This is a genomic window from Paraburkholderia sp. SSBN10T (assembly GCF_056619545.1).
In genome coordinates this window covers 1-57,671 of sequence record NZ_JBWQQI010000029.1, presented here as the reverse complement: position 1 = coordinate 57,671, position 57,671 = coordinate 1, and the positions used below count along the sequence as shown (strand labels likewise).

Annotated in this window: 48 protein-coding genes and 4 pseudogenes (1 of these 52 running past the window's edge); 17 read left to right on the top strand and 35 right to left on the bottom strand. The window is 57.2% G+C overall.

Annotation, left to right across the window (positions count from 1 at the left end; all coding sequences use genetic code 11):
• Both AC1ECK_RS31990 and AC1ECK_RS31985 read left to right on the top strand, forming a co-directional pair.
• Nucleotides 1–472, top strand: the 3' portion of a protein-coding gene (locus AC1ECK_RS31990) for a hypothetical protein (protein ID WP_480326501.1). It extends 32 nt beyond the left edge of the window; the window shows 472 of its 504 coding nt (coding positions 33–504); the start codon falls outside the window, past its left edge; its stop codon occupies nucleotides 470–472.
• Nucleotides 423–1,190 (top strand): EAL domain-containing protein, encoded by a 768-nt coding sequence (locus AC1ECK_RS31985; protein WP_480326499.1) that lies wholly within the window; start codon nucleotides 423–425, stop codon nucleotides 1,188–1,190. Before AC1ECK_RS31990 ends, AC1ECK_RS31985 begins: the two co-directional genes overlap by 50 nt.
• Here AC1ECK_RS31985 and AC1ECK_RS31980 read toward each other — a convergent pair.
• Nucleotides 1,078–1,830 (bottom strand): hypothetical protein, encoded by a 753-nt coding sequence (locus AC1ECK_RS31980; protein ID WP_480326497.1) that lies wholly within the window; start codon nucleotides 1,828–1,830, stop codon nucleotides 1,078–1,080. The genes AC1ECK_RS31985 and AC1ECK_RS31980 overlap by 113 nt on opposite strands.
• Before the next feature lie 854 nt (nucleotides 1,831–2,684).
• On the opposite strand from AC1ECK_RS31980, the gene AC1ECK_RS31975 reads away from it, so the two are divergent.
• Complete coding sequence (locus AC1ECK_RS31975; RefSeq protein ID WP_480326495.1) at nucleotides 2,685–3,476, top strand: DUF1571 domain-containing protein; 792 nt, start codon at nucleotides 2,685–2,687, stop codon at nucleotides 3,474–3,476.
• A 266-nt stretch (nucleotides 3,477–3,742) separates the two neighbouring features.
• Here the strand turns inward: AC1ECK_RS31975 and AC1ECK_RS31970 are convergent, their stop codons facing one another.
• The 8 genes and pseudogenes from AC1ECK_RS31970 to AC1ECK_RS31935 form a co-directional block, all read right to left on the bottom strand.
• Entirely contained in the window at nucleotides 3,743–4,126 is a 384-nt protein-coding gene (locus tag AC1ECK_RS31970) for a hypothetical protein (protein WP_480326493.1), read from the bottom strand.
• Between the two features lie 93 nt (nucleotides 4,127–4,219).
• Nucleotides 4,220–4,419 (bottom strand): annotated as a pseudogene (locus tag AC1ECK_RS31965) (ABC transporter ATP-binding protein); the annotation flags it as partial.
• A 125-nt stretch (nucleotides 4,420–4,544) separates the two neighbouring features.
• On the bottom strand, nucleotides 4,545–5,921 hold the full coding sequence (locus tag AC1ECK_RS31960; protein WP_480326491.1) for an ATP-binding protein: 1,377 nt from the start codon (nucleotides 5,919–5,921) through the stop codon (nucleotides 4,545–4,547).
• Entirely contained in the window at nucleotides 5,897–6,562 is a 666-nt protein-coding gene (locus AC1ECK_RS31955) for a response regulator transcription factor (protein WP_480326489.1), read from the bottom strand. Before AC1ECK_RS31955 ends, AC1ECK_RS31960 begins: the two co-directional genes overlap by 25 nt.
• 78 nt (nucleotides 6,563–6,640) lie before the next feature.
• A pseudogene (locus tag AC1ECK_RS31950) lies at nucleotides 6,641–6,776 on the bottom strand (hypothetical protein); the annotation flags it as partial.
• Nucleotides 6,777–6,792: 16 nt separating this feature from the next.
• Nucleotides 6,793–7,245 carry a hypothetical protein gene (locus AC1ECK_RS31945; RefSeq protein WP_480326487.1) on the bottom strand — a complete coding sequence of 151 codons (453 nt, stop codon included), beginning with the start codon at nucleotides 7,243–7,245 and terminating at the stop codon, nucleotides 6,793–6,795.
• 28 nt (nucleotides 7,246–7,273) lie between these two features.
• On the bottom strand, nucleotides 7,274–8,056 hold the full coding sequence (locus tag AC1ECK_RS31940; protein ID WP_480326485.1) for a COG4705 family protein: 783 nt from the start codon (nucleotides 8,054–8,056) through the stop codon (nucleotides 7,274–7,276).
• A 232-nt stretch (nucleotides 8,057–8,288) separates the two neighbouring features.
• On the bottom strand, nucleotides 8,289–8,624 hold the full coding sequence (locus AC1ECK_RS31935) for a PepSY domain-containing protein (RefSeq protein ID WP_480326483.1): 336 nt from the start codon (nucleotides 8,622–8,624) through the stop codon (nucleotides 8,289–8,291).
• 474 nt (nucleotides 8,625–9,098) lie between these two features.
• On the opposite strand from AC1ECK_RS31935, the gene AC1ECK_RS31930 reads away from it, so the two are divergent.
• From AC1ECK_RS31930 to AC1ECK_RS31905, 6 genes and pseudogenes are all read left to right on the top strand, one after another.
• Nucleotides 9,099–9,713, top strand: coding sequence for a TnsA endonuclease N-terminal domain-containing protein (locus AC1ECK_RS31930; protein WP_480326481.1), 615 nt, complete (start codon nucleotides 9,099–9,101; stop codon nucleotides 9,711–9,713).
• Nucleotides 9,700–11,898 carry a transposase family protein gene (locus AC1ECK_RS31925; protein ID WP_480326479.1) on the top strand — a complete coding sequence of 733 codons (2,199 nt, stop codon included), beginning with the start codon at nucleotides 9,700–9,702 and terminating at the stop codon, nucleotides 11,896–11,898. Before AC1ECK_RS31930 ends, AC1ECK_RS31925 begins: the two co-directional genes overlap by 14 nt.
• Entirely contained in the window at nucleotides 11,895–13,304 is a 1,410-nt protein-coding gene (locus AC1ECK_RS31920) for an ATP-binding protein (RefSeq protein ID WP_480326477.1), read from the top strand. The genes AC1ECK_RS31925 and AC1ECK_RS31920 overlap by 4 nt, the downstream gene beginning before the upstream one ends.
• A gap of 17 nt (nucleotides 13,305–13,321) precedes the next feature.
• On the top strand, nucleotides 13,322–15,163 hold the full coding sequence (locus tag AC1ECK_RS31915; protein WP_480326475.1) for a TnsD family Tn7-like transposition protein: 1,842 nt from the start codon (nucleotides 13,322–13,324) through the stop codon (nucleotides 15,161–15,163).
• A 25-nt stretch (nucleotides 15,164–15,188) separates the two neighbouring features.
• A pseudogene (locus AC1ECK_RS31910) lies at nucleotides 15,189–15,683 on the top strand (TniQ family protein); the annotation flags it as partial.
• Nucleotides 15,684–16,082: 399 nt separating this feature from the next.
• Nucleotides 16,083–16,862 carry a hypothetical protein gene (locus AC1ECK_RS31905; protein ID WP_480326596.1) on the top strand — a complete coding sequence of 260 codons (780 nt, stop codon included), beginning with the start codon at nucleotides 16,083–16,085 and terminating at the stop codon, nucleotides 16,860–16,862.
• A 208-nt stretch (nucleotides 16,863–17,070) separates the two neighbouring features.
• Here the strand turns inward: AC1ECK_RS31905 and AC1ECK_RS31900 are convergent.
• The 10 genes and pseudogenes from AC1ECK_RS31900 to AC1ECK_RS31855 all read right to left on the bottom strand — a co-directional run.
• Nucleotides 17,071–17,259, bottom strand: a pseudogene (locus AC1ECK_RS31900) (hypothetical protein); the annotation flags it as partial.
• Nucleotides 17,260–17,282: 23 nt separating this feature from the next.
• Nucleotides 17,283–17,834: a hypothetical protein gene (locus AC1ECK_RS31895; RefSeq protein WP_480326473.1), complete on the bottom strand. Its 552-nt coding sequence runs from the start codon at nucleotides 17,832–17,834 to the stop codon at nucleotides 17,283–17,285.
• A 335-nt stretch (nucleotides 17,835–18,169) separates the two neighbouring features.
• Nucleotides 18,170–18,700: an aspartyl/asparaginyl beta-hydroxylase domain-containing protein gene (locus tag AC1ECK_RS31890; RefSeq protein ID WP_480326591.1), complete on the bottom strand. Its 531-nt coding sequence runs from the start codon at nucleotides 18,698–18,700 to the stop codon at nucleotides 18,170–18,172.
• 390 nt (nucleotides 18,701–19,090) lie between these two features.
• On the bottom strand, nucleotides 19,091–19,399 hold the full coding sequence (locus AC1ECK_RS31885; RefSeq protein WP_480326589.1) for an acyl carrier protein: 309 nt from the start codon (nucleotides 19,397–19,399) through the stop codon (nucleotides 19,091–19,093).
• Nucleotides 19,400–19,425: 26 nt separating this feature from the next.
• Nucleotides 19,426–20,568 carry a class I adenylate-forming enzyme family protein gene (locus AC1ECK_RS31880; protein ID WP_480326471.1) on the bottom strand — a complete coding sequence of 381 codons (1,143 nt, stop codon included), beginning with the start codon at nucleotides 20,566–20,568 and terminating at the stop codon, nucleotides 19,426–19,428.
• 157 nt (nucleotides 20,569–20,725) lie between these two features.
• Nucleotides 20,726–21,994 carry an MFS transporter gene (locus AC1ECK_RS31875; RefSeq protein WP_480326469.1) on the bottom strand — a complete coding sequence of 423 codons (1,269 nt, stop codon included), beginning with the start codon at nucleotides 21,992–21,994 and terminating at the stop codon, nucleotides 20,726–20,728.
• A 12-nt stretch (nucleotides 21,995–22,006) separates the two neighbouring features.
• Nucleotides 22,007–22,987 carry a biotin synthase BioB gene (locus AC1ECK_RS31870; RefSeq protein WP_480326467.1) on the bottom strand — a complete coding sequence of 327 codons (981 nt, stop codon included), beginning with the start codon at nucleotides 22,985–22,987 and terminating at the stop codon, nucleotides 22,007–22,009.
• A 1-nt stretch (nucleotide 22,988) separates the two neighbouring features.
• Nucleotides 22,989–24,236 carry a dienelactone hydrolase family protein gene (locus tag AC1ECK_RS31865; RefSeq protein ID WP_480326465.1) on the bottom strand — a complete coding sequence of 416 codons (1,248 nt, stop codon included), beginning with the start codon at nucleotides 24,234–24,236 and terminating at the stop codon, nucleotides 22,989–22,991.
• An 804-nt stretch (nucleotides 24,237–25,040) separates the two neighbouring features.
• Nucleotides 25,041–26,432 carry a B12-binding domain-containing radical SAM protein gene (locus tag AC1ECK_RS31860; RefSeq protein ID WP_480326463.1) on the bottom strand — a complete coding sequence of 464 codons (1,392 nt, stop codon included), beginning with the start codon at nucleotides 26,430–26,432 and terminating at the stop codon, nucleotides 25,041–25,043.
• Nucleotides 26,433–26,551: 119 nt separating this feature from the next.
• Nucleotides 26,552–26,878: a hypothetical protein gene (locus AC1ECK_RS31855; protein WP_480326461.1), complete on the bottom strand. Its 327-nt coding sequence runs from the start codon at nucleotides 26,876–26,878 to the stop codon at nucleotides 26,552–26,554.
• Nucleotides 26,879–28,324: 1,446 nt separating this feature from the next.
• Between AC1ECK_RS31855 and AC1ECK_RS31850 the strand changes: the two genes are divergently transcribed.
• Nucleotides 28,325–29,308 carry a class I SAM-dependent methyltransferase gene (locus AC1ECK_RS31850; RefSeq protein WP_480326459.1) on the top strand — a complete coding sequence of 328 codons (984 nt, stop codon included), beginning with the start codon at nucleotides 28,325–28,327 and terminating at the stop codon, nucleotides 29,306–29,308.
• A gap of 2,113 nt (nucleotides 29,309–31,421) precedes the next feature.
• Here AC1ECK_RS31850 and AC1ECK_RS31845 read toward each other — a convergent pair.
• The 3 genes from AC1ECK_RS31845 to AC1ECK_RS31835 form a co-directional block, all read right to left on the bottom strand.
• Nucleotides 31,422–31,643 (bottom strand): hypothetical protein, encoded by a 222-nt coding sequence (locus tag AC1ECK_RS31845; RefSeq protein WP_480326457.1) that lies wholly within the window; start codon nucleotides 31,641–31,643, stop codon nucleotides 31,422–31,424.
• A gap of 3,703 nt (nucleotides 31,644–35,346) precedes the next feature.
• Nucleotides 35,347–35,655, bottom strand: coding sequence for a hypothetical protein (locus AC1ECK_RS31840; RefSeq protein WP_480326455.1), 309 nt, complete (start codon nucleotides 35,653–35,655; stop codon nucleotides 35,347–35,349).
• A gap of 204 nt (nucleotides 35,656–35,859) precedes the next feature.
• A complete protein-coding gene (locus tag AC1ECK_RS31835) occupies nucleotides 35,860–36,321 on the bottom strand; it encodes a hypothetical protein (RefSeq protein WP_480326453.1) in 462 nt (153 codons plus the stop codon).
• 276 nt (nucleotides 36,322–36,597) lie between these two features.
• Here AC1ECK_RS31835 and AC1ECK_RS31830 point away from each other — a divergent pair, with 276 nt between their 5' ends.
• Together AC1ECK_RS31830 and AC1ECK_RS31825 are read left to right on the top strand one after the other, a co-directional pair.
• Nucleotides 36,598–37,638, top strand: coding sequence for a restriction endonuclease (locus AC1ECK_RS31830; RefSeq protein WP_480326451.1), 1,041 nt, complete (start codon nucleotides 36,598–36,600; stop codon nucleotides 37,636–37,638).
• Nucleotides 37,639–37,764: 126 nt separating this feature from the next.
• Nucleotides 37,765–38,529 carry a hypothetical protein gene (locus AC1ECK_RS31825; protein ID WP_480326449.1) on the top strand — a complete coding sequence of 255 codons (765 nt, stop codon included), beginning with the start codon at nucleotides 37,765–37,767 and terminating at the stop codon, nucleotides 38,527–38,529.
• A 181-nt stretch (nucleotides 38,530–38,710) separates the two neighbouring features.
• On the opposite strand, the gene AC1ECK_RS31820 is transcribed toward AC1ECK_RS31825, so the two are convergent.
• Nucleotides 38,711–39,484: a hypothetical protein gene (locus AC1ECK_RS31820; RefSeq protein ID WP_480326447.1), complete on the bottom strand. Its 774-nt coding sequence runs from the start codon at nucleotides 39,482–39,484 to the stop codon at nucleotides 38,711–38,713.
• 41 nt (nucleotides 39,485–39,525) lie between these two features.
• Between AC1ECK_RS31820 and AC1ECK_RS31815 the strand changes: the two genes are divergently transcribed.
• From AC1ECK_RS31815 to AC1ECK_RS31805, 3 genes are read left to right on the top strand one after another with little or no spacing between them, the layout of a single operon-like run.
• Complete coding sequence (locus tag AC1ECK_RS31815) at nucleotides 39,526–39,879, top strand: hypothetical protein (RefSeq protein ID WP_480326445.1); 354 nt, start codon at nucleotides 39,526–39,528, stop codon at nucleotides 39,877–39,879.
• Nucleotides 39,880–39,913: 34 nt separating this feature from the next.
• Nucleotides 39,914–40,912 carry an ImmA/IrrE family metallo-endopeptidase gene (locus AC1ECK_RS31810; protein WP_480326443.1) on the top strand — a complete coding sequence of 333 codons (999 nt, stop codon included), beginning with the start codon at nucleotides 39,914–39,916 and terminating at the stop codon, nucleotides 40,910–40,912.
• The gene (locus AC1ECK_RS31805) at nucleotides 40,909–41,562 is read left to right on the top strand and encodes a hypothetical protein (RefSeq protein WP_480326441.1); all 654 of its coding nucleotides are present in this window, start codon (nucleotides 40,909–40,911) and stop codon (nucleotides 41,560–41,562) included. Before AC1ECK_RS31810 ends, AC1ECK_RS31805 begins: the two co-directional genes overlap by 4 nt.
• Here the strand turns inward: AC1ECK_RS31805 and AC1ECK_RS31800 are convergent.
• The 12 genes from AC1ECK_RS31800 to AC1ECK_RS31745 form a co-directional block, all read right to left on the bottom strand.
• Complete coding sequence (locus AC1ECK_RS31800) at nucleotides 41,559–42,140, bottom strand: hypothetical protein (protein ID WP_480326439.1); 582 nt, start codon at nucleotides 42,138–42,140, stop codon at nucleotides 41,559–41,561. The genes AC1ECK_RS31805 and AC1ECK_RS31800 overlap by 4 nt on opposite strands.
• Nucleotides 42,140–42,982: a bis-aminopropyl spermidine synthase family protein gene (locus AC1ECK_RS31795; RefSeq protein WP_480326587.1), complete on the bottom strand. Its 843-nt coding sequence runs from the start codon at nucleotides 42,980–42,982 to the stop codon at nucleotides 42,140–42,142. Before AC1ECK_RS31795 ends, AC1ECK_RS31800 begins: the two co-directional genes overlap by 1 nt.
• Before the next feature lie 98 nt (nucleotides 42,983–43,080).
• Entirely contained in the window at nucleotides 43,081–43,665 is a 585-nt protein-coding gene (locus tag AC1ECK_RS31790) for an ATP-binding protein (protein ID WP_480326437.1), read from the bottom strand.
• 334 nt (nucleotides 43,666–43,999) lie between these two features.
• Entirely contained in the window at nucleotides 44,000–44,830 is an 831-nt protein-coding gene (locus AC1ECK_RS31785; RefSeq protein WP_480326435.1) for a metallophosphoesterase, read from the bottom strand.
• A 69-nt stretch (nucleotides 44,831–44,899) separates the two neighbouring features.
• Nucleotides 44,900–45,322 (bottom strand): hypothetical protein, encoded by a 423-nt coding sequence (locus AC1ECK_RS31780; protein ID WP_480326433.1) that lies wholly within the window; start codon nucleotides 45,320–45,322, stop codon nucleotides 44,900–44,902.
• A 568-nt stretch (nucleotides 45,323–45,890) separates the two neighbouring features.
• Nucleotides 45,891–47,693 carry a UvrD-helicase domain-containing protein gene (locus tag AC1ECK_RS31775; protein ID WP_480326431.1) on the bottom strand — a complete coding sequence of 601 codons (1,803 nt, stop codon included), beginning with the start codon at nucleotides 47,691–47,693 and terminating at the stop codon, nucleotides 45,891–45,893.
• A complete protein-coding gene (locus AC1ECK_RS31770) occupies nucleotides 47,690–49,831 on the bottom strand; it encodes an ATP-dependent nuclease (protein WP_480326429.1) in 2,142 nt (713 codons plus the stop codon). The genes AC1ECK_RS31775 and AC1ECK_RS31770 overlap by 4 nt, the downstream gene beginning before the upstream one ends.
• Nucleotides 49,832–50,374: 543 nt before the next feature.
• Nucleotides 50,375–52,192, bottom strand: a complete 1,818-nt coding sequence (glmS, locus tag AC1ECK_RS31765) for a glutamine--fructose-6-phosphate transaminase (isomerizing) (RefSeq protein WP_480326427.1) — start codon at nucleotides 52,190–52,192, stop codon at nucleotides 50,375–50,377.
• 64 nt (nucleotides 52,193–52,256) lie between these two features.
• Nucleotides 52,257–53,618, bottom strand: a complete 1,362-nt coding sequence (gene glmU, locus AC1ECK_RS31760; protein WP_480326425.1) for a bifunctional UDP-N-acetylglucosamine diphosphorylase/glucosamine-1-phosphate N-acetyltransferase GlmU — start codon at nucleotides 53,616–53,618, stop codon at nucleotides 52,257–52,259.
• A 142-nt stretch (nucleotides 53,619–53,760) separates the two neighbouring features.
• On the bottom strand, nucleotides 53,761–54,774 hold the full coding sequence (ttcA, locus tag AC1ECK_RS31755; protein ID WP_480326423.1) for a tRNA 2-thiocytidine(32) synthetase TtcA: 1,014 nt from the start codon (nucleotides 54,772–54,774) through the stop codon (nucleotides 53,761–53,763).
• 3 nt (nucleotides 54,775–54,777) lie between these two features.
• Nucleotides 54,778–55,173, bottom strand: a complete 396-nt coding sequence (locus AC1ECK_RS31750) for a dihydroneopterin aldolase (RefSeq protein WP_137959664.1) — start codon at nucleotides 55,171–55,173, stop codon at nucleotides 54,778–54,780.
• Nucleotides 55,174–55,252: 79 nt separating this feature from the next.
• Nucleotides 55,253–56,077, bottom strand: coding sequence for an SDR family oxidoreductase (locus AC1ECK_RS31745; protein WP_480326421.1), 825 nt, complete (start codon nucleotides 56,075–56,077; stop codon nucleotides 55,253–55,255).
• Nucleotides 56,078–56,090: 13 nt separating this feature from the next.
• Between AC1ECK_RS31745 and AC1ECK_RS31740 the strand changes: the two genes are divergently transcribed.
• Together AC1ECK_RS31740 and AC1ECK_RS31735 are read left to right on the top strand one after the other, a co-directional pair.
• Nucleotides 56,091–57,281, top strand: coding sequence for a class I SAM-dependent methyltransferase (locus tag AC1ECK_RS31740; RefSeq protein ID WP_480326419.1), 1,191 nt, complete (start codon nucleotides 56,091–56,093; stop codon nucleotides 57,279–57,281).
• Between the two features lie 53 nt (nucleotides 57,282–57,334).
• Nucleotides 57,335–57,529 carry a DUF2905 domain-containing protein gene (locus tag AC1ECK_RS31735; RefSeq protein ID WP_480326417.1) on the top strand — a complete coding sequence of 65 codons (195 nt, stop codon included), beginning with the start codon at nucleotides 57,335–57,337 and terminating at the stop codon, nucleotides 57,527–57,529.
• The last annotated feature ends 142 nt before the right edge of the window (nucleotides 57,530–57,671 follow it).

Below are 57,671 nucleotides of genomic sequence, written 5' to 3'. Positions count from 1 at the left end.
GCTCATCTGTGCCAGCGCGTGCTCCGTCCTGCCGACAGCTCCGAGCGTGATGGCGTTGCCCGGCACCGGAAAGACGTTCGACCAGTTCCGCGCAGACGACGCCTCGTGCCGGCAATTTGCGTTCAACCAGGTGGGCGGAGTATCGGCCAACCAAGCGGCAACCGCGAGCGCGGTCGGGAGCGCCGCCATTGGAACGGGACTCGGCGCGGCTGCGGGTGCGGCGTTCAATGGAGGCTCCGGCGCGGCCGTGGGCGCGGGTATCGGCCTGCTCGTCGGGAGCGCGTTTGGCACGAGTGCCGCACAAGGCTCGGCCTACGATGTGCAGCGCCGCTACGACTATGCGTACCTCCAGTGTATGTATGCCGTCGGTGATCGCGTCCCGGTCCGCGGGCACATGATGGTACCGCCCGGAGTCCGGCCCTATGCACTGCATCCCCCAGGCGTGCAGCCACCGCCACCCCCGGCGGGTTGAGGTTGACACGCTTACTGGCAGACACGGATATTGTCCGCAGGCTCCAGCCGGACGACACGCCAGCCACTGCGATCCACGCACGCGAGGGTTGTTGCCGCCGTCCGGGTTCATTGCGATCGCGGAAGAAAGCGGCCTGATCATTCCGCTCGGGCGATACGTACTGGAAGAGGCTTGCCGGCAAGTCGCCCGCCGGCAGAGGGAGTTCCCAACAGAGCCGCGACTGCAGACTGGCGTCAATCTGTCCCCTCGGCAGTTTGATGATCTCAGCCTCGTTGCCGACGTGGCTGCAGCGTTCCCCAGTGCTCACATTGGACCTGCTTCGCTGAAACTGGAGGTCACGGAGCGCCTGATCATGAGGGATACGGCAAAGAGCATCGAGACGCTCCGAAGACTGAAAGACTTTGGCGTAACCATCGCAGTCGATGACCTTGGTACGGGCTACTCATCGCCGAGCTATCTTCGCAAGGTGCCGCTGGGTGTGCTGAAGCTCGACCGATCCTTTGTTCAGGGCATTGGCACGAGTGCCGAGGACGATGCAGTCGTTCGAGCCGTCATCTCCATGGCGCAGTCAACGGTGATCCACGAGCATCATGTGTCTTGTCGTCTCACATCATGCCACTTGTACTTCCAGTGCCGCCCACCCCTGCTCCACCGGTCCCGCTTGAACTGGTGCCTGGCGATGTCGCAATCCGATTTGCGCCCCCCGCCGTGGCCATGAGTGTGACGGCGGCTGCATCCGGTTCGCCGTTAGTGTCGATTGCGCCGCGAGCGACGAGCGCTTCCAGATCACTGTCCTCGCCTGGTTGGCCGACTGTGAATGCGGTGGTCAAAAAATTGGGAGTGGAAAGCGTAACGCCGTACTTCTGCTGCAGACCCTGGACCACAGCAGCCTGCGCCGTCAGAACGTCGGTCTGATTCTGCAGCGTCTGCTGAAACTGCGTGTTCGTCGTGAAGCCGGTGATGAGGCCATTTTCATTCGTACCGAGTTGTGCCGCCAGATACACCAGCAACAGATCCGTTTCTGGCGTGACGTTGTACGTGCCACCAGCGAACGCTGCAGAATGTAGCATCGTCGCGCCCGAAGTCGCAGCGATCATGCACGGCATCACTGCGCCGAACGTCGCATGGTAGTTTCCGTTCGCATCTGCTGCGACCGACATCGAGCCCCGCGTGCAGTCGATGCTAATCGTCGCGTTCGCGAGTGCCTTGCCTGTTGCAGCCGTACCGGCGATCGAAATCATCGACGTACTGTTTGTGCTACCGCCGCCACCGCCACCACAGCCGGCGAACAACGCAACGGATGCAATTAGCAGCCCTGCGCTGACAGAGCGGATAACGTGCCGTTGTCGAGTGCTCATCGAAGTCTCCCGCTGGTTCGTATATCGTTTAAACGATTTCGCGCGGGCGTCTATTCCATCTTTTGCCCAGCCCTTGATGCTGCGGAAGGCATTGCGAAGTGCCCGGGCTTAGTGCCAGAAGTACTCGCTGCTCCGCCACGGCAAATTTTCACGTCAGTCGATTGGAATATAGCGGCCTCGCCGTACGTTTATTAAGAGTGTTGACGCTGGAGAGATGATGATGAAATCGACTCGGCTATTGGCAGTATTCCTGATGGTTTTAGCGGTTGCCGCAGCGGGATGCTCGCCAAACACGAGCACGCATGGCGACACGACGTCCAGTAGTGGCAGTGGTAGCGGCAGTAGTAGTGGCGGTAGTGGCGGTAGTGGCGGTAGTGGCGGTAGTGGCGGTAGTGGCGGTAGTGGCGGATATTAACGACTGGGCTGGAATCGCAGGAGGGTCGGATTACTCGCATGAGCGACGGCGTTCCGCCTGTTTCGTGACGGCAACCGCATCACGTTCTACTGGGGGAGTCAGGAGATGGGATGCACGCTGACTGGCCGCGTGTCCAAGGCGCACTGCGGGTCATGGTGATCGACGCAGGCAGCACGCCTGGACGGGCGCTCAGAAGCCGGGAAACCAGCAACGGTTTGAACCAATGATATCTGGCGGACTTCACATTTCCGATCGCCCGGCAAGCCGGAGCGCGCTGCCTGCTGCGGGATGGCAGGCGACCGCGCGGACATTGCTGTGCGCGCTCTCGTTGACGTGCCTGATCGTCTCAACGGGCGCTCGCGCGCAATCGACCAGCCCGATTACCCCGGCTCCATCCGATACATCGGCGGTATGCGCCGATGCTGCCGCGGCGGACGCCGTGAGCGCGGACATCGCCCACTTCCGGTGTCTCACGGCTCCCGAACAGGCGACGTCCTTACGCACGCGGATTGAAAACCACTCACTTGTGTCGCTGACGGACGAGCAGATCCTTTCCCTGATGGACGCGATGAAGCCGGAAGCCTTCGTCGAGTACGCGCGGTCCGATATGGTTCCCGACGACGCCTGCGAATACCGGATGTTCCGGCAGGAGCGTATATCCGGCAAATGGCCCGACCGGCCCGATCACATGCTTATCCGATATCAGGACACCCCGAGAAGGGTCTACGCAAAGTGGCTGCCTGACGGCGCTCATGCGGGACAGGAGATTCTTTACGACGAGACGTCGGACCCCGTGAGCATCTACGGCCACCTGGGCGGTCCGCTGCGTCTCGTGTCAGGCAAGGTCGCAGTAGATGGGTCGTTCGCGCGCGCCCAGTCCCGCCATAGCGTCCGCGATCTCGGCCTGCAGTTCATCGCGCGCACCATCGAGCACGATGCCCGCAGTTTTCGTGAAGAGGGTCTGACTGAAAAGCCGACCCGCATCGAACTCCTGAACGTGCGCGGCATGCGATGGCTTGCCTGGACGTGGACTGCTCCGTCGGGACCGCCAGCCCACTATGCACGGCGCGTGAGACTGCTGTTCGATCTTCAGCACCCGTGGCCCAGCGGTGAAGTCGCATGGGACGAACGCGGCGAGCTATTGGAACTGATCCATTTCGAAGACATCGTGCCGCACCATTGGACCGAATCCACCTTCGACCGGCATAACCCCGAATACGGCTTCCGCTGACGCCGAGTCCAGCGAAACGTCCATGCAACGGTCTCTCTACTCAAATCGTATGAGTCCAATCGCGGTCACGCCATGCTGATTGCAATCCTGCCCGACATCGCAGCGACGCTGTCCCGTGAGATTCTCAACCTTAACGACTGGCCGAGCGGTTCGCACTCCCCAACGACCAGGTCTCGCCGAGATGGGTGACCTCGTTTTGTCACACGCGGTAACGAATTTCGCCCGCACGGCCCGTGGACATTCATACCCCGCCGCGGTCTAAATCTTTAGCGGAGTCGTTCCGCTGCATTAGATGAGGTCTTACCGTGCAGCACATGATTTTGCCCCCTTTGACAGGGGTATTTGCAGCCGCGGTGCTGGGCGGCTGTGCCGCGACGCCTTACGACACATCGATGAATTCCTGTGATCAGGAGTACATGATGACCAATCCTGCGGGCGCTGAATATTACTGCGGTCCCGGCTATGGGTACCCCCTGTACGAAGGAGGCTTTCTCGGCTTTGTCGATATCGACCACTTTCACCATCACCACCATGATCATGACAATGACCATGACTTCGACTTTCATCGCGGACATGACCATGATCGTGACTTTCATCATGGCGGCGCCATGGCAGGCGGCGGGCACGGCACAGCGCACGGCGATAGCCACGGGGGCGGACTCGGCTCGAGTGGTTTCGGCAGTGACTTTCAGCCGTCGGGAGCGAGTGGATCGCACGGGGGTAGTACGCGCAAGTAACCGGAATCACGCAACGAACAGCACCTCTACAATCCTCTGCTCGAACGCCCGGCCTTCTTTGCCGAACAGGTGGCAATGGTCAGGGCTGGCGCCGATGATCAGCGCCTCGCCCCGGTCGTGACGCTCGAGCGGCGCAACGCGCGCGACAAGCCCGTTCGGCGCCACGGCGACTCGGCATAGAGATACACCGCATCGCCGGGCGACTCGGGGTACCCGTCAAAACGCGCACTACGTTAGGCGTCAAGGCAGGCCACGACCGGTAGTAGTGGCAACCAGCCGTATTCAGACGCGCAACTCAGCTCCAGTATTATCAGCGTCAGATTGAGCCTGACTACTTCTGATCTGCACGGACTGTGGGAGGCGCCGGAAAGAGGATGGTGACGTCCAGACCGGTTTGCTTCTCCTGGTCAGAGAAGTTAAGGAGGATTTCCGCACCGACGCGATGGGCAATCGTTTGGACGATGGACAGTCCCAGGCCCGAACCGATCTGCTCGCTGCCTAACGTGCGATAGAAGGGATCAAAAACCCGGTCCCGTTCGGCCAGCGGGATGCCTGGCCCGCTGTCCCGAACACGCAGCTCGGCTTTCCCTTCCGATACACCCACGGAGAGATCGACCCGCCCTCCCTCTGGCGTGTAGCGGATGGCGTTATCGACCAGGTTTTTGACGATGGCGATCATGTCCAATTCGCTCGCCCACACTTCGGCGTCTTGCGTGCCTTCGACACCGATATCGATGTGCTTGGCCTCGGCCAGCGGCATGAGGTCTTCCAGCACACGGCGGTAGATGCCCTGGACGGATAGCGGCGACTCCGGCAGGTCGGTAGCCGACTGCGCCTTGGCCAAGGTCAGGAGTTGATCCAGCAGGCTCCGGCCGCGCTCGATCCCTTGGCGCAACACCGTCAGCCGTTCGCGCGCCAGGCCGGACATTTCAGCTTCTGCCAGCCGTTCCGCTTGCAGCGACAGGGCGGTCAGTGGCGAGCGCAGCTCGTGCGCGGCATCCGCCACAAAGCGACGCTGGGACGCCACAGACTGGCCGACACGGGCGAGCAGGCGATTGATCGCCACGGCGAACGGGCGCACCTCGACCGGAAGGTGACGGTCTTCGACGGGGTGCAGTTCCTGCTCGGCGCGCAGGTCGATTTCCCTGGAAAGCGCGGCAATAGGCCGGAACATCTTGCGCACCAGGTCGGCGACGATCAGCAGCAGCACCGGCACAAGAATCAGGAAGGGCGTCACGGTGCGAAGTGCCCCGTCGCGGGCGATTTCATTGCGGAAACCGGACTCCTGAGCCACGGCGATGCGTTCGCCAGCAGTCGTCGTCTTGACCAGTACGCGGAATGTCTCACCACCAACCTCCTGCGTATGCAGCCCATCGGCCAGGGTTGTCGGGAGCGGGAGTATTCCTCCTGCATCCACGGCTAGCGGAGAGGGAATGGCCTCGCCCAGACGCTGAACGATCACACGTGATTCTTCATCGGCATCTTTGGGGCGGACATCGGCGGTCAGAGGGGCCGGTGACAGGCGCTGCCGATCCATGAGCTGCGCCACCTGGCGTAGAACGTCATCCTGAAGCTCGTGCGCTTCATCCAAGGCCGACAGGAATGAGAAGACACCGGCCACGATGGCCACCACGAGGATGGCCAGTGACAGGGTGAAGGACAGCTTGAGCTGGACCGATTCGTTCAAGCGCCTTTTGAGACCATCCATCCGACCCCCCTGACGTTCTTGATGACCTCGCTGCCCAGCTTGCGCCGCAGCGTATGGATCAGAAATTCGACGGCATTGCTTTCGACTTCTTCCCCCCAGCCGTAGATGCGATCTTCCAGTTCGCTGCGCGAGAGAATGGTCCCAGGCCGAACCAGCAAGGCTTGCAGTAGCGCGAATTCGCGATTGGAGAGTTGTACCGAGGAACCGCCATTGACGCTAGCCTCTTTCGTGGCCGGATCGAGCGATACCATGCCGTTGCTGAGCACGGGCGCGGCGTTGCCGCCCTTGCGTCGCAGAACGGCGCGCATCCGGGCCAGCAGTTCCGCCATCTGAAAGGGTTTGGACACGTAGTCGTCGGCTCCGCCGTCGAGGCCGCGCAGACGATCATCCAGGCCATCGCGCGCCGTGATGATGAGCAGGGGAACTGGGTTGTCCGTGGCGCGGATGCTGACCAACACCTCCAACCCATCCTTGCCGGGCAAGCCCAGGTCAAGCAACACCAGGTCATAGTGCTGGCAACCCAGTGTCGTGAGGGCGGTCCGCCCGTCTTTCACCCAGTCGACGGCATAGGACGCATCCTTCAATGCACCCTGAATCGCTTCACCGATCATGGGGTCGTCTTCGACCAGCAATACCCGCATTTCCCCTCCGTTCAATCGTTCTTCAATGCGCCGTCCGGGCTGCCCGCTTTCTGAACAGCAGGATCGCGGTCAGCATGACAGATAGCCCAGGTTCATGGACATCGAGACGGCATCGCCGCCTGTTTCACCGAGCGTGGTGGCAGCAATCTTGATGAGCCAGAACCCCAGCGTGACTTCGGGGACTTTGGCCAGCGCGTTCAGTGGATGTTTTCACGGGAAGCGCTCGCTGGTCAGACCTTGCCTTGCAGCGTGTCGAAGACTTTCAGCAAGTTGGTCATGGCTGCCTTGCAATCAGTCTGGCTCGGCGTATCGGCGCGCAGGGCGGCCAACGCCTTGTCGATGGCCTTGTCGAGCACATGCCAGTCATCAGCTGCCCGTGGTTTCAAGCCAGCCTCGGCCGAATCCCAAGCGACTTCCAAATCCTTGATGCGAGCCTTGGCTGCGGGCAAGTCGCCTTTGTCCACGATGGCGGCCACGTCAGTGGCGATGCTGTGGAACGCCGACAGGTCGCCGAGTTTGGAGGTGGTTTTGCCCTGCGGTGCCGAGGCAGTCTGGGCCGGTGTGGTAGGTGCTGCGCTCGCGTTACTCTGATCGGCTGACCTGGAACAACCGGCCGCCAGGGCCAGGAGCACGGCGACCGACATGGCGGCGACAGGACGAGCGATTGAGTGCTGCATGGGCATGATTTCTCCTTGAGAGTGGCAAAGAGGGTTACTCGGCGGCTTGGGCAGAGCGGCTTCCGTTCATGCCGATCTGTGCGACGGTCACGAGCATGACGATCACCGAGAGGAACAGGGCACTGGTCCACATGGCACCCATCCCGAGGCCGCCGTAGGTCTTGGCCTGCGTCAGCAGATCGCCGAGCGCGGCCCCGAACGGGCGAGTCAGGATGTAGCCGATCCAGAAGGTCAGCACGGCATTGCCGCCCATGCGCCAGGCGGCATAGGTGATGCCGATCAGCGCACCGAATGCGACCGCGCCCCAGGTGAAGCCCAAGCCCAATGCCTCAGTCGCCAGATCGCCAGCAGCGGTGCCCAGCGCGAACGTGCAGAGAACGGCGGCCCAATAGAACAGCTCGCGGCGACGTGTCACGATGTCGTGGATGGACAAGGTGCGTTCGACCCGATGCCAGACGAAGAAGATCGCGGTGAGTGCCACGGCGAACACCGAGGTGCTGATGTAGAGGCTGACGCCCAGGCCATCGGTCAGCAGGTCGGTGATCTGGGTGCCGACCACGCTGACCAGCACCACCGTCAACCAGTAAATCCAAGGGGTGTAGCGGCGGGTACGTAACTGCGTGAACAGGGCGGCTGCCAGCAAGGCGGCCATGACCGTGCGGGTCACACCCTGGCCCAAGCCCGCGTTGACCGCCAGGAAGTCGGCCCCGGTCTCGCCCACCGTGGTGGACATGATCTTGATGATCCAGAACGACAGCGTGACTTCCGGGACTTTGTTGAGCCAGCCCGTGAAGCTGGTTAGGGGCATATTGTTCATGGTGTTCTCCTGCCGAAGTAAGAAGGTTTGGCATCAGTCTGACCAGGCTGACTTAGCCAGGCCATAGGCTCACTCGCGCACCCATCCAAGCGCGATCAGCCTGCCGAAAAGTCGGCGATGGATGTCGGTGGCAAGGCGGTAGGCCAGAGAAAGAGTGCCTGGTTGAGTGATTCCATGAGGTCTCCGGGCCGGATCGATTCACATCGGACGATCCGGCCATGCTGACGAACTGTCAGTCTTGCTTGTCGTGATCGTCATCGTGATCCGCCTTGTCCTCAGCGGACGAGATGACCGTGCCCTTGTCGGCATCGACCCGGACATCGAAGACCTTGACCCCGCTGACGACCTCCACGTCATAGACCCAGCCCTGCTTCGAGTTCTCATACTCGGCGCGTGACGCCTTGCCGTTGGCGTGCTGCTCGGCAACAGTCACAGCCTGGGTGAGCGGAATCCTCGCCTTGGTGATCGCCATGGCGTCGTTTTCCATACCGCCCTTGGCGGCGTAGGCGACAGCGCCAGTCGTAGCGATGGCGATGGCCAGAAGGGAAAGTTTGGTGTAGCGGTACATGATGCTTCTCCAGAAGCGTGCAGGGATTTGCACGGTGGAGAAGCTACGCAGGCAGACTTAGTCGTCACTGAGCCGAGCCGTCGCCGTTATCGCCGGGGATGGCAGGTATTGGCTCAGCGTGCTTTATTTTCCGTTTTCTGAGACGGCCCCATATTTGTCGTTCACCAATTGATCAAAATATCCATAATTTTAGTCAATTCAAGAAACCCTTGAAGTGACAAAAGTGGTGGATATTTTTGCAAAATAGCCTACGCTGCCTATGACGCTTTAGAGGTCGTTGCCATGGAATGGCCACCAGATCCGGCACTATATCCCGCCTACCTGCGATCACGCATTCGCAGAGGACGCGGCGTCGGAAAAGGGGCACTCTACGCTCCATGGTTCAAGGCACGCGATGTTCCGTCACAAGGAACGTCGGGGACCATACCTGGAATTGTCGTTTCGCGACCATTCCATTTCCTGTCCGAGCTGGAGATGACCTATTTCTTCCTCATCGAACGACAGCGAAACACAATCGACCTGCGGGAACAATGGCCCATTCTCGATATCGATGGGACGCTTCGACTTTCGAGACTGCTGGGAGTACGTCACCCTTACCGCAATGGTTGGCCTGAGCCGTTCACAATTGACCTTCTAATCACCAGCACATCGGAAAAAACCGTCACGGTCAGGGCAGCAAGCATCAAGACTGAAGCAGATGCGAAGAATCCTCAGATCAAGCAACGCCTTGCTGTCGAATATCGATGGTGCAGCGAGCACGGAATTCCATGGACACTGGTCGACACGACCCGATTCAACAAGGTCCTGCTTGATAACCTCAGATTCATCCGAAGCTGGTTCCGACATCGATACCAACCCGACGGGGAGTGCACTTCGCGATTTTCGGAAGTCTTCCTTCAGTCGTATCGAACGAACGTACCATTGCAGGAGCTAATTTTCAATGTCGGACAGAAGTTGCGCCTTCCCGACCCGGTAGCTTCCGATGTCTTTCGGTACTGCGCGTGGCGCGACGACATTCCTATATCGTTGAAACAGCCATTGGCGGGGAACCAGCCACTTGTGCTACGAGACGCACGTGTCGGCCTTTGAGTTTCAGCCTCTTCATACACCTGCTCCCTCCCCCGGGATTGTTTTACGCATCAGCAACGACGTTTGCCGGTATCTGCGAGTAACCCATGTTTTTGACGAATGCGTATATGTCATGTGGGTCGACACTCCAGAGAATGCGAGGTACGCTCGCCGACCGACGCGCAAGACGCTTGCAGAATTAACCGCACTAGCATCCGATGAAGGATCGGTCTGGGGGCGCCTCCTTCTGCCCTCGGTTATGCTGGATGCGCCCGAGAATGATTCAGTGCGGGCCGCATCGCTGGAAGCCGCATGGTCGCTCGTGCAGCCACTCATTGCGGATTTCGATGCTTCAATAAATCTTTCGCGGAACGGCTTCACCGCCGTCATCAAACAGCGAGCGGAATCCACTCACACAAACTTCATAACATTGCGTCGCCTCGTTCTTCGATACTATTACTTCGGTGGAACACGATTAGGGTTGCTCCCGCTGCCACCTGGAGCGAGGCCGGGTACAAATACCTACTCGATAGCGCAAGCCGAAAAGACTTCACCCGATGTACAGATCAAGCGTCGAGGCAAGCAATCCATTCTCGCTGACGAACTTGGACTGAACGATTTCATCGTAAGCGATGACGACATTGCAGACATGGTCAGTTCTCTGAAAGCAGCACTGAAGCGAGGACCAACATTCTTAACAGCCGCACACGAAACGTATCTCGCGGGTAGCTTCCGAGAACGACATCCTGAAGCCTACACCGAGTACATAGGCCGCAAGCGTCCGGAACCGATTACGATCCGGCAATTTCGCTACTACATAAACGGCCATGCTCGCCTGAGTGATGACCTTGCGAAAAACATGCGCGCGCTCTCCCGGACCGAGGGTTATATCGGCGCACTGCACGCATCGGGACCAGGTGAAGTCTACGAGGTAGATTCGACAGGTGGCCGTATCCATCTGGTGTCCCAGGACCCTCCTCACGTGCTTCTCGGCAAGCCAACCATCTATATCATTATTGACCGATGGAGCCGATTCATCGTCTCCGTGTACCTCTCTCTTCTCCCTCCTGCATACGAGGAAGTCAGGTACGCGTTGCTCATTGCCTTCACCTCCCGGGAGAAGCGCTTCGGCATGCTCGGAGTTGATGTAGACGATAAACGATGGCCGACGGGAAAGATGTGTGCGGTGTTGTGTCCAGACCGAGGCTCGGAGTACTTGAGCGAGTCGATGGAGCAAGCAGTTGTGCAAGATCTTCGCATCGATCTCACGCCCTTGCCTCCATATTGTCCCGACGGGAAAGCTATCGTCGAGCGACTGATTCGCGAATTGAAGCGACGCACGGCGGCCTCCGGGATGGCTGGTGCATACGCTGACCGACCGGTTGACCCTGAAAGCAGGAAACAGGCGAGGAAAGCTCGCACTGCGGCTGTTCATTCGTTGAGCGACGCTTACCGGCTGCTTATCGAGATCGTGCTCGACCACAATACGCGTCCGCACAAATCGCTTCGTAGAAGGCGCGCACTCGTTCAGGCAGGTGTGCCGCCAACTCCGCAAACAGCATATCTGTGGGGATTGGCGAACATCAGTGGACTACGCACCCCGCCATTTGCCGACAAAGACTATCGCCGCCTCCTACTCGCCTCGGACACAGCATCCATAGCAAGTGGAATCCTTCGCTACCGGACGCGATCGTACAAGCCGGTTAACGAGCAAGCCATAGATCTTGCCGCTCGCTCTACCGGCCGCCCTCGGAAAGTTCAGGTTCGCCTCGACAAGACTGAACCGTACGAGATCTACGTTCCATATCCCCAAGGAGATTGGGCTCTATTCAGGATCACCGCTGGCGGCGAAGCGGAGCTATTCGGCACATCCCTTGACGAGGAATCGGTCTTGTCGAGCCAAGGGGCTCGCCTTTGGGCGAGATCCGAGCACGAAGGACGCCTGCGTCGAGTGATCAGCAGTAGCGGGAAAGGTCGGGGTCGTCGATCCGGTCGCGTTGAAGTTAGCGTTGTCCCACGCGAAGAGCAATCGACTCTTCGTATGCGCGAATCTGTCGATATGAAGCGCAAACTCGCCGGCTTTCAGGCACGTACCCCCAAGAAAGTGGCAATTGATACCCCAGACATAGACGATTGGAAAAAGTTAGAAGAGGAGGAACGGCTTCGCAGCCTTGAAGCGATTCGGAAGCAACGGAGGAAACGATGAGTGACACGACAGCTTGTCCTGCGCGGTACCAACCAACGGGGGTGCAGCGCTTCAAAGATAATCCATTCATTGAAGCACTTCCCAGGATCGAAAAATCGAGAACCGAGTTTTTGACCAATCTTGCGCATTATCCGCCGACACCAACCGCAGCCACGCGCCGATCTGGCGACATTGTCAGAATGATGGAATTGTCCACGCTGAATGACGTTGTGTTTCCCTTTCCAGAGTATCAGAAGGCAAACATGGCGCTTGCGATAATGATACGCGAGACCTATGTCGCCCGAAATCCGCTGACCATCACCGATCGTCAGCGCCGCCACGCGCTTGCGGCTCGCGAGACCGACGGCCTCCAGTTCCCCGCCGACTGGAAGAGTTCTGCCCAAGGGCACTGCATGCTCGCAATCAGTGGAATGGGAAAGACCACCTTCGCAAAGGCATTTCTCCTTCGGTATCCACAGATCATCAAACATACCGGGTACAAAGGGAGCTTCCTGCAATGCCATCAGGTGGTTTACCTCTTCCTGCGGGTTCCGCACGACGCGACGTTAAAGAGTCTCTGTATCCAGTTCTTTGACGAGATCGATCGATTGCTTGGAACCAAGTACAGCCGACAGGCACGCGCTGTCCGCCACATTGCTCCCATGGCTCAACTCATGCATCAAGTAGCCACCACCGTTTCACTGGGACTGCTTGTGATTGATGAAGTGCAAAATCTGCGGAATGCAAGAGGAGATCATGCCGAGCAGATGCTCAATCTGTTCAGTGAGGTCATTGAGCGCCTTGGCATCAGCCTGCTCGTTCTTGCCACCCCCGCTGTACAGCGGGTCACCGAAGGAAGCGTTCGCAACACAAGGAAGCTGGTCTCCGAAGGGGATACTGTCATTCGCCCAATGTCGAGGAAAGATCCGCAGTGGGCCGACTTCTGCGAGACATATTGGGACTACACGTATGTCCGTCAGAAAGGCGCGCTCACCGAACGCGTTCGAGACGCATGGTTTCGAGCATCGGCAGGAAACACCGCGTTCGCCGTGCTGGCGTTCAAGCTCGCACAACGTAATGAGATCGGCGGTCGGGAGGTAGTTGACGTGACAGCGTTCGATCGCGTTGCTGCTGTCGACCTGGCCCTTCTCCAGCCGGCTATATCTGCGTTGCTAAGCGGCAAGCCTGAGAGGCTGCGTGCCTTCGACGATCTGCTATTCGGCGAAAACTACAAGGCCCTACGGCTACTGATGGGCATGGATCCACCCGATGTAGCCAAAGTTACGGAAGAGTTCGAAGAGTTAGAGATTAAGGACACTGGACACAAGAAATCGAAGCAAACCAAGCCGTCCTCAAAAAGTCGTAATGGGTTAGCGGTTGACTATGATTTACCATTGGAAGATCCGCTTCTCGAAACATCAAGGTAGCTGAAGAGGGGCGGAACATGGACGCCTTATTCATCGCCTATATGCCGCAGATGCTGCCGAACGAGCTTCTGTACTCGCTTCTCGCAAGAACAGCCGCCCTCAACGCAGTTCTCCCACCGCGGCTCTGCATGAGGGAATTTTTTGGTACATATTCTGGCGTTCCGTCTATCGATCTTCCGTCACGACTTCGCTTTCTCCACGACCGTCTTGGTTCATTCTCTCCTGGCTGCAATGCAGAAGAAATTATCGATCGCGGCACTACATACCCGTATCACCGTCCCTTTCTTTCGATTCAGCGACATCGATCTGTTCAGCAGCTGCTTATCGAAGGCGAGGGAAGCAGCGTCAAGACTGTTCTGGGTATTGTGGCCAACGGATTCGGCGCACACTCGACGTTCCGGTATTGCCAAGCTTGTGTCGAGGAAGACATCGCGCGGTTTGGGACTACTTATTGGCATAGGGATCACCACCTGCCGGAGGTGACCTGTTGTCCCAGGCACGCCGTCACGCTGAATGAGTATGTGCCAACCGACCAACTGACGAATCCACATCGCTTTGTCCTGCCTAGCGACATGCCCAGAAAGCGGATTGCGGAAAGACCGGCCGGAATGTTAGCTCGACGCTTCGCCAGTTTGTCCGCAGACCTTTTGCACCGAAACCTTCCGGTGTTGCCAACGTCCAGCCGCCTCGAAGCATATGTTCGAGGCGCTGACGAAAAAGGCTTCCTGAATGCAAAAGGAAAGATCTGTTTCGATTCTCTCGCATATGCACTCAGGCAAGACAACGACGATTTCACAGGATTCCCGCACGCGCGCCGATTGTTGTCCAGCGAGGCCATGCCACTGGCGTGGCTGAGAACAATTTTTCGGAAGCCCGAGGTCTCCATCCATCCAGTGTGCCATCTTGTGCTCATCCAGTTTCTTTTCGGGAGCATAGACGGCTTCGTCGATGCTATCGTGGCCAAATGCGTGAAAACACACCACACCGGCGAGGGAAACGACACCAGCGTCCATGAACACGAGGTCGGAACCACGGATCAGCTGGATCGCCTGCTGGTCGATACAACTTTGTCATGCAGAGCAGTGGCTCGACTTTCGGGGCAATGTGTACACACGATTATCAATCGTCGACGCAGGGCTGGCGTTCCGGTTTCTGATCGCCGAAAAAAACTCAACGACGAAGTTATTGGAAAGATTCAGATAAATCTAGCTCGAGGCGACTCGGCAGCCGCCGTTGCACGGGCTTGCGGAATCTCATTGCCAACCGTGTACCGGGTGCGATACGAAACTTCCGAGCTTGCAAATCAGCAGCGCGCATCACATCTGGAAGCGGAGCGCATCAAACGACGAAAGAACTGGCGTCATGCATTATCCGTTGCCGCTGGCGAAGGGGTGAAGCGAGCTCGTGCTATTGCTCCGTCAGACTTCGCCTGGCTATATCGGCATGACAGGACATGGCTGGAAGACAACAACGCATCTCAAATGTGCCGGCGGCCCGCTAAGCCCAGAGTGAATTGGGATGAACGCGATGAAAAGCTCACGACAAATCTTGAAGCCCATCTGAAGGCGATCGCACCGTCAGATATGCGGCGGCGAGTGAGCAAAACGATGCTTTACCAGTACCTGGGTGACGCGATGGTTCGTTCGCATCTCTCCAAGCTTCCACGATTGAAAGCATGCATTGATCGAAACACCGAGTCGCGAAAGGACTATGCGCAGCGACGCATCAACAGGGCAATCGAGCAATCAACCGCCAACGGAGACACGCCGACGCTCTGGCGAATTCAGCGACAGGCTGGAATCAGGCACTGGTCCCGGGCACTGAAAAATCACGCGCTTGCCCGATTGAATCGCATCTAATGGGTACACTTGGAAGACCGATCGCATGATGCACGTACCGTATGTCCCCGCCCCGCATCCGGACGAGATAATTGGCTCATGGCTGGCCCGGACCGCCGCCCACAACGATACTGGCGCGTGGAAAAGCCTGCTTGAGCATGCAGGTTACGGGCTGCGCCTGCATCGTCTTATAGTTGACCTGATAGACAATTCACCACCTCTCTCGCGCCTGCTGACCGCGTTGGGAACAACCTATGAGCAGGCACTGACAGAGTTGACAACCCTGCCTTATTGGCTCGCCTTTGATGCTACAAGCAACCAGCAATCTCGAGTCCCTGGAACCAGATCAGTCCCGAGAATCTTCGCGTCTTGCGGGCGAGAAAAACGCCTGTTGACCCCGTTGGGACTTTCCCGCGGCACCGGCCGCGGGCGCGAGATAAAGTTTTGTCCGGAATGCGTTTCGCAGGACCATGAAGTGCATGGTGAGCCGTATTGGCACCGAGCGCATCAACTCCCTAACGTTCTCTTCTGTCCGGAACATTACCGGCCCTTGCTTACCCGTTGCCGCGCATGCAACTGGAGCGGGTTGACGTTGGCCCGCTCACTTGTGAATTGCCTGCCCATCCATTGCCGATGTGGAGATGACCTGCGGCAAAACCGGACGCGATCTCGTCCGTCAGTATCGGAACGCCGGTTGATAACATTGAGCGTTAGTGCTTTGAATAGCGGGCTGCCACGATGGAACAATCGACAAGTTCGTTCCTTCCTGAAAGAGGCATTGGCAGAGAGGGATTACCGGAGGACTCTCGACACAGCGTTCCCATCCGGGCGAGCCAATGAGGATGGACGCGCCGTCGGGCCATATCACGAAGCTGGATTCTCTTTCAGGCCGTATTTCTCCGAAGCGAGAGCTCCGGAGTGTTGTGCACTGCTGGCGGCCATGAACATCGACTTTGACTGCGCTGCGGCTGGATTCGAGCAACAACCGATCATTCGCAGAGCTTCGCGAGAGCCATCGCCCATCCATCGACCAATGTCGATCAAGGCCGCAAGGGCGGAACTATTGGCGCGCGCAGAGAGATCCCCGGGAAGGCCTGCGTCCGTGCTCAGCCGCGCCATTTATTGGTATCTTTTTTTCAATGACTCGGCGTGGCTCCTCGCGAAGTTTCCGAGAATTGATCAGATTCCTTCGGTGAAGGAAGACCGCACCGATATTTTGCAGCGAATAAGAGACACAAGCCTGTCGCCCACGCGAAGACGCGACAAGCTGATAAATACAACCGCGTACAACCGGGCCGTCTTCCGCGATCGAGCCTGGCTGGACAAACAACTGTTGGACCTTCGGGCAGAGAAGGATCAACTCAATAGCAAGGAACGCCGTCAGGCAATAGCCCAACGAGTAGAACTTTTGCGAAAGACACTCACTGCGCTACTCGGCAGCGTTGATCGCCCGTCAAGGGCGTCTTACCTGCGACTCGGGGCTGCCTCTGGCCTGACCACAGGCCAAGTGCGCAAAGCCGTTAGATCCAGTGACCAGTTGCGCGAAGAAATCCGGCAATTCAACGAGACGAAAATTGAGAGGCAGATACAGTTTGCCGTCCGCCAGCTTCTGATCGAGGGATATCAACTGGGCATCAAAAAAGTACTGGCACGTGCGGGGCTTGCATCGACATCGGACATTCGGGCTATTGTTCGTCGCCAGATCGACTCCGTTCGGTAATCGCTTGGTACGTGTGAAACCGGAACGATTGCCGACATGAGATTTCGGCCCTTCGGTATTTGCCAAGCCCAGGAACTGCAGATGGCATTCCACCGCGCACAATGGATCATCGATACTCGCTGTCGATGAACCTTTGTTACGGATTCGAAACATGGTTGGTTGTCGGATTTTTATATTTGGCCCCATCAGTCGAAGCAGTTTGATCACCGAGAATCCGTAGATTCCGGATTTTGCCGATCTGCGGAGATCGACTCAAAATCAGGTCAGCGATGAACTCAGGAACCAGCGCGCGCGGAATGTTCGCGGGTATCCCCTCGATGAGTTGAGACGGAACATACACGATGAAGTTGTCGGGCGCACTTGCCAGGCTGTGCTCGTATCTGACGCGATAGTCCATAAAACATCGCTCCGGGGCATCGGTTACGCGTTAGCGCTGTCAACTCCGGTATAGGGTGGAATCGGCGAAACACGGTTGCTCGTGATGAACCGGTTAAGACGCTTTTGTGCGGTAGTTAGCAGGTGCGCAGGAGAAGACGCCAGTTGCTGGTCATGCAACGCCAGGATTGTCTTGAGGATTGCACAGCCGGCATACGGTATCGACCAGCTACCCTCAATCTCCGCGTTCGCCACGCTTCGGGTGAGCACGCGCTCGGCCTCGCGAAACGGATCGAGCGCTGAACGTCCGTGCTGCACTTCGTGAAGAAAATAGGTCATATAGACGGTCTTCAGCAGACAGCTCATCACGTCGGCATTTCCGTGCCCGCTGCGCATCGTCACCAGCGCGAGGTGGCGTTCGAGCGAAACAGCCTTGGCGTCAGCAGCAGAAATCGGCAACAGCATTTCGCGGATGGGTGTTTTTTTGCGGGAGTTGCGTTGCGCACGTCGCGACCTTGGCGAACCGGCTATGAGGAGATTGATTCCTGATGGGAAGCCATGACCGCGCGAAGCCTCGGCGAAGGCAGCGATACTCACGGCGCGCGTGCAATTCGCGTTCCATCACGCATTCGGCCGCCACTTTGCCACGCCGCCGGATTTTGGCGAGTGCCGGCGACGCGTTGCGATCCGGGCAGATCACCATTTCAGCAGATCTCGATCGAAAACCAAAGAGCTTGCTTTCGTTTAGCCGCATGCCGGTGTAAAAGCGTCCTAGAAAAAGGGCAAGATTGATGGTCCAAGCTCGGCATCGTTTTCGTCACAGCCCGCATAGTACGTGAGCGGTCACCGTATGCACGGTATCAATTCGGTCGAATCCTCTCCAATGACAAGAACACGAACGAGGAAATACGGCCGACGTAACTCCGAATTCTTCAAAACGACGGTGCGCTTGTGAGCGCAACACGCATCTGGGATTTGCGCCACAGGGTACACATGAACTCTATTGCGCGAGTTTCTTCGAACGTGAGGTCGGGATGGAACACGTCAAATAGCAGCACGACTCGAGACGCGCGAGAGTCGTTCCAGACCTCATGCTCGAAGGTGTCGTCGAAAATTAGCAATTCGCCTTCGTTCCACGATCTGACCTCGTCGCTAACCCGGATACGACAGCCTTCCGTTGTGCTGAGAGCCAAATGGCAACGGAGAGTGGCGTTCGTAAAACCGTAGTGCGGAAGGATGTGCGTGTTGCTGACTATGGTGGAAAAAAAGGCCATTCCACAACTAAGTGCGCCGGGTATGCCCGAAAGCACAGCGCCAGTTTCAGGGAATGTTCTCATGCCTCGATCGTCACGGCGCCCGATGCAGGAAAGATACTGTACCAACCAAGTGCCACGTTCCGTCCGAACAGTCTTAATCTGGCCCATTTCCTCCACTTGGGACGTGGCAGCCCCGAACTCCGACATTGCTTTGCCAGCTATGGCCTCAACCACTGGGGTCCAACTGAAAGCAGATCTGTCCCAGAACGGCGTGGTGCGAAGACCAGGAAAGTAGACCGTTGGTCGCTGTCGGTTTTGCAAGGAAGGCACGCGCTGACTCGCGCTAAGCTCTACGCCTTGAAGAATGCGCTCAAGGTCGTCGAGCGCGACCCCCGTGTCTTGAGCCCAACGCTCGACTGCGGAACGGGTTACTGCGTAACTAAGGGGGTTCATCGGATTACCTTCCGCAATGTTGGGCCGAGTGGTCGCCTTCGTACAGGTCGACAATCCCTGGACGTCGCCCGATTGAAAGATGTGAGCATGCTTGGATCTAGAAGTTTTTCGACGGTGTGGTGCGGACCGCGGAGCTGGTCTTGGTCATGCCACCAGTTTGTCGGTTCCGCCTGACGTGGGCGATTTCGTCGAGAGTGCGCGGGCAATTGCCTGTGCGATGATCCAACTCGATATATCCGACTCCGCCAACAACTCATCGCCTATCAAAATATGGAGGTCTGCCTCGAGGGTCGTTAGGGCCTCCATCCAGGCGAGTGAATCAACACCCAATTCGGAGAGACGTCGATGGGCCACATCTGGGATCAGCAGAACCTCCGCCAGAGGCGGCCGCCCCGCGACTGGTTGGCCATTCCGGCTCAAGAAGGCGTGGCATAGGAAAATGCCTATGCACATAGAATTCAGGTCGATTGGTGGGTATGTCAATTTGCTGTCGTACATGATTGCCTCACTAACTCCACTATGGCCGATCGGTCCAATTTGCCGATTTCGTTGCGTGGTAACGCTGTGCAGGTCACGATCCGCGCTGCGGCATGCTCGCGCGGAGATGAAAGACGATGAGCAATCTCGGCCGCGGACAGTTGATCCGTGGCCACGAGCAACCAGAGCGTCTCTGCTCCTAGCCGTAGTTCGTCTGCTATCACCACTGTGGCGTGCTCGGATACCTCGGGAATACCATCGAGCGCCAAACGCAAATCCCGTGTATCCACGAAGCGTCCGTTCAGTCGGATACGCTCTTCGCTGCGGCGCCTTACGAAACGAATGTCCTGCCCCTTCTCCCGGTAGACAATATCGCCCGTCCTCCAGATAAGGCTGGTGCGTGGAAGATCGCCGAGGTATCCGAGTACCGGTGTCGATGTGCGGTACACGAGTTCACCCTGCTCGCCTACCAGCGGCCAAATGACCTCTACGCCGCCGATCGGTTGGCCGATTCCCGATGGGCCGATAAAGGTCCCCCCGGTTTCCGTCGACCCATACCCACATGTCACTGGCACGCCGAAGCGTTGCTGGAATGCAGATGCCAAGTCCTCGGTGACGGTACCCGCGCCGATCAGCACCCCGTCCGTAGCACATGGCCCCGATCGGCGCGTATGGTTAAGCAGGCGCGCGAGACTGGGTGTTAGAACTGCCTTGTTTAGTCTGCCGGTGTCGAGGTCGCTGGCGATCGCGGAGGGCACGCGCCGGTTGTCGGCATAGATGTCACAACCGCTAAGCAAAGCGCTAATCGTAAAGCTGCAACCCAGCGAATGCGAGATTGGTAACGGGACGGCGATGCGATCTTGCGTGTGGAGCTGCATTCCAGCCCTGTAGCCTGCCGCTTCGACCGCGATGCTGGCGACACTGCGGCACGCCGTCTTCGGCACACCGCTCGACCCCGAAGTTGTATGCAGCACGGCTACTGCTGCGAGCTCTTCGAATCGCCTCTTTTCATTGCGCCGGACCTCTCCTTCGCTGTTCAACACGATCGTGCAATCGTCAATTTGTCCCTCAGACATAAGCGGCCATGCTATCGCATCCATTTGCCACGTGGCGACCATCGTCAGAATCAATTGTTCGGATTGCATATTTAGCATTCCGACGACGTCACCTGGTTGAACACCAGCGTCTACCAGCCTGCTCCTAGCGACCTTGAATCTCTCGGCTGAAGGGTCGAGCGGACTGCCGCGTAGTCGCGCACCCGCCCGGAATACCGACTCAGCCAGCCCGGTTCGGGTATCAACGTTAAGCGTTGGCTGCATTATCGACCTGTGATGGGACATGTCGGGAGACGCCGAGGATCGGAAGCACCGTGGCCATCGCCCCCAGCGCGGAAATCCACATCGTCGGTGCAAGTCCGAATATATGTGCGCTTAGTCCAGCCGTCATGCTAGCGAGGGGCATCGTGCCCCAAACAACGAACCGCATCGTCGCGTTAACGCGGCTCATCAAGTCCTTGGGACACAACATCTGGCGTAAGCTGATCTGGGAAACGGCAAACATAACGCCGCCGAAGGCCGTACCGAACATCGAAACCATCAATACCACTTGCCCTAGCCGCGCGTCGTTGATCGGCAGACTTGCCGCAACTGGCGTCAGTATCGAAAATCCCGCTGCGATGACTAACCCGCCTGTGAGAACAGTGCTAATACCAAACCTGCTTCTCGCTGGTCCGAGGAGTAGTGCGCCCACCAAGCCCCCCGCTGGGATCGATGAGTAGACGACACCTAGCCCAGCCGGTCCGAGGTGCAGGGTCTCGAGCACCAAGATAGGCGTCAGCGTATTGATCGCAGTGGCGAAGAAGTTCGACAGGACAATAGCCAATGCAATGACGCGTAACGCGGGTTCGGACGAAACGAACCGAAAGCCTTCCATTATCTCCTGCCGCAGACTGCGTTTCTTTCGGTCAGCGCGCGCTTCTTCTTTATGCGGTACGCGCATCAGGATCACCGCGCAGGCGAGGTATCCGACCGCATCCAGAAGAACCACGATGGGTGCACTAATCAACTTCATCGCGAAGCCAATCACGATAGGAGTGCCTGCGTCGGCCGCTTTGGACGACGTCGTGAGTAGGGAGTTGGCGCGATAGCTGCCGGCGGATCCGACGAGAAGTGGTATGTAGGCCTGGTAGGCAATGTTGTAGAAGTGACTCACCACGCCTACGAACAAGGCAATGACGTAGAGGTAGGGCATACCAAGCCAGCCACTTACCCATATAACTGGGACAGTCGCAATAAGTAAGGCACGACTCACCGCCGAGAATATCATCGCGTACCGTTTGGACATTCGATCGATCCACACACCCGCGGGTAGCATTAACAGCATCGGTCCTACTGTTTCCGCCGCGGTTAGGTAACCCACCTGGCGACTGTCGGCCGAGAGGTATTGGATGGCGAGGACCGGTAGCGCTAGCGCCCATGCGCGTCCGCCGATCTGGATTGCCAAATTGGCGAGCCAGAACCACCGAAATGCGGGCGCTCGGGTCTCTCCACCCGAAGTTACTTTTGAAATCATAGGGTGACACTCCTATTCGGCATCGGCGATTTCTGATATAGGCTTTACGCGGAGTCCGGCCGCACTCACGATGGACCGGACATGATCTGCGGTGACGACAAATCGGTCCTTTCCGTAAATGAGATACTTGCGTTGCTGCTCGAGTGTCGAGAAATTAATGGTCATGACATTGGCTCCGGCTTCCACTCCGCGGAGTTGGCCTCCCGAGCTGGTGCGCTCCAACGCACTAACTGACGGAATCAGGATACGGGGATACAGCAGACGCAAACACGCGATAGCGTTCAATGCGAGATCGTTGTCCCCTACGTGCAACGACTGCATCGGCGTGTCGGGGGCCGGTACGAAGGGGCTCACGCTGCACATGTGAACGCCAAGCTCTCCGGCAAGTCTTAGATCCGCCGCTATGCTTTCAATTGTTTGGCCCGGAAGGCTGGTGATAATCCCAGTTCCAACTTTAAATCCAAGTTCGACCAGATCACGGATGCAGCGCAGACGCTCGTCCAGAGGCTCGTGGCGAAGTGACTGAAAGAGAGTGGGATCGCTCGTTTCATGTTTCAGGATGTAGCTGCCGGCTCCGGCTTCATGCAGTCGCGCATATTGGTCGCGGGAGAAGTTCCCCAAGTTGAGAATGATCTCCACACCTCTGTGCTGTGCCGTGATCCGGCGTACCGCTGCTTCGACCGCACCAAGAATGGTCGGCGTTTCACCGCCCTGTATCAAAATCACGCCTATGCCAGACTCTACGATCGTCTCTGCCTGCCGGACTATGTCGTCCTCGGTGAGCTGAAAGCGCGCATTCTGCCGTGTGTTATCGCGCCGCATAGGACAGTAGTCGCAATTGACTCGGCACACATTGGTGACTTCAATTACGCCACGTAAGGTGATCTCATCGCCTAAGCTGAGTCGCCTCGTAAAGCGGGCCGCCGCGAAAAGTTCATCCTGAGCTTGGCCGCGCGCTTGTAGTGTCTGCGGTAGTTGAGAGTAGATACTCAATTTAGTCTTCCTCTTCAATCGAAATTTTATGCTCGACAACATCTAGCAAGATGACATCCTCGGCCACCATGGAGGTATCCAACGTTGCCCGATACGAAACAATGAAAGTTATCAATTTGGGTTCGAATTGGTATAGATAGGCGTTTCCGTTGATCACTATCGTCAGTTCGCCAGGGTCCAATATTTGACTGTGGAAGTACAGCTTCAACTTGGAGACGCCCGTCGTTTCCAATTCGACTCTGTGCCGCCGTACGACTCGGGCTACGATCTTGGCCGGCCCGTTGTGATCTAGCAATTTGGTGATCTCGACCCAGTGTGCTCTACCGTGTGAGAGATGCATGACTTCGTGCCGAACGGTGCCGGGCCACTCCTTGCGACGTTGCGCTGCCAGCCACGCTCCTAAAGCGTCATAGTGCGGCGCGCCCGTTGCCATGTTCATAGTGCTGAGGGGATGGTCACCTCCGTCGACGCTGATTATCCCTGCGTTCCGATGTCCTGCACTCTGCAGGCGGGCAATGGTTTCACGTTCCAACTCGATGGGGATCCTTTTGTCGGCGTTTCCGTGTAACGAGAGAACGGGAATATTCAACAGGTTCTCTAGCATCGCAGCCGCCTGGTGATCCGGACCAAAACGTTCCCAAATGGATAAGGTCCCATTTATCGGCGCAGCGGCCGACAACCAAGGCCAGAACCGAGCAGCAAGATTCCATGTCGCCACAGCACCCATGGAGTGGCCAGCTATTGAACATCGGTTGGGGTCGACATCCAAATGCCGTCGCGCCCAGCGTAGAGCAATCATTGGAACGTTGTCCGCTCCGTATTGCCAGCGGGGACGACGGAGGTGGCGAGCTAGGACGCTGCCCAGATCGAAGTCATCATTGGGATTAGAGGTCGACGATGTCGTGGCGGTCGGGCAGAGCACGACCGATTCAGACGCGTCCCCCAATCCGCGGGTCATGGCAGCAATCTGCTGAGCGTTGCCTCCTGCACCGTGCAAGAACACCAAGGCGCCCAGACGCTTCCTGGCGTCATGCTCCGGCACGTAAACCAGCATGTCGGTTGTCTGCCCATCCGAGGTCGTCAGCGTGACGGTCGTATGTCCTGGGGTGGCGCAATCTCCATTGACCTCACGCAGAAGGTTCCACGTGTCGGTCGCGTCAAGCCCCCAATCTTGAAGCGTTGAAGCAGCGGTCGGTACATCCGAGGCGAGGCAAATGCGCCGGACGTCGGCTACGGATCGATTAACCATGTGCTAACTTGTTACCGACGGCGGGGCAGGGAGTCAGAACTTGCGATGTAGCTTCGTTAAAAGATCGCACCCCGAGTTGTACTTGTGTGCGACTTAGACGCTTCGCCCCAAGTGACAACATCCCTAACGCGGACAGCATGTCCGCAGCTAGGATTGGAATCTCCAGTGAGGTAGCACCAACACCCCGGACAAGCGGCTGAAGCGCGTGCATCAATTCTGGAAGTGCCGACGGGGCAATGCATGGGTTTCCGCTAAGGACGAATCGCTGTTTGTCCAGCACCCAAGCGACGCGTCCAGCGTCTAACATCAACAGGTCCGGCACCATAGGGGCAATGGACACTCCTAGAGTGAGGATTCCAGAGACTTGAGGTGGAAGCGGCTTCTCCGCACTCGAATCAATGCCAGGGATAGGCACGACATAGCGATGTACTAAGGGGCCTCGGCTCGCGATCCGCAGGCGCGCCGCTAAAAATCGTGACCGCTTCGAAGGCTCAATCCAAACGGCTGCACCGAGCCACCCACAGGACCGAGCGCGCTCAATAAGTCCTAACGCCAAGCGGAGCGCTGCGGTTGAGCCACGCCATTCGTGGGCCACCGTAACCCCCTTAAGCAGGAGGTACCCACCGAAGTTCATGCCTCGATGCACGCCCATCAGAGCGCCGCTTCTCTCATCGAACAACCCCATCCAGATGAACGTGTCTGGCTTGGCCAGTTCCAACGATAACGTTTCGCGCCGATGACCGCTCGAGACGAAGAAGTCGGTGAGGCGGTCGAGATCCGCAACTCCCAATGCACGGATCTCGGTCATTTGTGAAGAGTAATTTGGGTGATAACCTTAGGGGGGCGGACTCGGCTCATAGCGACGAACCGAGGGGTCCCAGTAGGATTAATCTGCGTGTCGCTTGCTCCGATTTTCTCCATGCGCCGCATCGAAGCTCGACCTGCGAGGAGGTTCATTAAGCGTTGCGTGGTAACGAACCTTGGCTCCAGATCATGGATAACCCATTGAAACAGATCAAGGTCAAACGGATAGAACGCCGGGTAGAGAAGTTCGTCCTCGCCTAGCGTCGTCTCGGCCGAGAGGGCGGTGTGTGGCAGTATGCGGAAACCGAAATGCATCGAGAGTTCGCCGACGTCGAGCGCTGTATTGATGTATCTAACCGTGTTGGCAACGGTCTGTCGTGTTTCGCCGGGGCCGCCGAAGACGACATTGACCATGAGGCGAAGTTCGTGCCGCCGACAAGTTTCGACAAATTGATCCATGGCCTTTAGATCAAAGTTCTTCCCGAGCCGCCCCATAAGTTCGTTGTCGAGGCTATCGGGTGATACTACGATCGATTCGGCCCCGCTTCGCGCCAGGAGGGCTGCAAACTCGTTATCGAACGGCCTAGCCGCGAAATACGCACCCCACGACAACCCCGGCCACAGTTGCTCCGCTAGTAACCGGACGATCTGTTTCGCGTAGGTAATTCCGCTGTTGAAGATACTGTCGGTGAAGAAGATACGGCGAAATCCGGCAGCGTAGATCCCCGAGATTTCGGCACGAAGAATCTCGATCGGCTTTTGGTCACCGGAGTTTTGGCCGGTAATATAAGCGTACGGACAGTAGATACACCGTTGGAAGCAGGTTTTTCGACGGGTTTCCACGCCAATCATTGCACGGCGATCGACGGCATATGCCCGCATGAGGCTGTCAGGGTGAGTAAGGATATCGTTGACGAAGCCTTCGTATCGGCGTCCGTCGATGACCGCTCGCCCCCCTTTGTACCGCTGCGGGTTGCTCGCTATCTCGATCATCACCTCTTCACCTGGGCCGCGGACACCGACGTGCAACGCAAGTAACTGTGTCAGGCTTTCGGCAAAGAGGCTAAAACCCGGGCCGCCACCGACCAGCACTACCCCCGGCCCCACCGTTTCCTTTACCCGCCTAACGAAGTCAGCATAAGCGTCGACATGCCCTTCACAGGAGAGGTCGATTGGGTCTATGTTGCGCATCGCAAAGCCAATGACATCCCACCTTTGTCCGGCCCAACTCCAATCGTCGATCGCAGCCGGGTTCTCGACGAAGTCAAGCAACCGAACATCGTGTCCCACGCGCTGAAGTGCCTGCTCGATGCAGCGAACTCCGATCGGGAAGATCGGTTCATTCCCAGGCATCGGCAGGCTCGATAGATTAATAAGAAGCACTCTTGACATGCCTGAGAGTCCATTTAATTTAGACAAGCCATCTCGTCGGAACAGCTACTGCCTATCCGAACCGCAACTGCCTCTTTCACTATCGTAATTTACTGACCTCGTGATGGTTGGAAGCTATGCTAATCGTCGCACGAGTTCGCGACGTACATGTTGAGGACGTCTGGGCTAAGTTTTTCAAAGAGTTGATCGCAGACCCGATCGAAGCGGTCTGGATCATGGATCAACAAACATTCGACTGCTTCCTTATCGAGGACTATGCCGGCGGCACTTAGTACCTCTCGCGGATTTGTCGCCAATTTTTCCGAAAATCCGCTATCCCCATTGAGGAGGGCAACCATTGCCTCAAGCGCGTGTGCAGCATCTTCCGCGCGCTTTTTTTGTGCTGCATCCGAGGACTGCGGTTGGGTTAGGGAGCGAGTTGCATCAGATAGAGTTACTTCAGACATCGTGTTCTCCTTGGTTGAATTGATTCCAACTGCCAAATCATTCCGTACCACGTGAATCACATGCTCACCTTCACAAAAGCCTTCGCCACACTTTCAATAACTTAACGGCATTCCTATAATTACGTAGTCCTACATGCTTATCTCATTAGCGGAAGGCGTAAGCATGCAACTACTGGATCAGTCTACTAACAAATATCGAAAAGTTGCAAGCGCAACAAAAACAAACCCGATCTGGTTGCAAGTGCAGCCAACGAATCTATTCGATCGGCATACAGAGAAAGTTATCCAATTGGCATATACGGCTGTCTACTCAATTGGCATATTTCGGGTGACGTCCAACGAGATGTGGGTTTGAACGAGCAGCTGTGTGAATAATCTGTCCGTACAACTAGCCAAGCGCATTAAAAAACATGCTGTGCCAAGCTGGGTTTGCTTGGTCGCGCTATGCCGAGTGGTTCCGACGGGCGCCCGTGCGAACGCCAAGGATCATATAGTCGGTCGACAGATCGCGTGCAATGCGTACTAGTTTGAGTAGATGGATCGCCCGGTTGTCATTGGAAGATATGCACCGCGGAGCAGATAGCAGACGGTGGCGTAGGCGGCCAAGTGCGCCGGCGGTGAAGTAACCGGCCTGATAAAGCAGGTCCGGCAAAATCGACAATGGATTTGAGGACAGTCAATGAGCAGTCAAAGGAATGATCTCGATTCCCGCAAGCGCACATGCAAGAGTGTTGTGGAGGTCGGTGTGGAGCGTTGTCAGGCGATGTAGATGGGAGTCAATGGGAAGTGACCCGGCAAGCATCGCTATTATTTTCCGCCCTTCAACCGCCTCGCCAAATGTGTAATATTAGTTTCGATCAGGCGGCGGTGTGTATGTTGAAGTTCAGCAATACACCAACCTGAAGTACGATGAGCACTTGATGTCCTATCCCAAGCTGTGTGATCGTAATAATCAGTAAACATGGTGAACCCTATGGGGGGCGCTGCTGGGCTGTGGCAAGTGGACTTACGAATTTGGACGAGCTCGCACAGTCTTGTGGCGAGCGCCGCCAGAAGGAGCGCATGAGCGCTAAGCTCGCATCGTTGGGTAACGTTGTGTGCGACATTAACTTTCTACAGGACGGAGCGTCGAAAGGTTGCGTTGGTATATCGAAGGTGACGGCAGGAGAGGTCGGACCGGGACTCGCTAAACCTGAATAAGCGAAAACGCTCTGAGGTTTGGCGAATTGGAGTGCGAGTCAGCGGATTCCATAGGGAATCCGCAGCGGCGGTGCTGGCTGCAACGGGACAGACATAAGCGCGAGTCGTCCTGTTATGTCGGATCACTCAAGATCATTCGCAAACGGGAGGCGCCCGTATAGGACGTTTATGCGAGTCAGAACTGTGCCAGATGTCTCGGTCGAAAAAACAATCGAGCCCAATTTGACGCCGATGCCGATAATGGACATGCTGCTCGCCATCTCTCAGGTGCGTGCGGTGATGGCGGCGACGAGGTTCGGGATCTTCGATCTGTTGGCCGAGGAGGCTAAATCGGCGGCAGAGCTAGCTAAAGCTGCAAAACTCAACCCCACGGCTACCGCAAAGCTTCTACAGGCGCTTGCCACTGCCGGCTACGTCGAACCGGTCGACGACGCGTTCCATCGATTCCACCTGTCACCAACCGCACAACGTTGGCTCGTCTCGAGCGCGCCAGATTCTCTAGCGCCGTTTGTTCTCTTCAATTACGACAATTGGAACGCTGTAAACCATTACGAGACCTATCTCGAGTCTGGCAAGGGTTTCGATTTTCATGCCCATTTCGATTCGCAAGGATGGCAGCGCTACCAACGCGCTATGGAATCAATGGCGGCTGCGCTTGCCAAGGAAACCGCATCCAAGCTACCGACGCCCAACGAACCACGTCATATGCTCGATATTGGTGGCGGCCATGGACGATATTCGGTCGAGATGTGTCTGCGGCATCCGGAACTCTCCGCAATTGTTTTCGATTTGCCGGAGGCAATTGAGGCAGCAGCCCCTTTGCTCGCGGAACGGGGGATGGGTCAGCGCGTGCGCCATCTCGCTGGCGACGCCACAAACGCGGATTTCGGTGAAGCGCAGTATGACGTGGTGCTCGTGGCGCAGCTTGCTCATCACTTGACGGTGGAGCAGAATCGTAGCTTGGTGCAACGCGGCGCCCGTGCTTTAAGACCAGGTGGTGTCCTTGCGATCTGGGAACAGGTCGCCATTGGAGCGTCCTCGGAAGCTGGGCGTAGAGATCGACGGGTAGGATCTCTAACTGATCTTTTCTTTGGTGCTTCGAGCGCTGCTGGCACTTGGGCCATCTCAGAGATCCAGTCCTGGCAATTCGAGGCCGGCCTTACACTACTAAAGCCTATACCTCTGCTGCGTGCTCCCGGCACCTACATAGTGTCCGGCCAGAAATCGTGACAGTGGGTACTTTCAGATAAATTCGGCCCTGGGGGAGCTCGCGGCCGGTGGCGAGCGGCGACCGCTTGCGCAATGCCGCTCACGACAGCGGTGCACTGTCCCTAAGCAAGAAATCAATGGTGGTGCTCGCAAGCCGGGTCGCTTTGCGTGTATGGATCGTTCGGATCGCAACTAAATGCCGTCGCTCTTGCAATAGAACTACCAAGAAACAATGCCAACAGCATAAATGCGATAAGCATAGCTCTCTTTCGATACATGTTTAGCCTCGATGTTCATAACGTGTGCGTTAACCTAATTGTATCCAACGAAATTTTCAAGCGTCGTATAGAGGGGTTGCTCTAGCAGTACGCTGTTTTGAACTTGACTCGTAATTTTTTCTATATTAATTTCAGGATGAATTTATATTGCTGCGGCGTCGTCTTGAAGACTTTCACGTCGTGAGTTGCTTACTTTGAAACACATGATTTTTCCCTCGACTGTTATAGGTCCTATTGGTCAATTTGGAATGAATTTGTAATATTTCGTGAATTTTTCTTTAGGGCGTGTTGCAGGAGCAACTCAGCAGATCGCCGTCTAGGTAATCGGGCAACGCTAAAGTCAAGAATCAATTTACGTGGCTTCGAACGAGGGCATCGATAGGATGACTAAAAATATACGCATTGTCTGCACCTGACGCTACGGGTAGCAGCGCGCGACGAGGGCTAGTTGTGTAAGCCAAGACGAGTGAGGTTGGACAGCGCACGGGTTGGCACTTAATTTAGGCATATAAAAATTTCAGTCTGGAGTGCCGGTATGGCAGACAATTTTGAACTAGTGAATCATTGAGGCAGCGCATGCGCCCGATATTTTTGCTTCCATTTATCGATCGGTTTTTAACGGAGCTGCCGACTCCGGTCGTCAACATCGCAATGGCGATCATATTCGCATCAATTTCAACCTTGTTCATTTTTCGGCGTCGCACTTCTAGATGACTGACCATCTTCAATTTGTGTGTCGGGACGATCTGGGCACACGATTGGCGCATATGTGAGGACATAGCTGATAATTTATGGTCTCCTTTGTTTCGCTTCAGAGGTCGGACGGTGTGATGCGGTGATGGGCTCACCAGAATTCAGATGCTTTGTCCTCTGCATTTCCGTGGCCTGTGCAGTTACTGGGAGTCCCTCCAGAGTTTTGGGACTTTCCGCCTGAGGTTCTTCAAGGCGCGTCTCACCATTTGAGTTCATCCCCATGACCCAGTGATCCGAACCGTTTCCGGTTCGGTGGCACGGCTAGAAATGTCCCCGAGCTGGGCCGCGGTGCGCTGTTTTGAGCTTTGGCCTTCAACGAGCGGTGAAGCCATTCGTCTTTGCCGTTGGTTTGCGGATGCCAAGGAGCGGCCATAGCTGATCCGGATACCAAGCCGAATCTGTTCCGCCGTAAGCGCATGAGTCGCTGCGGGGTCGGGTGTCCCCGACAGCGCACCTTCAATCGTATCGATGCGTAGTGGCAGTCAGTATGCTCAAACAAGTGCCCGAAGGCTACCTGCCTCGTGACGATCATTGCCCAGAGGCAAGCAGTAGAGTATTGATAGCCCTAAGGTAGCGCGATGTCGCTCGGTACCGTCAAGGATGGTATCGTCGCCGCTGCAACTGCTCGCAGCGGCTGGTGAGGTCGGCCTGTCGAAATGGGTTGGGCTGTTTGCGCTCAAAATGCTTCTTGGCCCCGCGCGGCGCAGAAACGGCTTTAACGAATCAAGTTGTGCGGGTCTAGCATCGGACTCATGGCGCCTAGGCGCGCAGCCTTTTGGAAGGCTGCGTCGCTCTGCCTGCTCATCTTGCGGCCGCCCTAGACCGAATGTGCAGACCGGCGCTTCTCTCGCTAGCTCAGCTTAGTTGCGGTAGGACCTTTCATAAGTCTTCCAGACTGCTCGCGGCGGCACGAATCGCCCAGCCGTTCGTCGCGCCTCAGCGACTGTAACCGATCTCTTCTAATTTTAAAGCGCTGGCATCAATTGGCAAATGCCAATTTACGCGTCCGGGCAGACGCACAAACCTTATCGGAAAATTCATGGCATCTTTGTTTTTGCTCTTATAAACGATTAGACAAAGCTACTTGCCTTGGTTACAGGATTTTAGATTTCTGAAATATGACGAAAGGCAATCGCCTTATGCAAACGAACCATCACGCTCATGGGAATCTCTTCCGCGTGGTTTACCAGGATTTGATGCGATCCCACATAATTTCTCTTGCTCGCATCCTCCGCTAGAAGTTCAGCTTGCTCGTTTGTCAGCCCATCGTAATTAATATAGGAACCGTCAAGCACCTCGCGTACCGCGTCTGCAAACATGCTCATAGATGCTCCTTAAATTTGAGGTGAAGTCACTCCACACCTGACCTAAGCTAATGTTACGAAAATAATTCCGCAGAAGCAAATTTTAATAAATATCTCCCCTGGCCCATTTATATCCTATTATTACAATGGCTAAAATATTTATTTGGCATATTTATTTTATGCGGTGTGCTGGGGTTTGCTATGCAGTTGGCATATTTATGTAAGGCTGCTACTGCTCGATCGCGCTCACCCGGACGTTGCACGGACTTCATGCCCCCCCGCCATTCCGATTCATATAGCTTAACAATGACGAGGGCTCAGCAATGTTTGTACTTGCGGGCATTTAGTGGGACTAGGCGATGGCGGTCGCTAGCGGTTCGAGTTGTATATGAACCCCTGAATCCCTCATTTCTTCATCCCCGGTCGGCGCGTCCGCGGTTAATTCCTGTCTTCCGGCTAGCGTCAACGATCACATGCCCGCGCGTCAATAGTCATATGCATACGCGACAAGCGCAATTGTGATCACGGATGGTGCCCGGCACAAGAAAGACTATATGAAGTCTAGTTTGCAATTGCCGAGGTGCACAAACGCTCAATGCTCTGAATCGGATCCGTGTACTTTCTTGCGAAGTGCCTCTGCTAGTGCGATTCGAGAGAAGCCGTTTGCGTGTTTGCGCTTAACCGCTCACCGACTGCGTCAACCGACCGAAAGCAAGAGTCGTCGGTACCTCTCGGTCCCTGCTTGAACCAGCGCGACCGCCTACCGTCGTGGGGACTTATTCCGAATCACGAACACTGAATTGGTTTGGCAGTCACAGCATGGGCACGATGCTGAAACGCATGCCTTCCTCGCGCTCCGTGCGACTATCGCCGCCTTAAATACGCGCTTTCAAGGATGTCAAGATCGGCGTGGTGAGATCCGCCCGGCAACGCATAGCCGAGCGGTCGTACCTAACGGACTTGAAGTACCAGCACGCCAGCAGATACTCTCTTTAACCGCGCATGCGAGGGGGCAATCGACAGTGGCTCGCGAATCGTTGGCAACGTCGGGTCATGCCTACTTTTCAGCAAACAGATCGCAGTAGCAAAAACGTTCGCCTTGACGACCTCCGGCAGTATAGGACCCTCAAGCTTTATCGGACCGTGATCGATCGTCGAGAGCGCCACCGGTTCTGGCAAGCTAACAGGGATCACCTCATTTCAAAGCGCGTGCAAAAAAGCAGACTTGTTCTCGAAAGGACCGAGCCTGCTTGGAGCTCGCTGCGTATGAGCTAGAGCACAGAGCCCAACTTGGCAGGCCGACCTACCGCAGCATCTCGTCGGCCGCAACTATGCCTGCCGACCCATCCTCATCTCGCCAAGGATTGCAGGACTCATGCATCAATGTGCCGCCCCTGCAACTCCTGCAGATCTACTGTTCCCTCAGTCCGGATGATAAGCGCCGGCGAGGAAAATCGGAAAACTGATTGGTCCCGATCCTCGCGATGTCGACGGTTGGGAGGGCATGCTTATTTTCATTTTGATCATTAGACTGGTGAGCGTTGCATCGGCGAAGTGCCGTTCGTGCAAAACGACAAATCCGGAATTCTGGCTGAGCCCTGCCTACTAGGGCGAAGCGTTAGCGCAGCTTTCTCACCATCGTTTACGTCGCTGGCCTTGTCGTTCGTTGTAACCGATCTGTGTGCGGCACCCAAGACACAGGAGCCTTTGAAAATCGCCGAATACGAGAGCGCGGATGAGTTCGGTCGTGCGCCCCCGCGCCTACTGCCCCTACTGTTCCTATGTACGGGATCTGGCTGTGTGATGATCGAATCCGACTCAGCGGTATCGGAAACCGATACGAATGCCGTTAGAAGCAGGTAGATCCCAAAGCAAGCGCAAAGACGTCGGTTCGGATCGTGGCAACAAAGGTACGCACGCGCCTAAAGCATGCAGGGTGCGGTCATTCGGCAATCTTCTGGAGTTCGCACATAGCCCGGACAAGAACTCGCTCAAGACATGTCCAGTCTCGTTCCGAGTCGGGCAGTCCGATGCGCAGGCTTGAGGAGTTCGGAAAATAACGGGTCCAGATTCCTTGTCGAGCAAGTGCGTTGTGCAACGCCTCGGCGCCAAGCCTTCGCCCCAATGGGAGACCTCCCTGCGCAACAATATGGGGAGCGATCTAGGTCGCTACGCGGACGCGCTCGGACAGTTCTGACTTGCACTCGCACTGCGCGCACGCGCTAGAAACCCGGGGGCGAGCCGTCAAGCGTGATGCTCGGCGAGTTGGACGCTGTGCCCTTTGGACAGGAATACCGAAGAGTTATGGAGAGCCCGTGTATCCGGGAACGCAGTGCCTCGACGAGCTTCGCAACCACAGCATGGTCGATGGGGCCCGCGGTCTTGAAATCAATGATAGTCCCGGTGTTTTCGGTCGAGCCCAGCATCACCGCCGGGCCTGAAGGCTCCCCATTGCTAAAGCACTGCGACCACACCTCGGAGTCCCTCATGCTAGTGAACTGCAATGTTGGGCAGGCAAAGTTGGCAAGGGCAGGCCCTATCGAACCTCGCTCGCCCCAGACCAGTTCACGCAGGACCGTCTCCATTTCTGGGCTAGAAGGAGGACATGGGTAAAAGCTCGTTAGTGCCCGCTCGGCATGCGTCAGCGTATCGCCCCGATCCGGCGTTAGTCGCATACCCCGGCCCGTGTCTGTGAGTTTTCCGCCCGCGTCGTCAAGTTCAAGAGTGATTCTTAGCGTAGGAGAATTGCTATATTCGGCAACGCTTAGGGCGAGAAGCTCTGCACATACATCGGTCGGCGAAAGGCGCCCGGAAATTTGAAGGAGTTCGTGCTGATGCATTGTCTTTTCCTAAGAAAAACGGAGTGGATATAAACCTCATCCCTAGGAAAATGGAGAGAAAAGCCCTCTAGGGATTCCAGCCGCGTGGGATATTGTGCCGCCGCTTGGTGCAAGACTGATCGATATTCGCTTAACCTAAGCGCCAATTCAAGCTAGCTTGATAGATTAACGTGTTTTGGAAACTGCCGTCTGGAGCACGCCGTTGCTGTTCCAACTAACTTTTCGAATGCAGCCCAATGCGCTCACAACGTTGAGTGCTCGTTTCGTTCAGATGGTCGCAGGTTGTCTCAGCCCGCGTCGCGTCGAAAATGTAGAAAGCATAGTTTGCGAAGGCGTCGGCGGTTTCACTGAACAAACGGCGCTCCCACAAGCAATTATTTTCCACAAAAGCCGGATTCAAAGACAGGAACGGCCGATCTTGCTTGACGAGGACCGCTGCAGCTCACAACATTGCACGACGTTTTATCGATAAACAAGAACATGAAGTCTTTTCTTGCTTGAAAATTGGCGGAACCAAAAAGGTAAAGTGGCTGGGCGCGCATCGATCGATGGTGTTTCGAGTTCCCAATGCATAGACGCGGAGAACTACCTCAGTTTTGATAGTGCGTCGACGATCGTCGTCGACCAGCCAAGCTCGGCGGCATCCAGAAGCTCGATCCCTCGCGATTGCGTCGGTCAATGGGCACTTATAGTGAGCGCCCGCAAGTTGCAAGCGCCCGAAATCTGCGGCGCATGACGCAATAGGTCCGCCCATGCACGGCGCGTATTCAATCTCGCCAAGCCCAGTAATTGCGAAGACCCAAAAAAGAAAAATCTCTATCGTTGGGAACATGGCCTAAGGCGCATGCTCGTTTACGATATCGACCACAATCAGTAACGGATCGCTATTCGAGCCAGTTCAGCGGCTGCGGCGAGACCACGAAAGTCGTGTGCTGTTCGTCCTGTTGTGTCCAGATGAGACCAAATCGTAGCGCTTTGGCATTGGGCGGCGTGAAGACGCGCAGCTCATCATGAAAATCTTCACGCCAACCCGCGTCTTTGGCGGAAGACAGAGCGTCGTCAAGTTCCGCCTTGATGACCATTGCTGAAAACTCGTCGCCGTTCCCCATCAGCCCGTCTAGCAGCTCCGCTAGGGTGGGCACCCACCTGAAAGGGCCATTGGGTTTGGCCATCGCATAAACTCGCCATGTCATTTCGTTCTCCGTGTTCGCCCGAGCGCACGTGCCTCGCTCTCATCGAGCGAAGATCAATCAGGCAAGTCATGTTTACGGCGCGGAGAATCAAAGCTGACCCTCCCCGTGGTTACCTAGAGAGGATGCCCGTATACAACGGTCGGTTTTCTGCTGAGACCGTCTTCGGCGCCGCACGCGAGTACGATTGTTTGCCGCTGATTGAGGTTAAGTGTAGTGAAAGGGCGCTAACACCGGTGCCACGACTCGGATCGTGCTCTCACCCGGTCGCGCAAAGACTGTAGGCCCGGAGATGATTGCACTGACTGCGCTTAGCGCTTGCTCTTTGGCACGGACCGGGGAGACACCGAAATAGTCGGCGTAGTACCTTGCCAATTCATCGGCCGCGTCAAGGATCAACGCCTGATGCCGTGCGATGAAATGCGGGTCGTCTGCATCTTTTGTAGCGTCGTCATTGTCTTCGTACTGACTTGCGGGGATCACGTTGGATTCCTTCACCTTACATAAGTCAGTGCAATGCAAACGGACAGTGATGGAATCGACCTGCCGAGTGTCTGGCGCACCTGATCGAATTGACAGGAAGCCGGCGACCGCTTGCATATAATTCATGCGCCTTGCATGCGACGAATCTCTTTGATAGGAGCGCTCGGACTTTCCGATTGCATGCATGATGTCACCTGGTAAATTCAACTTACGAGTTTTTTGTTCAAGGCGTGATCATCGCGCAACAAGCTGACCGCTTGTATACAACTGAACGACAAACACGCAAAAAGACACCTAACCGGGACGTTCACCACTATCCGTTCCACCGTCCGCTGCGTACGTTGCGACTGTAGAATTTCGCAACGCCATCGCGACATGTGCAAGCGTCGGAAAGCCCGCGAGCAAGCTAGCAGCAATTCTGAATGTGGGCATTGGCATAACCCGCCAGCAACAGGATTCCATATGACGGTACCTTGGCAAGCCTATCAACAACAGGTGGCAGCACTGTTTCAGTCGCTTGGCTGCACCGTCGAGATGGAAAAAGAGGTAATCGGGGCGCGCGGCGTTCACTCAGTTGACGTGCTCGCGCGCGTAACTGTTGCCGGCGTCGCCGTGACCTGGGTCATCGAATGCAAACTCTGGAACACGGCGATACCCAAGGAAAAGGTTCTCGCCCTCGGTCAGATCGCATCTGACGTTGGCGCCGATCGGGCCTTTCTTCTATCCGAGTCGGGATTCCAGGCCGGTGCCATACGCGTCGCCCAGAACACAAACATTACGCTGACCAGCATGCAGGAACTACTCGACAGCGCCAGAAGCGAGATCCACAAGCGCGAGCTCTCAGCCCTCGCGCAAAAGGCGCATCGCTTGCAGCGTGAATTGCAAGACTTGTTTGTTCTGGATGATGGTTCCCCAGGCCCCCCGCCGGGAGCCGATCGCGAGTCGTTCTTAGAACTGCTAGCGTGCGCATATGAATTGACGGCAATGGCGCTACCAGCAGCACAAGTCGAAGATTTCCCGGTCAGATTGGCAACGGGGGATGATCGCCCAACAGTGTTCCCAGATGCATTGACCTTCATTGTCGCGGCAACGCGTGAGATCGATCGAGTGGCCGTTGGCATTGAAGCCACAAAGGTCGAGATTAAGCGTGTTCGAGACCTTGCCACCCTAAAGCTGGGTGAATTGACCCGCGACGTGGGCGACTTCCTAAATGCCTCAGAGACTGTACTGTCGTCAATCAAGGCAGAAAACGTCGAGCGGACTATTCTTGACTCAACACTTAACCGCATGAAGTCCGTAGGCGTGCGAGCAGAGGAGCTTCACAAACTGATTTCTGGAAACGCTTCGCGCGCACTTTCCAAGGTAATGCGAGGCCTCATCAACGGGCCATACGTTTTCTTGGCCCAAGGACACTGTGAGGTTGCGCAATGGCGTAAGGTCCGCGGATCGGTTGAAGCATCGCTCCAAGCGCTTCACACGATTCTGTACATACCGGACAGCTGAACATGCAACCTGTGCAACCACCGTCGGCACATGCACCAACCGAGAGCAGTGATCCATGCGCTGACAGTTAGTGGACGCAGACTCTAGCCCGCCAATACGACTTGTCGTGAGAGTTGAGAGACAAGTATGTTCTTTCGCCGCAAACCCCATCAGTCGTTTCAGTCCCCAGTCCTGGTCGTCGACGCTCTCGGATTTACTCAGAAGATCCTTGAGAGCGACGAAGAAATGCTGGGTACCCTGGCGGACCACATGGACCGGAATTACTTGCGTTTCCGCAAGGCGATCCCATTCGGGCTCGTTGTGCATACGATGAACAAGGTATGGGGAACGTCAGAGTTTTCCACGTTCCGCCTGAACGACATGTTCGTCGTCTATTCGAGCCTCCCGAAGGACGACTTCGCACTGCGCTACCTGATTACGGCGTCGCTTGCCTTTCAAGCGCTACTTCTCGACGGCTTCATCCCGAGAGGCGGCCTTGGATGGGGTTTAGTCCAGGCCAGGACGAACTCGTTAATCGGGACTGGTTTCGTCGACGCCTACGCTGCGGCTGAAAAGCGAAGTGCGGCGACTAGGGATGTGTGTGCATTGCAGCTATCTTCGAATTTCATGGGCCAAATACCGACGAACGCGCATGTGCTGCGACTCCTGTGCTTTTACCGCGGCGAGTTCTTCGTCAATCCGATTTCCTTGACCGATCCCGAGATGGGGAAATTTGACAGACAACGCATGCTTGATCTGCTCGCAGCCGCCGGGATCAACGAGAGCAAGTTCGCTGCGACGAGGGAGTTTCTCGACGGCTTTGAAGACTTTGATGCAGCCGTCAAACCGGAATCGCAGTCCCGCAAGTGGCTGGAGACTCAACTCGCGAAGCGATCAAACCCATCGCATTGAAGTGACGTTACGTGTCACCGCGTTCAGGCGTTGCTCCCAGTGGCAACCTGTGTAATGCAAACGGACGTACGGCCGAATGCGGAACCCTTCATGTACGGAGCTCGGGTGAGATTCGGCCATGGTGGGTGCGCTGACAAGAGTCGCCTTGATAGGGCGACAAATACTGTATAAAATCACAGTATCAGGAAAACAGGTCCGCCCCTAGCGTTGCGCTAGCCCGTTCTTGCGCCATCTGTCGTACTTCGGTGGCCAGCGCGAGCCATTCGCTCGCAGTGGTGGCCGCACACGCTTGACGGTACAGCGTGGCGATTGCCCCATCAAGCGCCACTGGATTGACCAATTTCAGGAAGCCCTGCTGATGTAACGCCGCCCGAAAGGCAACCTTGTAGGGTGCACCGTCGGGAGAGTCCGTGTCAGAACCGTACCGCACCATGGAAGTAACTTGCGAGGCACCGATGCGATTGCTACTGGCCAGGTTGCGCGCGCTTGCAGCGTAAATGTAGTTCTCCAGTGTCTCGTCTTCGATACTGCTGTCGCTGTGGCACAGCAGCGCGTAATGTGTCCTCTTACCTTCGCCGCCACGGCTGGTGATCAGCAGGTGCTTCGGCAACGGCGCGATGCGGCCATCCCTTTCGATGGAGCTCAGCCAAAGGAAAGTTTGGGAAGGCGAAACGTCCGCTTGCTTGGGTGCGCTTTTCATCGGGGTGAAGAGAACGTCCACCCTACCGCCGGGACGCATCTGACGAGCCAGGTCAACACTTGTACCCAAGGAGTTACCAATACCCCATGCGAACACGCCTTTGCCAGCCATGCGCTCCAGTTCCTTGCGCCGGATGATGGCATCGAGTGTTTGCCCTGCCTCGGTACCCATCTTGGTCCAGCAAAAGATATCTGGGACAGCACCGTCGACGCGGCGATGGGCGTTCGAGGGCGACTCGAGAAGATCGGCAAGCATGGAAGTCTCATATGTGCATATTTCTGATAGCATACCAAAATATGCACAAAACGCAAGCCCAATGGAATGTTGTCAAGGCCAAGCTGAATGAGGCATTGACTCGCTACAAAGACACGCCGACAGCCCTCTCCAAGGCCAGCGGCGTGGACTTTTATGCTGCGCGTCGATTCCTGAGGCAAGGTGCCGGCAGCAGAGTGAAAAACGCAATTCGACTATGTGCATTTTTTGGAATAGAAGTTTCGGAAAATGCACGCGCACAGGAGCCGAAAACTGTCGATTTGCACAAACTGCTCGACGAAGTTTGGGATGGGAGCCACCCACACGCGGCGTTGCTTGCGAAATTGATAGAAAGTACACGGCCTTATACCGTGGAAGAACGACAAGGCCAGGGCTAGAACTGGCTCACCATCTCGCGCATGGAGAGGCATCTTGGCGAATAATGCACGTGAGTTCCGGCTGCGCCTAGCGAAGTCCACGGGGCTGACCGATTCGGCGATCAGCGCCGCCTGGCCCGAGTGGTGGAGCGACGCCGCCGACGCATCGCCGTCGGCTCAAGCGGAGCTGCGGTTTTCCTTGGCCCGCAACCTGGGACTCGACCCGTTAACCGTTCTCGACGATCAGACGCCTCAGTTCATCTGGGACGACTCCGCGAAGTACAAGAGCTTCAAGGGTGACGACCAGCGTGACAAGCCGGCCATCACGGCCTTTGGCAAATCCCTGGCTCGGATGCTCGTCAAATCGGTGGAGCAAACCGTTTCTCTGCAAGGCGTACCTGCCCTACAGCTACGCAATTTTATTTTGAAGGGCAACGACTACGTCGGCCTGATAGAACTGCTGGCCGCCCTGTGGGGGGCCGGCGTACCCGTTTTGCATCTGCGCGTTTACCCATTGGCGGCCAAGCGCATGAGTGCCATGGTGGCCAGTTTCAAGGATCGCTACGCAATCCTGCTAGCGAAAGACTCCTCGTACCCAGCATCGATTGCGTTCTATCTGGCCCATGAGATTGGCCACATCGCTTGCGGCCACGTCGAGGCTGGCTCGGCGCTTCTCGACATGGAAGATGACGAGAAGCCTGAAGAAAACGATGTGGAAGAAATCGAAGCGGATCGTTACGCGCTGGAACTGCTCACTGGCGACCCGGATTTCGAGGTATCCAAGCAGGGCGAGGGCCACAATGCGCGTGAGCTTGCCACCCAGGCACTGACTCTCGGCCCGAGCAACCGGATCGAACCCGGCACGCTTGCGCTGTGCTACGGCTACTCCACCGGCGAATGGGCGGTCGCCCAGAAAGCGATGAAGCACATCTACGCCAACGCCACGCCTGCCTGGGAAGTGGTCAATGGCATCGCATCCCAGCAAATGGCCTGGACGAACCTGAGTGACGAGAACGCGCACTTCGTGAAAGCAGTCATGGGAGCGGTCCGATGAGCAAAGCATTGATCGATACGGATGTCCTGCTCAAGACCGCATCGTACAAGTTGTTGAAGCAACTACTCGCGTCGGCGCCGTTCGAGAGCAAAGAGTTCGGGATGATCGCCGCTGCCCAATTCGTTGTGACGGGCAAGTTCAAGAAGAAGCTGAAGGAGCCACAGTTGGCAGAAGCCAAGGCTCACTTCCAGGAAGCTATGTCAGCCATAGCAGCGATCGAGCCGAGCTCTGAGGAACTCGCGCTGGCCGCCGAACTGGAAAGCGCGGCGGTAGAAATGGACGTTGACCTGGATTTGGGCGAAAGCCAAATCTGTGCTTTGATGGTGTCGCGGGGAATTGACTTGATGATGACCGGTGACAAGCGCGCCATCAAGGCGATTGCCGCGCTCAAAGTGCATACAGCGTGCGCCTACGCGCATGGAAAGGTGGCTTGCTTGGAACAACTGGTGCTATGGTTGATCGCGGGTGCGGGCCTGGATGCAGTGCAACCTTCCATCTGCATTCTGCCCGCAGTCGACACTAGCCTGACCATGGCGCTGGGTTGCCACTCTGGTGGCGCTCCCCTCGGATCCTGTCACGAGGGGCTGACGAGCTACATCAACAATATCCAGACGGAAGCGCCAAGTGTGTTGATCGACTATCCGGCCTAGTTCTTAAGGAACACGGCATACGGTTCGCACACCTCGGCTACCAAGTCGATCTGAATGCCCGAAGCAGCTTCTTCGGGCGCCGGGGGAATATCGACACCCTCACCCAGTTCCAGGCAGGCCTTGTCAACCCGGCCCCTAAGGTACTTTAGGCCAGACATCCCTCGGCTGTTGCCGATCGCCACGGTGACCCTGTTCAAGGGTAATACGAACTCTTCGCGACGAAGCTCTTTAATCGCCAGGGCGTACCTCGAACCGAGGACATTGATGGCCTCGGGCACCTCGCGCCAATCGTTACCATCGATCGAATAGTATTGTGCCCGCACGGGGTCGGCGAAGTGGTTCGACACCATTTCATTCATGCACAGAACCACTTTTTCGCCGCGTGCCTCGTGGCCTGCTACGAACGGCTGAACCATCGTCGCAGGATGACAAGTGTTCCCGCCATAGCCCCAAAGAGCGAAGCCAGCATCTTTGATCTCCTTGGTCTTGCGCTCGATAATGTCCTCAAGCGTTTCTTGTGCGTGGACGCCAACCTTCATGAACAAGATGCCCCGATTGGGTTGAATGATGCCGGCCATTATTGTCCTCTCTCAGCAAACGTTTCATATTCGTATTCGTCGTCATGCGCCATGCCGTAGTCGACGCGCTTTCGCTCACGCACGTACCTGATCTTGATTGGACGTCCGCTGCCGTAAAAATTTTCCAACCGGCTCGGATCGGTGATGGCATCGGAAGTCAGCGGCGCAGTTGTGCCCGGCAGCGACTTAATCATCAAGTTGCACGACCGTAGATCTGGGTTGTCATCCAAGTGATACAAGTGAACTCTGGATGCCATGCGCTGGATGTAAAAGCCGGAATTGAGCGCGAACCTCTGAACTTCGGCCAGAACTTGCTGCGGCCATTCCAGATCGTGATCGTCAGCGATCACAATCATGCCTTCACCCTTGTTCCCCACAGCCTCCATGCCGCGTTGAGAAAAGACGTTAACGCTAGCGCCGCCGTTGCTGGCACCCCAAGGAGGATTTGTATAGAAGCAGTCGAAGTGGCCGATGTTCGGGAAGGCCTCCAGCACGTTGTACAGGGTAGAGTCGAGCGTCTCGATCCGCTCGCGATCGGCGAAGCGCTTGATGGCGCCGCAGATGCGCTCGTCGAAATCGAAGACCTGAATCTTGGTCGGCCCGTAGCTCAGGATCTGTCGACGCATGAGATAGGCGACGCTTACGCTGATTGCATCCCCGTCACCAATGAACGCCAGCCTCTTGCCGTCGGCCCATTTTGCGACCATCTCGCTTTGAAGAACCATGTCGCCGGTCTTCATGTAGATTTGGTCCATTTCCCGTAGCGGTCTTGGCCGATTTTGGACCACATCGGAAATTGCATTAATTGCTGCCTTAAGATCGATCTCCCTTCGCTCCGCCATACGCCCCCCGATAAAGTGACCCATTTGAATGGTTTTAACTGGTACTAACGGACATGAAAAAATACTTGCGAATCAACTGACACCACTGGAGCAAAATATCACGAAAACTTTGCAATAGTCAGAAAATGATCAACAGTTAGATCAAGCGCAGAAGAAGTATCGAGAAAATAGCTTGGTCGACCCAGCATTAGCCCGTATTGGACGGCAACCGAGGCCTGCAATTTGACATGCATGTCCAGGTCATAGATTGAGGCGGACATACGCCCCTCCGCGTTCAGACGAATGCGTCGTTCCAATTCTTCCGGCTGGGTATAGGTACAAACAATGGCGTCGGGTTTCAGCGCCTGCAACTGCTCAATGGTGAAACCCGTCACCCTGAACCCATAGATTTCCTTGGTAACAGGATGGCTGTCTACAATGACGTGCCTAGATTGCCGTGCGGCCGCCACTTTGTCTATTAGCCTCTCGTCAGTAGCCACCACATCTTCGCGCGTCACCACGGTCGCCGATTCTCGGCGGATTTGCTGCGCATCAAGCGACGTGGCCGTGCGGGACGCAACGGTTTCTCTCAGCATGGCGCTGTACGAGAAAACACAAACCCCTGTGTTCCGCCCTAAGATTTCGTGGCAAATTGATGACTTGCCCGTCGCGGGCGCCCCGGTTAAATAGATCACACGTCCCATGTGATGTCCCCTTGATTCTGCCGCTGGCTATTGGTACGCGCAGTATCCCCTGGCAATTGTCGGATTGCCACCTGGCAGCATAATTTTGACGCAGCGATAGCGCCCCTGTCCGAACAAATAACCCGGTCCAAATAAGGAGATTCTCCATCACGACCGCGTGCGAACACAAAGGCCATGCCACGACGACAGTGACCTGTGCGAACTCGGAAAGAGCCAAACTGTCCGCCTCTAAGGTACAAACAACGTTGACCTTTAACGCAGCTGGATCGCAATCGGTATGGCTTGAGTCGCCATTAACGAAGTGGCGTCCAGATCAGGATAGCCTCCCATACGACTAGCTTATGCCACACTCTCCAGCAGCCAGATATTCCGGGATGTCGGCTAGGTCGAAGATCGTTAGCTTGTTGCCATAAACGGCTGCCGTGTCGATATTGATCACGCTTCCGCGCTGAGCGATTTCTCGAGTCGGTGTATGGCCCACGATAACGGCTATCACATTTTCCATGGGCGGAACCCTTGCGTTTGGTCGCCAACGAAGACGGCTCCACAATATGGAATTGCGTTCAATAGTATCGGTTGGACCATGTTCCAGGATATCGATCAGCTTGTCCCACTGGGGAAGAAGGGGATCGGCGTGAACAATCCCGACTCTACCGTGCACTGTCTCGACTTCGATCGCATAAGGTAAGGACGCGAAATACGAAGCGATGTTCATGACAGTGTCCGCCGCATCCCTCTCGACGGCACAATATAGCCGGATGAACCATTCTCCCCCATTGAGGATTAGGCTTTTCGTATCACCGTCCTCTTGAGCCCAGCTATCGATTCCCTTGTCAGGAACTGCCCGCACGGATTTAATCCGCTCGAAATCGTCAGCACGCGCACCACGCGAAAGCCAGTCAAGAATATTCTGTTCATGATTGCCGCGTACGGCCTTGATCTGATGACGATGCACGGCATCGAGAACTGACGGTGATTCCCGGCCTCGGTCGATCAGGTCCCCGACACTGAATAGTCGATCACGCGACGGATCGAAACTACGGGCAGCAAGCTCGAAGTCGAGAAGCGACAAACAACCATGCACGTCGCCGACAACGAAGTCCCGGCCAACGACGTTCTGCGGATATCGCTCGACAGCATGCGAATGGCTTGTGGCGATTGCCATATCCTCTGCGGTTACCCCGTTTGCATGGTCACATGCCTTCGTCGACGAAGCTGCTTGCGACGTCGGCCATCAGGCGACGTACTCGCCCCGGATATGCCGCGCAGCCTCGACGAGAGCATCTGGACAATCGAGCGCATCCATTGGCGCCACGGGTTGATCGACGTTCGCGTCGGCGCCGCCAATCGATCCGTTTGGAAAGTGGAACCCAGCCGCAACGCGCCACGAATTGCGAACCTCGCCCAGCGCCCGGAGAATGTCTCGGATCACGGGCAACGGCTGGCACTTGGCACCGAACTGATAACCCGCAAAATGTTCTTCGTCGTCAAACGCTACACTGAAGATGCGGCCGTGGCTTTTCCACTCGACTACCGGCTGAAACTCGTCCGCGGGAGGCGAGGACTGACGCTCCTTGACCTGCCTGGCAGTAAACCATTCGCCTTGGGTGAACACCGTCCAGAGGGTTTCCTGACACTGCATGCGCTCGTTGATCATGGTCACCTCGCGGACCGGAAGTGCCTCTAAATTATACGTCGCCACGCACTCTCGGCCCTGCGATGAAGTCGTGCCAGATCCTTGTCACGTCGCACTATGCCTGATCACAAAACTGCAACAAGAAGTAGCGCGATAGAAGAATCGCGAACCGGTCGGAACGCTAGCCTGCGATCCTCGAAATCGTCAGGATCGGAGAGTATGAGGGCCACCATGCCGCATGAGATATCGACAGCATGGCGGTCATAATTGCCGGTGGTCGTGTCCAGCGACCATCTCGTCAAACAAATGTGCAAAGCGTCACTCACTACCGCGTGGACTGAACGTCCGTGGAAACACGCGCACCCTCTCGGTCCTTCTTGGAAATCCCGCCCGAAGTGAAATATTCAGTTTTGGAACTAACAACTCCAAGGTCAATGTCGTGGGCGGTACGCGGCGATTGGCCTCTTGTGCGAAAGGGAAGTATTTGATTGGGCAAAGGCTGTCGCTGATGGGATGTGCGGCGCTTGTCCTGCGCTGGAAGCGCTGTTCGACGAGGCATTCCAACGCCAACGCTCATCACAGCGTGGAGCTACACGACGTCGTAGTCGAACACGCACGCAGCAAGCGTGTCCGTTGCCGCGTATGGGCCTCGCCCTCCACCTCTCATGCGTTGCTGCTCCGAGATCAGATGAAGATGCTTGCGCGCCCGAGAGCCAACAACGTAGAGCAATTTCTTGGCGCTGTTGATGCCTCTATCTGCCTCTGCTTCTTCGCTGAAATGCGGGATCATTCCCTGCAGCAGGCCAAACGCGATCACTACGTCGAATTCCGCACCCTTGACGCCATGGATAGTGTTGACGGTGATACCGCTTCGGTGTTGGAACACTTTACGGAAGAAGTCAATTCCGCTGATATATGCGGCGCCCTCCCTGTGTAACCGATCAATCTTCGCGGCCGAACTGTCAAAGAAGGCTTGATGATGCTCCGAGAGCAAAGAGTGTGATTGCCAGTCAACCCCGAGGCGATCCATCAACGAAGCGAAGAACTCCCTGAGATACAACAGCCCATCAGGCTGATTCAGCTGGATGGAATTGCTCTCCCGAAGAAGCTGCTTGGCGGACAGCTCCCGAGTGTCGATGCCTTCATTGCCAAGGTCTCTGATTACCTCTGCCGCCCAACGCAGCCGCCGCACATGCTGCGCGGGGGACGCCTCCGTCAGCGCGATCCGCGACAAGCGATACCAGAAGTTCTCCTGATCGCGACTGAAGGGGATCATGCCTGGGCCGTCGAACTGGTACTCTGGCAAAGTGCCTGCAAGTCGACGTGTCACTCCCGCCAACAGAATCCACCACGGCGCCAGAACACAGATCTGATCCGCGGGAACCCCTTGGGCGGTGCTGAGCCTGATTAGTCTCACAAGCTCGGCCTCCAGCTGGTCTCGCTCCACATTGGTGTTGTAGCTAATGCTGCTGGGGAACGCTCGGTCGGACGCGGCTCCGCGAATGTCGGTCGCCTGAACAGTGAAGTTCGAGAAGTACCTGATCAGCCGATCGGTGGACCGATAGTTTTCAGATAGTGCGCGCTCCTCCAGTCGAACACCACAGAGCTGCCGAAGTTCGGCAACCGGCATCGCGAAGCCGCCAAGCGAGCCAAAGATCGCCTGGTTGGGATCGCCCACAACAAACAGTTTTGTTCGCTCAGATCCAGCCCTCACGATGGCGGCGACGACCTCGTATTGAATCCTCTTCGTGTCCTGGTATTCGTCAACCAGCATCCACGAGAAGATGTTAGCCAGGACCTTCGCGATCTGAGGTTGACTTTGGATCAGGCGCGACGCATAGAAGAGGATCTGCTCGAAGTCAATTTGCCTGTTGTCCGCAAGACGGCGGAAGTACAGCGCAAAGATGGCATGAAGCCGTTGGTGTTTGCTTTGGTCACTGCACGCCAGTACGTACCCTTGATCCGTGAAATAGTATTCGCAGTCCCAGTAGGTGATTCCTCGCTGCGTTCGGCACAGTTCTTCCAGTAGCTTCTCTTGCTCATGGCTGTCCATGATCCGGAAGCCCCGCGCTAACGCGGGCTCGTAGATGCCGTAGGGCTTCAGAATCCATTCCAGACAGAAGGAGTGAATCGTCCCTATCCATAGCTGCGACGTGTCGACGCCAAGCCCTTCGATACGCTCGTGAATTTCGTCGGCTGCTCGGTGCGTATAGGTGAGGGCGACGACGAACTGCCGCTTGCTCTGCAGGCGTGACAGCTCATAAGCGATCTTATAGGTAAGTGTTCTGGTCTTTCCGCTGCCCGGGCAGGCAACCAGGAACACGCTGTTCTCTTCGCGTACAGCCTCCGACTGTTCATCATTCAGCTCGGTCCGAGTCCAGACGAACGTCACGGCAGATCTCCCAGAAATGCAAGGATCTGATCGCCGGGGAGCCCTACAGCTGCCTCCGCCCTGATAGTGTTGAAGTCAACTCGGCCTGCGCGATACTCCAGCAGACGTTCCCAATAGCGTTGCAGTGCTGGTGGTGTGGCGGCTCCGCCCGGATCGTTAACGGTCACTCTGTGCTTCAGTATGCTGAAGATCAGCTCGGTCGAGAACGTGCCGTGAGCGAAGATGATCGCCTGCCGGATGTAGGGGGGAACGACGGTCCTGTGATCTATCCGTTTGCCCAGAAGAATGGCGAACCAACCCTTGCCTTCATAGTTGGCCATCGTGAGCACTCGCCTCCCGAACTGAGCGGGATCGCCCGAGTTCAACTCAACTATGGACTGAGCGCGCGTTGCGGGCTGCGTATAGACGTCGTTGACTGATGCGACCACCGTCTCCGCATTGCCGCATGCCACGAAGTCAACCTCGAACGTATTGGCGGCATAGAAGGGCCGAAGCCAAGCGTTACCAACGGCCTGTGCATCGAGTACAACTTTGCGAGCCGCTCCGGACGTTTGGGCTCCGAGCAGTTTACTCTTGAACTTCAACGTCTCAGGATCGTCCCCAGGTAGGGGGGCCGTGTTCATAAATGCCGCGTCCAGGTCTGTGATGATCGAGCAACGTCGGCGGACTCGAGTCTCGTGGAACAGCACAGAGACATTGGCGAAGCCAGTGCTGCCGATATTGACCAGACTGATTCCAAGCTCGTCAAGGCTTACGCCAAGAACCTTCTTCACCATCAATGGGATGAGGATCTCTTCGGCGTCGCCCTCCACCAGGAGCACGCTCTTTGCGAAGAGCAGGTTGCTGCGAACGGCATCGAGGTAGCGCTGGAGGTTGCCCACCTGCTCAGGAGCAAGCCCTGTAGTCGGCTGGAACGCCTCACAAGCAGTCCCGTTACGCCCCAAGATGTTAACGCTCTGGATGTTGCTCACCTCGGAGATATGTGTCGAATGCGTCGAGTAGATAATCTGCGCCCCGGCGTATCCGATTCGATCGAACAGCGTCTTCTGGACGTGCGTATGCAGATGCGCCTCTGGCTCCTCGATAAGCAGAAAGTTTGCAAGCGCCTGACGTTCATGCTGGTACTTGAACTCCAGAAGCTTCAGCGTGAGGAAAATTAGATTGGCCCCCCCAAGGCTGAGCTCCTGGATGCTGCCCTCATGGGCCGCATCGAACTCGCCGACGAAGAGCTTGAGTGACTGGAACAGCAAATCCGCTTCATCCGGAAGATCAGACTTGATTGCCAGCAAGGACGGAGAGTAGGTCTGCCCAGCAGCTCCATGGATGGTCTCGACGATGTCGGAGCGCACAGTTCGCACATCGTTCAGATTCTCAATTTCTCTGTTCAGTTGTCGTGCGCGGTCTACGATTGGTTGAAACTGTACAGGGTCAATCTGTCCGCTCTTGCTCTTCAACAGTGTGAGAAGTGGGTTGGTCCGGTTGTTATGGAACTCGGATACCACATCGCGCAGAGCCTGAATGAAGGTGAATGACACCTCCTTGGTGACTGACAGCGTACCCGGAATGCGAGCACCTAGCTCCGGAAACTCAACTTCATTGCTAAATAGAGCGTTGCCAAAGTCTCCTGCGATGCGCCGGTAGACCGCTGGATCTGCAAAATCGGCAACACTTTTCCCCGTAAATAGAGTTTCGTAGTCGTCGATCGTTACCCGATCAAGAATCGCGTTCATCCCGGCAGCATCAAAGTCCGCGAGTGCTGCCAGATTCATTCTGATCTGCTTATTTGGGCGGAATATCAGGTTGTACGTTGCTCGCTCTATCACGCCACCAGCCTGCCCAACTCCCGTACCATGGACGAAGAGCGCCTGGATCGCCTCATCTGCGCTGATCTCCTCAAACTCGACGCTGATGATGATCCAGTGACCGCGCCAGGGACCAAGTCCCCTATAGAAGTCTGACTCGTTGAGCTTGTATGAAGATCGGACCATGTTGTCGTCCAACATGAGTCTGATCGCTCTTAATACGTTGGTCTTTCCCGCGCCATTTTCGCCAATGATCGTATTGACGCCTTTGCTGAATCGCAGCGTGGCGTTAGCGAAATTTCGATAATTTATGAGTGTTAGCTTGGAAATGTGCACGCGTGTCCCCGCTTTGTTATGCCGCACGAGCTCACAAGTTATCACAGACTCCTGCGAGAACGCTCGCTGAAGCCGGCGAAAGGCGCCTCCTAGTCAAGGCCGTGCAAAAACGTACGACTTCGACATCAAGTGTGAAGGTCGACCACGGGAATGCCCGAATTGGCTCCGTGACACGTTTTGGTGCTGCAGCCTGATTGACGTTAGGGCTAATATTTCCGCAAAGTGCAATCTCGATAGGAAGTTATGTGACTCTGTTCTATTGAAATAATCGCACAGGATTTGCTAGCTCCGAGGGGGATCATGCTTCGCCAAGTTTGAAGGCGATCGGCGGTGCGAATGTCACGCCATAAGAGACTGTGCGTTTTCGTTCCTACTAAAAAATTCACTTCTGCTCGAACGGGACACTTCGTCGGAATTGGCCAAAATATCCACAATTCGGATTTTTCGTCATTCCGACGTGCATCCCCTATTTCAAGGCATTTTCGCGACTAAAATATCCATAATTTTAGTCAATTCAAGAAACCACCAACGCCCGCCCCCGCCTCACTCCACCGTCACCGACTTCGCCAGATTCCGCGGCTTATCGACATCCGTGCCCCGCGCGCACGCCGTGTGATACGCGAGCATCTGCAGCGGCACCACATGCAGGATCGGCGACAGCAACCCATAATGCTCCGGCATCCGGATCACGTGCAGCCCCTCATCGTTGACGATGCGCGTATCCGAATCCGCGAACACATAAAGCTGACCGCCGCGCGCGCGCACTTCCTGAATATTCGACTTGAGCTTCTCGAGCAGCGCATCGTTCGGCGCCACCGTCACCACCGGCATCGCTTCCGTCACCAGCGCCAGCGGCCCGTGCTTCAACTCACCCGCCGGATACGCCTCGGCGTGGATATACGAAATTTCCTTGAGCTTCAGCGCGCCTTCGAGCGCGATCGGATAGTGCAAACCACGCCCGAGGAACAACGCATTTTCCTTGCGTGAAAACTCGTCCGACCACGCAATGATCTGCGGCTCCAGCGCCAGCACGCTGTTGAGCGCCGCCGGCAAGTGCCGCAACTGCTTGATGTAATCCGCTTCCTCGGCCGCGCTCACATGACCGCGCAGCTTGCCGAGCGTGACCGCCAGCACGAACAGCGCCACCAGTTGCGTCGTAAACGCCTTGGTCGACGCCACACCAATCTCGCGGCCCGCATGCGTGAGGAACGAGAACTCGGTCTGCCGCACCATCGCGCTCGTGCCGACGTTGCATACCGCCAGCGTATGCTGATGCCCGAGCGACTGGGCATGCTTCAACGCCGCCAGCGTGTCCGCGGTCTCGCCCGACTGCGAGATCACCACCACCAGGGCCTTCGGATTCGGCACCGACTCACGATAGCGATACTCGCTCGCAATCTCCACCTGGGTCGGGATCTTCGCCACCGACTCGAGCCAGTACTTCGCCGTCAGCCCCGAGTAATAGCTCGTGCCGCACGCGAGAATCAGCAGGCTGTCGATACCCTCGAACACCTTCTGCGCACCTTCGCCGAACAGCGAGGCATCGAAGGTTTCGGCCTGGGGGATCGTGTCGGCGATCGCGCGGGGCTGCTCGAAGATCTCCTTCTGCATGAAGTGACGATACGGTCCCAGTTCGACCGCGCCGCCATACGCCGCCACCTGGCGCACTTCACGTTCCACGTCGTTGCCGCCACGGTCCGCGATACGCACGCGTTCGAGCGTCAGCTCGCACACGTCGCCTTCTTCGAGGAAGATGAAGTGCTCGGTGCTGCCGGCCAGCGCCAGCGCGTCCGACGCGAGGAAGTTCTCACCCTGCCCAAGCCCGACAACGAGCGGCGAACCCTGGCGCGCGCCCACCACCGTATGCGGCTGATCCTTATGCAGCACGGCGATCGCATACGCGCCGTGCAACTGCTTCACCGCCGCGCGCACCGTGGCAAACAGATCGCCCTGATACAGGCTGTGCACCAGATGCGCGATCACTTCCGTGTCGGTCTGCGAGACGAACTCGTAACCCTTGCCGCGCAGCATCTCGCGCAACGCTTCGTAATTCTCGATGATGCCGTTGTGAACCAGCGCCAGCGCGTTGCGCGAGAAGATCGGGTGGGCGTTGTCCGTCACCGGCGCGCCGTGCGTCGCCCAGCGCGTGTGAGCGATCCCAGTGATGCCTTCGAGGTGGTTCTCGCGCACCTGCTCGTCGAGATCCGCCACCCGCGCCACGCTGCGCGCGCGCTGCGGTTCGCCGTTGGACAGCACGGCGACGCCGCACGAATCGTAGCCGCGATATTCGAGGCGACGCAGTCCTTCGATCAGGACGGGAACGATATTACGCTGCGCAACTGCGCCAACAATGCCGCACATAGATTCTTGATCCTTTGCAGGGGTTGGGTTTCAAGGCGCGCAGGGACCGCGCGCCGGAGGCCCTTCAGCTTTTCTTTTTAACCGGGCGGACAAAACCCGTCTTGCTCGTCTGGGTCTTGTCGTTCAGCACCAGCACGTTTTCTTCGACGTCCTTCCAGATCGTCGTGCCCGCGGCGATCGTCACACCGCGGCCGACGCGCACCGGCGCGACCAGTTGCGTATCCGAGCCGACAAACACATCGTCTTCGATGATCGTGCGGAACTTGTTCGCGCCGTCATAGTTGCAGGTGATGGTGCCCGCGCCGATGTTCACGCGCGCGCCGATATCCGCGTCGCCGATGTAGGTCAGGTGATTCGCCTTCGAGCCGTGGCCCAGCACGGCATTCTTCACTTCGACGAAGTTGCCGACGTGCGACTCGTCGTGCAGCGCTGCGCCCGGCCGCAGCCGCGCGTACGGTCCGAGCACGACGTTCGCGCCGACTTCTGCGCCTTCGATGTGCGTGAACGCTTCGACGCGCGTGCCTGCGCCGAGCGTGGCATTGTGGATCACGCAGTTCGGGCCGATGGTTACGTTGTCCGCGAGCGTCACGCGCCCTTCGAACACGCAGTTCACGTCGATCGAGACGTCACGGCCGCATTCGAGCGTGCCGCGCACGTCGATACGCGCCGGGTCGGCCAGCGTGACGCCCTCCACCAAGAGCGCTTCGGCGACGTTGTGCTGATGAACCCGTTCCAGTTCGGCCAATTGCTGCTTGCTGTTGACGCCGAGTGTTTCCCACTCTTCATCCGGTTGCGCAGTGACGACCTCGAAACCGGCTTCGATCGCACGCTCGACCACATCGGTCAGATAGAACTCGCCCTGCGCGTTGTCGTTCTTCAGCGCCGCGAGCCACATGCCGAGTTGCGCGGTAGGCGTCACGACAATGCCGGTGTTGATTTCGGCGATGCGCAGTTGCTCCGGCGAGGCATCCTTCTGCTCGACGATGCGCACCACGCAGCCGGTCTGGTCCCGCACGATGCGCCCATACCCCGACGGATCGTCGAGCGTCACGGTCAGCACGCCATAGCAGCCTTCTGCGGCGCTCTCGACGAGACGCTTGAGCGTGCTGGCCCGCGTGAGCGGCACGTCGCCGTAGAGCACCAGCGTCGGCACGGTGGGATCGAGCAACGGCAAGGCCTGCTGCACCGCGTGCCCGGTACCGAGCTGCTGCTCCTGCACGGCGAACAGCACGTCAGGCGCCTCGACTGCCGCGCGCACGGCGTCGCCGCCATGGCCGATCACCACGACGAGCCGGGCAGGCTTGAGCGTACGGGCGGTGTTGATAACGTGAGACAGGAGCGGCCGGCCGGCCAGGGGATGGAGCACCTTGGGCAGCGCAGAGCGCATGCGCTTACCGGTGCCTGCCGCCAAAATCACGATGTTCATGGCGTCGGCGAGGGGACGAGTTTGGAGCCGGTAATTCTAGCATGCGGCTCATGACGGCGAAGCAGGCCGCCGGGCTTGCGTCGGCGGCCTGCAAGCCCCGAAGCGTCTGGCTTGCGGGGTTTATCGAAACAGCGGTGTCACATCAAAGATCGTCAAACTGCACGATCGAAATCGGCTTCGATCCGTTGAACGGCGCGCCCTCTTCGGAACCGGTCGAGCACGGTTCTTCGTCGAAAGCGATATCGCCGTGCGGATCGGCCTCGCCCGTCGCGCGCAGATCGGCGAACGGGAACAGCTTGTGATCCATCAGATGCGACGGCACGATGTTCGAGAGCGCGTTGAACATATTCTCGACACGGCCCGGGAAGCGTTTGTCCCAATCGCGGATTAGCGCCTTCATTTCCGCGCGCTTCAGATTGGGCTGGCTGCCGCACAGGTTGCACGGAATGATCGGAAATTCGCGCAACTCCGCGTATTTCTCCAGATCGGCTTCCTTCACGTAGGCGAGCGGCCGGATCACGATGTTTTTGCCGTCGTCCGATTGCAGCTTGGGCGGCATGCCCTTCAGCTTGCCGCCGTAGAACAGGTTCAGCAGCAGCGTCTGCAGGATGTCGTCGCGATGGTGGCCAAGCGCGATCTTGGTGGCGCCCAGTTCCCCCGCCACGCGGTACAGGATGCCGCGGCGCAGCCGCGAGCACAGCGAGCAGGTGGTCTTGCCTTCCGGCACCAGCCGCTTGACGATGCTGTAGGTGTCCTGGTTCTCGATATGGAACGGGATATCCAGTTGCTTCAGGTATTCCGGCAGAACGTGCTCCGGAAAGCCCGGCTGCTTCTGGTCGAGGTTCACCGCGACAATGTCGAAGTGGATCGGCGCCCGCTCGCGCAGGCGCATCAGCACGTCGAGCATGGCGTAGCTGTCTTTGCCGCCCGACAGGCAGACCATCACCTTGTCGCCTTCTTCGATCATGTTGAAGTCGCCGATCGCCTGGCCGACGAGGCGCGCAAGCCGCTTGAACAGCTTGTTGTTCTCGTACGCCTCTTTCTGCTCGCGGCGCGTGAGCGCGGGCTTGGCAGGCCGTTCGGCGCTCGCCGCGGCGCGCTCGCCGGCCGCCACGGTCTGAGCCGTCCCGGCGCTCAGGATGTCAGGAGCGTTCATGGCTCAATCCTCTTTGATACGGAAGACTTCGACGCCAACCGCGTCGCAGTCCGGATAGACGTCCGGCTTCTCGGTCGACACGCGGGCGGCGCGCACCTGCGGGTGCGCGAGCAGCGCGCTGACGAGGTCGTCGCAGAGCGTTTCCTGCAGGTGAATGTGACCGCGTTCGACGCGGCGCGCGATGGTGGCGCGCATGAAGTCGTAGTCGACGACTTCGCGCAGCTTGTCTTCGACCGGTGTCGAGAGCGCCAGCGGTACGAACAATTCGACGTTGATCACGACGCGCTGCTCGCCGCGCTTTTCGAAGTCGTGCACGCCGATGTTGATGTGCACTTCGTAATTGCGCAGAAAAAGCCGGCGGCAATCGGCTAGCCGGGGGTGCGAAAGAGCGGCAAACATGATCGTTCCAGTCAAAAAAAGCGTGCGGGCACGCAAGGGGGCGCCTCAAGGCACAACGGCACTCACAGGCCGTGCGCGTTCAGGCACCCAGCAAAAACATCACGTCACGCGGGGACGGCACGAGGTGCTGACCACCGTCGACGACCAGCGTCGTTCCCGTCACGCCCGCCGCCTCGGCCAGATACAGCGCGGCGGCGACGATATCCTCGGGCCGCGACGCACGGCCGAGCGGGGTGACGCGGTGAGCTTCGGCAAAACCTTCCGGCGTCTGCTCACCGGACTGCAGCGTCAGGCCGGGCGCGAGGCCCACCACGCGCAACTTCGGCGCCAGCGCCTGAGCGAGCGCCACGGTGGCTGTCTGCAACGCCGCCTTGGACAGCGTATAGGACAGGTAATCCGGATTCATGTTGTACAGCTTCTGGTCCAGCACGTTCACGACGACGGCGCGCTGCGACTCATCGCTGCGGGCGGCTTCGGGCGTGAGCTCGTACAGCATACGCGCCAGCACCAGCGGCGCGCCGAGATTGATGGCCGTATGGGTCAGCAGACGCTCGTAACCGACGTTCTGGGCGGTATCCTCGTCGAACTGGGAGGCATTGTTGACGATACACACCGGCCGGCCGAGCGCCGCGTGGCAGTCCGGTACGAGCCGCGCGACTTCAGCCTCGACCGCCAGATCCGCCTGCAACGCAACCGCGCGACGGCCGAGCGCGGCGATTTCGGCGACCACCTGATCGGCCTCCACCTTCGATTTTCCGTAATGCACGGCCACGTCCCAGCCCCGGCTGGCAAAGCCGAGCGCGAGCGCGCGGCCGATTCTGCGGGCGGCGCCGGTAATCAGCACGACCCGCGCGGCGGCGGCCGGACGGGCGTGGACTGCGGAAGTGTCGGAGGGGGCGGTCATTTACAATACGCGGATGAATCATCCGAAAGCTCACCAACCAGATAGTTTACCTGCTCCCGGCCCGAGCGCGCTTGCGCAGTCGGAAGCGCTGTCCGCGCAGATCCGCGCGGAGATCGCACAGGCCGGCGGCTGGCTGCCGTTCGACCGCTATATGGAACAGGCCTTATACGCACCGGGACTGGGCTACTACGGCGGCGGATCGATCAAATTCGGCCGCCGTCCGGAAGACGGCAGCGACTTCGTCACGGCTCCGGAGCTCTCGCCGCTGTTCGCCGCCACGCTGGCGCGACCGGTCGCGCAGGCGCTGCAGGCGAGCGATACGCGTCACGTGATGGAATTCGGCGCCGGCACAGGCAAGCTTGCGGCCGGCCTGCTGCAGGCACTGGACGAATTGGGCGCGCCGTTCGAGACCTATTCGATCGTGGACCTGTCGGGAGAATTACGTGAACGGCAACGCGAGACGATCGAAGCGCAGGTGCCGTCACTAGCGGAGCGAGTGCGCTGGCTGGATGCCTTACCGGAGCACTTCGAAGGCGTGGTGATCGGCAACGAGGTACTGGACGCGATGCCGGTGCGGCTCTTTGCGCACGCGGACGGCGCCTGGCAGGAACGAGGCGTAACGCTACGGGACGATGGCTTAGCCTTTGCCGACCGGCCGGTGAGCACGACGCGGGATGCCGAGTTTCTGACCGGTCTGGAAGTGGGCGGCGAGTACGTCACGGAGACGCACGACGCGGCGCGGGCGTTTACGCGAACGATCTGCACGATGCTGACGCGCGGCGCGGCGTTGCTGATCGACTACGGATTTCCGCGACACGAGTACTACCACGCACAGCGTGAGCAAGGGACGTTGATGTGCCACTACCGGCACCGTGCGCACGGCGATCCGTTTTTGTATCCGGGCTTGCAGGACATTACGGCGCACGTGGAGTTTACGGGCATTGCCGAGGCGGGCGTGGATACCGGAGCGGATTTGCTGGGATATACGTCGCAGGCGCGGTTTCTGTTGAATGCGGGGATTACCGAAGTATTGGGGGAGATCGACCCGGCGGATACCGCGCGGTTTTTGCCTGCGGCGAATGCGGTGCAGAAGTTGTTGTCCGAGGCGGAGATGGGCGAGTTGTTCAAGGTGATCGCGTTTTCGCGGGGCATCGAGGAGACGCTCGATGCGTTTGCGAGCGGGGATAGGACGCATACGTTGTGAAGCCGTTCGGGTTGAGGGGCGGTTACGGTTTGCAACTCCGTTAGGGGATCGCGATGATTCGGTGGTTGTTGACTACGTTTGTCGCCGTGGCCATTTTGTCGGCCTGCTGGCCGTGGCTCAGGAAGGTTGGGGTTGGGCGGATGCCCGGGGATGTGACTCTCAAGATGTTCGGGAAGGAGTATCCGTTTCCTTTTATGTCTACTCTTGTTTTGTCTATGGTTTTGGCTTTTTTGGTTAAGGTGTTGTAGTGGGTGGTTTTTTTGCCTGCGGCGCTTGGTTGTTGTTCTTGGGGTGTTGGCCTTTCCTTGCTTTCTTATTGGTTTATTAGCGTTGCCCCTGTGCGGGGCGGCACCTACTTTTCTTTGCCGCCGTGTATGGACCGGAGACATG

Coding starts and splice junctions, on each gene's coding strand:
- AC1ECK_RS31865 (WP_480326465.1), bottom strand. CDS start 24,236: ATGGTTAATCGATCCGTAGCCGACGTCCGGCGCATTTGCCTCGCCTCG.
- AC1ECK_RS31800 (WP_480326439.1), bottom strand. CDS start 42,140: ATGGCCGGCATCATTCAACCCAATCGGGGCATCTTGTTCATGAAGGTT.
- AC1ECK_RS31835 (WP_480326453.1), bottom strand. CDS start 36,321: ATGCATGCAATCGGAAAGTCCGAGCGCTCCTATCAAAGAGATTCGTCG.
- AC1ECK_RS31795 (WP_480326587.1), bottom strand. CDS start 42,982: ATGGCGGAGCGAAGGGAGATCGATCTTAAGGCAGCAATTAATGCAATT.
- AC1ECK_RS31750 (WP_137959664.1), bottom strand. CDS start 55,173: ATGTTTGCCGCTCTTTCGCACCCCCGGCTAGCCGATTGCCGCCGGCTT.
- AC1ECK_RS31825 (WP_480326449.1), top strand. CDS start 37,765: ATGTTCTTTCGCCGCAAACCCCATCAGTCGTTTCAGTCCCCAGTCCTG.
- AC1ECK_RS31785 (WP_480326435.1), bottom strand. CDS start 44,830: ATGGCAATCGCCACAAGCCATTCGCATGCTGTCGAGCGATATCCGCAG.
- AC1ECK_RS31790 (WP_480326437.1), bottom strand. CDS start 43,665: ATGGGACGTGTGATCTATTTAACCGGGGCGCCCGCGACGGGCAAGTCA.
- AC1ECK_RS31880 (WP_480326471.1), bottom strand. CDS start 20,568: ATGCAATCCGAACAATTGATTCTGACGATGGTCGCCACGTGGCAAATG.
- AC1ECK_RS31735 (WP_480326417.1), top strand. CDS start 57,335: ATGATTCGGTGGTTGTTGACTACGTTTGTCGCCGTGGCCATTTTGTCG.
- AC1ECK_RS31780 (WP_480326433.1), bottom strand. CDS start 45,322: ATGATCAACGAGCGCATGCAGTGTCAGGAAACCCTCTGGACGGTGTTC.
- ttcA (WP_480326423.1), bottom strand. CDS start 54,774: ATGAACGCTCCTGACATCCTGAGCGCCGGGACGGCTCAGACCGTGGCG.
- AC1ECK_RS31740 (WP_480326419.1), top strand. CDS start 56,091: ATGAATCATCCGAAAGCTCACCAACCAGATAGTTTACCTGCTCCCGGC.
- AC1ECK_RS31980 (WP_480326497.1), bottom strand. CDS start 1,830: ATGAGCACTCGACAACGGCACGTTATCCGCTCTGTCAGCGCAGGGCTG.
- AC1ECK_RS31940 (WP_480326485.1), bottom strand. CDS start 8,056: ATGAACAATATGCCCCTAACCAGCTTCACGGGCTGGCTCAACAAAGTC.
- AC1ECK_RS31850 (WP_480326459.1), top strand. CDS start 28,325: ATGCTGCTCGCCATCTCTCAGGTGCGTGCGGTGATGGCGGCGACGAGG.
- AC1ECK_RS31805 (WP_480326441.1), top strand. CDS start 40,909: ATGAGCAAAGCATTGATCGATACGGATGTCCTGCTCAAGACCGCATCG.
- AC1ECK_RS31745 (WP_480326421.1), bottom strand. CDS start 56,077: ATGACCGCCCCCTCCGACACTTCCGCAGTCCACGCCCGTCCGGCCGCC.
- AC1ECK_RS31860 (WP_480326463.1), bottom strand. CDS start 26,432: ATGTCAAGAGTGCTTCTTATTAATCTATCGAGCCTGCCGATGCCTGGG.
- glmS (WP_480326427.1), bottom strand. CDS start 52,192: ATGTGCGGCATTGTTGGCGCAGTTGCGCAGCGTAATATCGTTCCCGTC.
- AC1ECK_RS31960 (WP_480326491.1), bottom strand. CDS start 5,921: ATGGATGGTCTCAAAAGGCGCTTGAACGAATCGGTCCAGCTCAAGCTG.
- AC1ECK_RS31930 (WP_480326481.1), top strand. CDS start 9,099: ATGACCTATTTCTTCCTCATCGAACGACAGCGAAACACAATCGACCTG.
- AC1ECK_RS31935 (WP_480326483.1), bottom strand. CDS start 8,624: ATGTACCGCTACACCAAACTTTCCCTTCTGGCCATCGCCATCGCTACG.
- AC1ECK_RS31855 (WP_480326461.1), bottom strand. CDS start 26,878: ATGTCTGAAGTAACTCTATCTGATGCAACTCGCTCCCTAACCCAACCG.
- AC1ECK_RS31945 (WP_480326487.1), bottom strand. CDS start 7,245: ATGCCCATGCAGCACTCAATCGCTCGTCCTGTCGCCGCCATGTCGGTC.
- AC1ECK_RS31845 (WP_480326457.1), bottom strand. CDS start 31,643: ATGAGCATGTTTGCAGACGCGGTACGCGAGGTGCTTGACGGTTCCTAT.
- AC1ECK_RS31955 (WP_480326489.1), bottom strand. CDS start 6,562: ATGCGGGTATTGCTGGTCGAAGACGACCCCATGATCGGTGAAGCGATT.
- AC1ECK_RS31905 (WP_480326596.1), top strand. CDS start 16,083: ATGAACATCGACTTTGACTGCGCTGCGGCTGGATTCGAGCAACAACCG.
- AC1ECK_RS31885 (WP_480326589.1), bottom strand. CDS start 19,399: ATGTGCATAGGCATTTTCCTATGCCACGCCTTCTTGAGCCGGAATGGC.
- AC1ECK_RS31920 (WP_480326477.1), top strand. CDS start 11,895: ATGAGTGACACGACAGCTTGTCCTGCGCGGTACCAACCAACGGGGGTG.
- AC1ECK_RS31875 (WP_480326469.1), bottom strand. CDS start 21,994: ATGATTTCAAAAGTAACTTCGGGTGGAGAGACCCGAGCGCCCGCATTT.
- AC1ECK_RS31820 (WP_480326447.1), bottom strand. CDS start 39,484: ATGCTTGCCGATCTTCTCGAGTCGCCCTCGAACGCCCATCGCCGCGTC.
- AC1ECK_RS31985 (WP_480326499.1), top strand. CDS start 423: ATGCACTGCATCCCCCAGGCGTGCAGCCACCGCCACCCCCGGCGGGTT.
- glmU (WP_480326425.1), bottom strand. CDS start 53,618: ATGAACATCGTGATTTTGGCGGCAGGCACCGGTAAGCGCATGCGCTCT.
- AC1ECK_RS31890 (WP_480326591.1), bottom strand. CDS start 18,700: ATGTCGGAGTTCGGGGCTGCCACGTCCCAAGTGGAGGAAATGGGCCAG.
- AC1ECK_RS31830 (WP_480326451.1), top strand. CDS start 36,598: ATGACGGTACCTTGGCAAGCCTATCAACAACAGGTGGCAGCACTGTTT.
- AC1ECK_RS31815 (WP_480326445.1), top strand. CDS start 39,526: ATGCACAAAACGCAAGCCCAATGGAATGTTGTCAAGGCCAAGCTGAAT.
- AC1ECK_RS31840 (WP_480326455.1), bottom strand. CDS start 35,655: ATGACATGGCGAGTTTATGCGATGGCCAAACCCAATGGCCCTTTCAGG.
- AC1ECK_RS31915 (WP_480326475.1), top strand. CDS start 13,322: ATGGACGCCTTATTCATCGCCTATATGCCGCAGATGCTGCCGAACGAG.